The following is a 56,218-nucleotide window of genomic DNA, read 5'->3' as shown; positions in this document are numbered from 1 at the left end:
ACAGCACCGACGGCCGCAGCTTGACCACGCGGAATTTGGTGATGTCACCATTGAACTCGTGCAGACGCTTGACCGTCCACGGCGAGGGAATGGTATTCAGGTAGCGCACCGGAATGCCATAGTCCTCCTCCATGATCTTGCCGTCCTCCTCGGGCGAGAACAGTCCGAGTGGCGATTCATGGATGGGGGACCCCTTCAGCGCGTAAATGGGGATCTCCTCCATCAGCGCCTTGAGCTTCTCGGCAAGAGACGATTTGCCGCCGCCAGGGGGCCCAAGCAGATACAGGATCTGTTTGCGTTCTTCAAGGCCCTGCGCCGCGTGCTTGAAGAAGGAGACGATCTGCTCGATCGTGTCTTCCATCCCATAGAAGTCGCGGAAGGCCGGGTACACCCGGATGACCTTGTTGAAGAACAGTCGGGACAGCCGCGGATCGTGGTGGGTATCCACCAGTTCAGGCTGTCCGATTGCGGCGAGCATGCGCTCTGCGGCGGTCGCGTAGGCAGTAGGATCCTTCTTGCAGATCTCCAGGTACTCCTGGATGCTGAATTCCTCTTCCTTACGGCCTTCGAAGCGCGTGGCGTAGTGGCCAAAAATGTCCATACCTCACTCCCGTCAGAGTCCCACGTCCGAGGCGAAGGTAGTTCTGCTCCCCTAAGACTCCGCGGCAATGTTGCGTTCCACCACCCCGGCCTGGCGGAGTTGCCATGTTGCGAAGTCTTTACTTCATCATAGTCAATAACGACGATGGTGAGACCGGAGTTGACGTGCTAAATCCACATCCCTTCAGTCGTTGCGACGGGTGTCGACACCGCGCATCGCACTCACTGAAACACTCGCCTGCTCACCCCGCGCGACGGGCCATTGACCATGCTTGTGACACACCTTACACCTTTCTGGCGGCTAATGCACAGACGCCGTGTGTAACCAGCGCACAAAACCAGTAACGTCTGACAGCGCTTGTCGGCCATGGTCCTACATCGCTATCTCTACTGTGCCCGATCACGCATTGTCATGACATCATGCGAACGAACGATTTATGCATGACGTCCTGCCACTTTCACATAAAACGCGTGACGCGGAATCCATCGTCGCCACGCAATGCCGCATTCAAATTCCATGCGCGCGATAGGGGCGCTTCCTCCACCGATCCGCGCGCTCCATCGACACGACGACACTACAGGCCACGCTGCGACAGGATGACGCAGACCTGTCCATGCACATCAGCACTGTCGGTCCGCGAGTGCCAGTCATCCGCAGTTGCCGGTCGATCGCTTCGTCAGCACCACGCGCACCGAATCGGCCGGGGCTTCCAGCCATCGAGACACCCCCGCAGGCGAGCCCGCCAGCCATCGCGGACCACGGCCTGCCTTTCGGCATCTGCACTGTTTTGAGTTCTCCCGGCGGCATCGCTGTAGCGCGCGCACCTTGCGGGTGCGCAGTCTCCATCCGTCCGCTGCCATGTGCACTGCTGAGCAGATTGCGTGCCATGCGTGCTGCGGAGCAAGACTGCCTGCGCTGCGGCGCAGCACGAATGCGCGTTTGTCGCAGCGCATCATGTCACGCGCATGCTGGCGCGGATTCGTGGGTCCATCCATTGAACAAGCGTGCGCAAGCCGCCTGCGCAACGCGCCCGTGAGGCCGCATGAGCCGTCTTGCGCGACGGCAGCAAGCGGCTCGCACATCACACCCATCCGAATGCCATCGATCGGCAAGCGTCGCCCGACCCTCGATCGCCGACGGCCCGGCGAGAGGCGCGCTGGCCGTCGCGGACGGCGCCGTCGGTCAGATCGGATCCCAGTTGATCACGTCGGGCGAGCGCTCCAGCGGATAGAAGCTGCCGCGCATCGCCGGCATGGCGATCTCCGCCACGGTCTCGGGCGTCCAGCCTTCGCTGGTATGGACCGACCGCACCGGGCGGGGCTGACTCATCAGCATGATTTCGTTGGCGCGCACGGCGAAGATCTGCGCATTGACCTCATGTGCCGCATCGCTGGCCAGAAACACGGCCACCGGGGCGATCTTGCCCGCTTCCATCTTCTGCAGCCGGGCCACTCGTGCGCGCTCTTCCGGCGTCTCGGCCGGGATCGAGCTGGTCATGCGGCTCCACGCGAACGGCGCGATGCAGTTGGATCGCACGTTGAAGCGCGCCATGTCCAACGCGATGGACTTCGACAACGCGGCAATCCCCAGCTTGGCCGCCGAGTAATTGGCCTGCCCGAGGTTGCCGATCAGGCCGGACGTCGAGGTCATGTGGACGAACGCCCCGCTTTCCTGGTCCTTGAAATAGTTGGCCGCCGCGCGGCTGACGAAGAATGTGCCGTTGAGGTGGACGTCAATCACCGAGCGCCATTCCTCCTCGTTCATCTTGAAGAACATGCGGTCGCGCAGGTTGCCGGCATTGTTGACCACGGCATCGATGCGGCCAAACTGATCGAGCGCGCACTGCACGATGGCATTGGCGCCGCTCCAGCTGGACACGCTGTCCGTGCTGGCCACCGCCTCGCCACCCGCGGCACGGATTTCCTCCACCACGCGCTCCGCCGGTCCCTTGTCGCCGCCCTCGCCGCTCATCGACACGCCCAGGTCATTGACCACCACCCTGGCACCCGCCGCCGCCATGCCCAGCGCGATCCCGCGCCCGATGCCACCGCCCGCGCCGGTAACCAGCACCACCTTGCCTGCCATCAAACCGCTCATTGCCTCACTCCTTTGTCGTGCGATACGGGGAAGGTACCCGTTTTATTGCTGCGCCGGATACGATAGATTGATGGCCGACGCTTTGGAATTCACGAATCACAAAAGTGGGCTTAGGCCCGACGGAAGCCATGCACTACGACCTGACTGACCTGCGGCTGTTCCTCAATGTCGGGGAAACCGAAAACCTGACGCGGGCGGCTGAACGCAGCTTCCTTTCCCTTCCCGCCGCCAGCACGCGCATCAAGCAGCTGGAGGAAGCGTTCCAGACCCAGCTGTTGATCCGCCAGGTCAAGGGCGTGCGGCTGACGCCCGCCGGCGACGCGCTGCTGCGCCACGCGCGGGAAGTGTTTCGCGAGCTTGAATGCCTGCATTCGGACCTGCGGCCCTATGCCAAGGGCGTCAAGGGCCGCGTGCGGCTGCTGGCCAATACCACCGCCACCAATTCATTCCTGGCCACGGCGCTGTCGCGCTTCCTGTCGGAAAACCCGGATGTCGATATCGAGCTGGAAGAACACCTGTCGGCGGAAATCGTCTCGGCCATCAGCGCCGGCGCCGCGGATCTCGGCATCGTGGCGGGCGAGGTGGCCACGGAGGACCTGGACGCCATGCAGTTGTGCAGTGACGAGCTGATCGTCATCGCGCCCGTCAATCACCCGCTGCCGGCGTTCAAGACGCTGCATTTCGCCGATCTGCTCGATAGCTGCCGCTTTGTCGGCCTGAACCAGTTCTCGGCGATCCAGTCATTCCTCGACCGCATCGCCAGTGGCATGGGCAAGCGGATCAGCCTGCGGATCCAGGTGGGGAGCTTCGACGCGGTGTGCCGGATGGTGGAAGCCGGCGCGGGCATCGCCATCGTGCCGAACAGTTGCGCGCGCCGCTACGCCAGCCGCAAGGTGCTGCGCTTCATCCGCCTGGAAGACGACTGGGCCCGGCGCGAGATACGGCTGGTGCGCAGGCCGGGGCGCGAATTGCCGCAGTTCGCGGAGACGCTGATCCACTACCTCGTGGATGCGGCGCGCGAGCCCGTATGACGACTTGAAAGGCCCGCGCGCGAAGGATGATTCGTGCTCAGTCGGCCTTCACACCCGCCGCCTTGATGATCGGCGACCATTTGTCGATCTCGGCCGCCAGCCACGTGCGCAAGCCTTCCGGCGTCTGCTTGTCCTCCGGCACGATCACGGCGCCCAGCTCTTGCAGCCGCGCCGCCACGGCCGGGTCCTTCAGCGCCGCACGCAATGCGCCGTTGAGCTTGTCGATGACCGCAGGCGGCGTGCCCTTCGGCGCGTACACGCCGTGCCAGACCTTGACCTCGAAGCCCTTCAGCCCGCCCTCGCGCAACGTCGGCGCATTCGGCAGCGCCTGGATGCGGTCCACGGTAGTCACGCCGTACAGCTTGACCTTGTCGGCCTTGATATGCGGCAGCGTCTGCGTGGTCTGGTCGCACAGCACGTCAACCTGCCCGCCCAGCAGCGCCGTCATCGCCGGCGCGGTGCCCTGGTAGGGAATCGCCTGCAGATCCACGCCGATGGCCTTCTGGAACAGCATGCCGCATAGCTGCGACACGGCTCCCAGTCCGGCATTGGCCAGGTTCACCTTGCTCTGGTTCTTCTGGATGTAGGTCACCAGTTCCGGCAGGCTGTTCGGCGGCAGGTCATGCCGACCCAGCAGCGTCATCGGCACGTCAGCCACCTGGCCCACAAAGGCAAAGTCGGTGAGCGGCTTGTACGACAGCTTCGAATACAGGGCCGGCGCCGTGGCCATGCCGTTATGGTGGATCAGGATCGTGTAGCCATCCGGCGCCGCCTTGGCCACGTACGACGCCGACACGGTGCCGCCGGCGCCCAGCCGGTTTTCCACCACCACGCTCTGCCCCAGGGACTTCGACATCGCCGCGGCCACCGAGCGCGCCACGACATCTGTCGGACCACCCGCCGCGAACGGCACCACCATCACGATCGGCTTGGACGGGAATGCGTCCGCCGCGTGGCCGCGCACCGGCGCCGCTATCGCGATCGCCGCGGCCATGCCGAGTGCGGCCCACGTCATGCCTGGCCAATTGCGGGCAACGCCGGCTGGCACCAGCCTGGATGAGGTCATACGCTGTCTCCTGAAAGCGCGCGTGTCGCGCGTCTGCGTTTTGATGGGAATGTGAGCAGCGTGAAAGCAAACGTGCCTGCGCACAATTCCGATTTGCCGAAGGGGGAACAAGGCCGGCATGAAGACCTCGGGCATTCCCTTATGCCTTCCCCTCGCCCGAAGCCAGCTCCGAATTCGACCCCTGAACCAGCCCCTGAGCCTGCCCCTAAGTCAGCCCCTAAGCCGCGCTTCGGCAAATCCGAATTACGCCGCCCCGGTGCCTCGGGAATAATGACCCCACTCGACAATCACAGACATTGCCATGCTTGCAGATCAGGACCAAGACCAGATTTACCCGGAAATCCGCGAAGCCGTGCGTGATCTCTGCCGCGAATTCGACTCCGCCTACTGGCAGCGCGTGGAAGAACAGAACGCCTTTCCGGAGACCTTCGTGCAGGCGCTGACCCAGGCCGGCTGGCTCTCCGCGCTGATTCCCGAGGCATACGGCGGCTCCGGACTGCCGCTGACGGCGGCGTCGGTCATCATGGAGGAGATCAACCGCAGCGGCGGCAACTCGGGCGCGTGCCACGGGCAGATGTACGTGATGGGCTGCCTGCTGCGCCACGGTTCCGATGCGCAGAAACAACGCTGGCTGCCCGGTATCGCCTCCGGCGAACTGCGCATGCAGTCGATGGCGGTGACCGAGCCCACGACCGGCACCGACACCACCAAGCTCAAGACCACCGCGGTGCGGCAGGGCGACAAGTACGTCGTCAACGGCCAGAAGGTGTGGATCTCGCGCGTGCAGCACTCCGACCTCATGCTGCTGCTCGCGCGGACCACGCCGCTCGACCAGGTGAAGAAGAAGTCCGACGGCCTGTCCGTCTTCGTGGTGGACCTGCGCGAGGCCATCGGCAACGGCCTGACCGTGCAGCCGATCCGCAATATGGTCAATCACGAAACCAACGAACTGTTCTTCGATAACCTCGAAATTCCCGCCGCGAACCTGATCGGCGAGGAAGGCAAGGGGCTCAAGTACATCCTCGATGGCTTGAACGCGGAACGCATCCTGATCGCCGCCGAATGCATTGGCGACGGCTACTGGTTCGTGGAGCGCGCCACCGGCTATGCGCGCGAGCGCATCGTGTTCGACCGCCCGATCGGCCAGAACCAGGGCGTGCAGTTTCCCATCGCGCGCGCGTTCGTCAACGTGGAAGCGGCCAGCCTGATGCGCTACAAGGCCGCGCAGCTGTTCGATGCCGGCAAGCCGTGTGGCAAGGAGGCCAACATCTCCAAACTGCTGGCGGCCGATGCCTCGTGGGAGGCGGCCAACGTCTGCCTGCAGACGCATGGCGGCTTCGGCTTCGCCGCCGAGTACGACATCGAACGCAAGTTCCGCGAAACGCGCCTCTACCAGGTGGCGCCGATCTCCACCAACCTCATCCTGTCCTACGTGGCCGAACACGTGCTGGACCTGCCCCGTTCCTTCTGACCACGCCATGTCCGTCAACGCCGAAACCACCTATCCCACGCGCCGGCTGTGCGAATTCCTGGCCCGCCTGACGCTCGACGATGTGCCCGCGCCGGTCATCGAGCGCACCAAGGACCTGTTCCTGGACTGGATCGCCTCCGCCATCGCCGGCAAGGACGCGCCCGCCATTCGCCGCATCCAGGAGTTCGCGGCGGCGATGGGGCCGCGCGACGGTGATGCGGAAGTCCTCGTCGATCGTCGCCGCACGTCGCCGTACTTTGCCGCGCTGATCAACGCCGCATCCTCCCACGTCGTGGAGCAGGATGACGTCCACAACGGATCGGTGCTGCACCCGGCGGCCGTGGTGTTTCCGGCGGTCCTGGCCGCCGCGCAGGCGGAAGGCAAGAGCGGTGCCGAGGTGCTGCTGGCATCGATCGCCGGCTACGAGGCCGGCATCCGCATCGGCGAATTCATGGGCCGCTCGCACTACCGCGTGTTCCATACGACGGGCACCGTCGGCACGCTGGCCGCCGCGGCAGCCGTCGCCAAGCTGTACGGCATGGACGCCGAGGGCATCAACCAGGCGCTCGGCTCCGCCGGCACACAGGCTGCGGGCCTGTGGGAATTCCTGCGCGACGCCGCCGATTCCAAGCAGTTGCATACCGCAAAGGCCGCCGCCGACGGCCTGCAGTCGGCGTGGCTGGCGCGTGCGGGCTTCACCGGTGCCCGCCAGATCCTCGAAGGCGCGCAGGGCATGGCCGCCGGCATGTCGAGCGACGCCAGCCCCGCCGCGCTGACCGATGGCCTCGGCACGCGCTGGGCCACGGCCGAGACGTCGTTCAAGTTCTTCGCCTCGTGCCGCCACACCCACCCCGCCGCCGACGCCCTCAAGGCGCTGATGCAGCGCGAGGGACTGCATGCCGAACAGATCGCCGCTGTCACCGCGCACGTGCACCAGGGTGCCATCGACGTGCTGGGGCCCGTGGTCAATCCGGCGACGATCCATCAGGCCAAGTTCTCGATGGGCACGGTGCTCGGCCTCGTTGCCGTGTACGCGCACGCCGGCCTGGGAGAATTCGAGGAACACGCGCTGCGCGATGCGCAGGTCGCGGCATTCCGCGACAAGGTGTCGATGACGCTCGATGACGAAATCAATGCCGCCTATCCGCGCCAGTGGATCGGTCGCGTGACGGTGCGCACCACCGATGGCCGCACGCTGGGGGCACGCGTGGACGTGCCAAAGGGCGACCCGGAAAATACGCTGACGCGGCCCGAACTGGAGGCCAAGGCGATCCAGCTCGGCGCCTTCCGCCACGGCGCCACGGAAGCCGACATGCGCGCCATCATCGCGCGCGTGTGGCGACTGGAAACCGAGGCCAACGTCGACAACTGGCTGCCGGCCGCTTGCTGAACCTGTTGCAGAGATCCCGATGACTACAAACCCCACCCCCGCCGCCGCCCCGACCCTCGCCGAGCAGCGCGAATGGATTGGCCGCTCGGAGACCCGCACCGAGACCCTGGCGATAGAGCCCGTTCTCGCGCTGGCCGCCACGTTCGATCTCGATGGCGAGGCCGTTGCCCGCGAGCCGCTGCCGCCGCTCTGGCACTGGCTCTATTTCCTGCCGCGCGCGCCGCAGCACGTGCTCGGTGCCGATGGCCATCCCGCGCTCGGCGGCTTCCTGCCGCCGGTGCCGCTGCCGCGCCGGATGTGGGCCGGCGGTGAACTGACGTTTGCGCGCGGCCTGCGCGTGGGCGACTCCGTGACCAGGACGTCGACGATCACGGATGTCCAGCACAAGTCCGGCCGCACTGGCGAACTGTGGTTCGTGACCGTCGAGCACGTGCTCACGGTGGACGGCGAGACCGCGCTGACGGAGCGCCACGACATCGTCTATCGCGCGATGCCGGAAAAGGGCCAGCCGCAGCCGCCTCGTCCCCGCCTGGCGCAGGTAGCGCAGTTCGGCCGAGAGCTGGTGGCGGACCCCGTGCTGCTGTTCCGCTTCTCCGCGCTGACGTTCAATGGTCACCGCATCCACTATGACCTGGACTACGTGCGCGATGTGGAAGGCTATCCGGGCCTGATCGTGCATGGGCCACTGCAGGCGATGCTGACACTGGAACTGCTGCGGCACGCGCGCCCGGATGCGAAGGTACGTCGCTTCGGTTTCCGCGGACTGGCGCCGCTATTCCATCAGGACACGGTCACGGTCGGCGGCCGGGACGATCCGGAGGCCGCCGGCAGGATCATCCTGTGGACCGGCGACAACGCCGGCGGGCAAGCCATGCAGGCGTGGGCCGACGTTGGACGCTAAAACGCAATAACGCGCGATAACGCAAAGGCGGCGGGTTCTCCCGCGCCTTTGCGTCAACCTGCGCGGTCTCCCGCGCCCGCTCACTCCACCTGGATTCTTGCCGCCTTCACCACCCCGCCCCACAGGTTCAGCTCCCGCTCGATGCGATCCGCCAGTGGCTTCGGCCCGGTCACGTCCAGGTCATATCCCACCTGCGTCATCTTCTGCTGGAAGGCGGGATCCGCGCCCACTGTCTTCTGTGCCTTGACGAGCCTGTCGACCACGTCGGCGGGCAGCTTTGGCGGCCCCACCAGCGCATACCAGCCGGTCAGGTCATAGTCCTTCAGCCCCGACTCAATCATCGTTGGCACCGTGGGCATCGCGGCATTGCGCGCCTTCGATGTCACCGCCAGCGCGCGCACCTTGCCGCCCTGCACGTGGCCGATGGCCGTGCCGGTAATGTCGAACATGAAGGCGACCTTGCCGCTCATGACATCGGCCATGGCCGGCGCATTGCCCTTGTAAGGCACGTGCAGCATCTTCACGCCACTCATCTGCGCCAGCAGTTCCGCCGAAAGGTGATTCGACGCGCCCACGCCGGCGGAACCGAACGCCACCCCTTCCGGGTTCTTGCGCGCATAGTCCACCAGCTCCTGCACGTTCTTCGCCGGGAAGTCCTTGTTGATCACCAGCACGTTGGTGTAGTCGGTAATCAGCCCCACGTAGCTGAAATCCTTCAGCGGATTGAAGTTGACCGACTTCTGGATCAGCGGTGTCATCGTCATCGTCGGACTGGCGACAAAGTAGAGCGTGTAGCCGTCCGGTGTCGACTTCGCCGTCATGTCCGCGGCAATCGCACCGCTCGCGCCCGCGCGGTTGTCCACGACCACCGGCTGCTTCAGCACGCGTCCCATGTAGTCCGCATAGGTGCGCGCAGCGGTATCCACCGGACCACCCGGCGCATACCCCACGATCAATCGCACCGGCCTTGACGGGTACCCGTCCGCCCACGCCATGCCCTGGGCGAGCGCCAGCCCCAGCGCCACCGCTGTCTTCCATCCTTTCATCGTCTCCTCCAATCTGGTTTTGTCGGTGAATGAACCTGGCTATTCGAGCATCGCGCGCAGCGGCTGCTTCAGCAGCTTGCCGCTGGCCGTGGTGGGAATGGTGTCGATCACGCGGATTTCGGCGGGTCGTTTGTAGGGCGCCAGGCTGTCGCGCAGGTAGGCGTCCAGCGCGGGGCGGTCCGGATCGCCCCCATGCGTTTCGATGAAGGCAACCACTTCCTCGTTGCCATCTGGCGTGCGCCGGCCCACCACCGCGGATTGCCGCACACCCGGGAACGCATTGATGACCGCCTCGACCTCGATCGGGTAGACATTGAAGCCGGAACGGATGATGAGATCCTTCGACCGCCCGGAGATGAAGAGCGCACCATCGGCGTCCAGGTAGCCGAGATCGCCCGTATTGAGCCAGCCGCCAGGCAGCAACGCCTCGGCCGTTTGCGCGGGGTTGCGATAGTAGCCGCGCATCACGCCGGGTCCGCGCACGCGGATCTGCCCGCGCTCGCCTGCGGGCACCGGCAAGCCGTCCGCATCGGTAATGGCAATCTCCACGCCTTCGACGATATAGCCGGCGGAGCAATCGTCGCGCGGCGCATCCTGGCGCGTCAGGAACAGCGATCCCGCGTATTCCGTGATGCCGTAGCCGTGATGCAGGGGCTGGCCGAACCACGCCTCCACGTCGCGCTTGAGCGTCGGATCGAGCGGCGCGCCGCCGGTGTAGAGATAGCGCAGGCGGGGCGCCAGCGCCTGTGCATCCAGCGACGATGAGGCCGACCCACGGCCCGATGCCACGGCCATGATGCGCGTGAACATGGTCGGCACGCCTTGCAGGATGGTCACGCCGGGAGACGCCAGCGCGGCAAAGACATCGTCGGCATCGAAGCGCGGGCGCAGGAACAGCGCGGCGCCCGCGTACAGCGTGGCCATCAGGACCGTGGCGATGCCGAAGACATGCGACATCGGCAATGCCGCGTAGGCAATGTCGCCGGCGCCGAGATCGCGTGACTGCGCGGAGATCCGTGCAAACTGGGTCAGGCCCGCGTGCGGCACCATCACGCCTTTCGGCGCGCCCGTGGTTCCCGAGGTGTAGATCAGGGTCGCGACCGCACGCGCCTCGTCGTCAGATACACGCGCCGTCGCGTGCGAGGCACGCAGGGCGCTGACCCCATCGGACATCGCCGTGCAACCGGCGGGCACGGCCCCCAGCCGCGCCGCATGGGCGGCCGCCACATCGGATACGTTGCCCGTGAACAGCGTGAGTTGCGGTTCCGCATGGGCGCGAATGGTGTCGACCTCACGCGGCGACAGCCGCGCATTGACATTGACCGGCCACGCCTGCAGCAGGCTGCAGGCAAACAGCACCGACACCATCTCGCTGCAGTTCTCGCCCACGACCATCACGCGGTCCCCCACGCCCACACCCTGCGCCGCCAGCCAGTCACGCACGCCTTCGATGCGGTGCATCAATTCGCCGTAGCGAATCACCGCGCCGGCTTCATACAGACACGGCGCGTCGGGGGCACGACTGGCCCAGTACCGGGGAATCTCGTGGAGATGGACAGGACGAAATGAGGACATGGGGCGCACGATGAACAGGTCGATCGGAATGACACATGCCGCATGCAGCCGGCGCGGCCAGTGTGCCCCCGGCACGGGCCGGGGGCCATTCCGAATTCCCTAAGGCCGCCTTCCGCCCCAGTATGCGCGGGCGCTGAGCTGTGAAAGCCCTCGCCAAACCAAGATCGCGGGCCGGTTTCAAAGTAAATCTCGAATATCTGATTTTCTCTTTGAAACTTCATTTTTCTTACGAATACCCTCAGTAATGCGCCTTTTTATCCATATTTTTCATCAACAGTTCGCCGCAAAACATGCTGTTTCAAAGTAAACTAGACGAATGACAATTTTGCTTTGAAACGATGGAACGCTGGCTCGAAATCGGCGAGGACGCCCTGAGACAATACATCGACGCCAAGATGGTGTTCGAGGCGCTGGAGGCTGCCCGGAAGAAAGCTGCGGAGGTCCGCGGCGGCATGGTGTGGCGGACGATCAAGGGCCGCGATTACCTTATCAAGACAGGCACGGACGCAAGCCATCGGAGCGTCGGGCCGCGATCCGAAGAAACAGAGGCCATCTACACCAAGTTCAAGACGCGCAAGGAAGTCGACGAAGCGCGTGTGAAGACGCTAAGGGACGAGTTGGAGAAGCATCAGCGAATCAACCGCGCGGTGCATGTCGGGCGCGCGCCTGACCTGCTCGTTGGGATCCTCGCCATGCTGGACCAGCTCAATATCGCCGAGCACTTCATCGTCATCGGGACTCACGCGCTCTACGCTTACGAAGCCGCCGCAGGCGTTCGCTTTGAGGAAGGCGCGCTGGCTACACGGGATGTGGACCTGCTCTGGGATACTCGCAAGCGCGTTCAGTTTTGGTCCCAGATGAAGGAGACGGACACGACGATGCTGAACGCCCTCCGCAAGGTCGATAAAACCTTCGAGTTGCGCGAGGACCAACCTTCCACGGCCGTGAACGCGAAAGGCTTCGAGGTCGATATCATTCGCCGCGAGGCCGCCAATACTACGGACCCCCATCCCCTCCGATTGACCGACGATGAGGATGATCTCTGGGCGGTCCAGGCTCACCGCGCGAGCGCGCTCCTCGGCGCGAAGCCTTTCAGCGTGCCGATCGTGTCGGTCACCGGAAAGATGGCTCGAATGAGGACGATCGATCCTCTGGATTTCGCCAAGTTCAAACGTTGGATGTCTGCGTTGCCAAACCGCGATCCTCTCAAGGTCTCGCGGGACAAGTTGCAGGCGTCGATCGTGGAGCAGGTCGCGAAGGAGCGGTTGGCGCTCTGAGCCCTGGGCCGCGCTGCCGACAAACGTCAGTAGCGCAGCCGCTCGGGCCCCGCACCACCCGCAGAGCAAACCGCAGCGCGTTACAGCGCGGCTGCCGTCCCCAGCAATGCGGTCGACTGGCTCGACAGCGTGCCGCCATTGCCGTGCACCAGCGCGATTTCCGCGCCCTGCACCTGCCGTTCGCCGCATTCCCCGCGCAACTGCCGTACGGCCTCGATCGTGATGAACATGCCGTACATGCCCGGATGCACGCATGACAGGCCGCCGCCGTTGGTGTTCACCGGCAACCGTCCGCCCGGCGCGATGGCGCCGCCGGCGACGAACGCGCCGCCCTCGCCCTTGGCGCAGAAGCCCAGGTCTTCGAGAAACAGGATCGTGTTGATGGTGAAGGCGTCGTAGAGCTCCAGCACATCCACGTCGGACGGCTTGAGGCCCGCCATCGCAAACGCGCGCTCGCCGGATTCCTTCGCGGCCGTCACGGTCAGGTCGGGCATGCACGAGATCTGCCGGTGCCACGTCGCCGTGGCGTTGCCCAGCACATACACCGGCGGCTTCGCCAGCGACTTCGCGCGGTCGGCGCGCACCATCACATACGCGCCGGCGCCGTCGGTCACCAGGCAGCAGTCGCGCACGCTCAGCGGATCGGACACCATGCGCGCGTTCAGCACATCGTCGATGCCGAGCGGGTCGCGCATCATCGCTTCCGGGTTCATCTGCGCCCACTTGCGCGCCGCCACGGCCACCTCGGCCAGGTGCTCGCGCGTGGTGCCGTACTGATGCATGTGCCGCGCCGCGGCCAGCGCGTACGAGGTAATCGGCTGCAGCGGCGCGTACGGGTTCTCGTAGGGCTGCGGATCGAGCTTCGCCCTCACCTTCGAGATGCCCGCGCGGCCCACCGTCGACGTCCGCTGGTTGCTGCCGTAGCAGACCAGTACCGCGTCGCACAGGCCGGCCTCCAGCGCCATCATGGCAGGCAGCATGTGCGATACGAAGCTGGAGCCGCCGATCATCGTGCTGTCGACGAATTTCGGCTGGATGCCGAGGTATTCGGCCACGGGCATCACCCACATGGTCGCGCCGACACTGGCGGTGGCGATGCCGTCGATGTCGCGCATCGACATCCCCGCATCCCGGACCGCGGCCTTGGCCGCTTCCACCAGGATTTCCATCTCGGTCTTGCCGTGGGCTTCGCCCAGGCCGGCCTGGCCCACGCCGACAATCGCGACGCTGCCGCGCAAGGAAGAGGCGTGCATGATGTCAGCCCTCCACCGGATCGAAGACCACCAGCGCGGGCTCGGACGGGTCTTCAGCCTGATTCTTGGCCTCGCTCGCGGCGTCACGCTTCGCCGCCGCCACGCGCGCCCTGACGCGCATGCCGATGCGCACGTCCTTCGGCGCGATGCCCTCCACCCGGCTCATCATGCGCACGCCTTCATCGAGGTCGATCAGCGCCACGTTGTAGTCGCCGCCGGCCTCGGGCTTGCGCCGGACCACGCTGGTCGAATACACCGTGCCCGTGCCGGCGGGCGCCGTCCATGTCAGCGCGTCGCCACCGCAATGGGGGCAGATATTGCGCGGATAGAAGACATGGCGATTGCAGTCGTGGCACAGCTGGATGCGGAACTGGCCGGCCGCGAGCGCCTCGGCGTACTGCTTGTCCGGACCGGACGCCGTGGCCGCCGCATCAACGGGGTGAGACATGGGGGCTCCTTGATCGATATCTGTCGTGACGGGCAGCTTGCCCGATGCCCACCGGCGCGACCATTCACATCTCCCGAAGGCTGGAATTCCCCGGGCGGAAGATGCCCGGGGCGGCGTCACTCACGCAGCGCCGGCGCAACCCTCGGGCTTGAACACGCGCTCGGTCGAGGCCGGGTGCCGCGCCAGCTTGTCAGCGGGCCGGCGCGGGCGCGCCACCAGCTCGCCGCCGCAATTGGGGCAGCGGCCGGCCAGCACCTTGTCCGCGCAGTCCGCACAGAACGTGCATTCGAACGAACAGATGCGGGCGTCGGCCGAATCGGGCGGCAGATCTTTGTCACAGCATTCACAGCCAGGGCGAAGTTGCAGCATTGCGATCTCCTACTGGGAAACGGGAAAGCCCGGCCGGTCAGATCACCAGTTCGATCAGGAACGGGCCCTTGCGCTGGTTGGCCATGCGGAACAGATCGGCGAAGGTTTCCATGTTGTCGGCGCGCGCGGCCTCCACGCCCATGCCGTTGGCCATCTTGACCCAGTCGAGGTCCGGGTTGCCGATGTCGAGCATGTCCAGCGCGGTCTTGCCCGGGTTGGCGCCCACGCCGGCCAACTCGCCCAGCAGGATCGCGTACTTGCGGTTGGCCAGCAGCACGATGGTGACGTCCAGCTTCTCGCGCGCCATCGTCCACAGCGACTGCAGCGTGTACATGCCCGAGCCATCGGCCTGCAACGCCACCACGCGGCGATCCGGCGCCGCAATGGCGGCACCCGTGGCCAGCGGCAGGCCGGCGCCGATGGCACCGCCCGTCAGCTGCAGCCAGTCGTGCGGAGCGGCATGCACGGTGCCGGGGTAGAACGCGCGGCCAAAGCTCACGCTTTCCTCCACCACCACGGCCTGCTCCGGCAGCAACGCGGACAGCGTCTGCGCCACGGCTTCCGATGTCACCGCACCTTTCGCGGGTTCATGCGACACCGGTGCCGACGCGGGCAGCGGGGCCTTGCGTGCGCCGAGCTCGTCGGCCAGACGCGCCAGCGCCTCGCCGAGGTCCTCTTCCGGACGCGCCAGCACGTGAATCACGGCATCGTCCGGATAGGGGCGCGGCGACTTGCCGGGATACGCAAAGAACGTTACCGGTGCCGGCGCGCCCACCAGGATCACGTTGCGGATGCCCGCCAGCTTGCTGCGCGCGGCATCGCCGGAATACGGAATGCGATCGACGGCCAGCCGCCCCTGACCGCGCGTGACGCGGGCATTCGACATCGGCGTGATCAGGCGTGCGTCGGTGGTGGCGGCGATGCGATGGGCATCGGCCAGCGCGCCTTCGCGCAGCGCATTGCCGGCCAGCACGATCAGCGTGGGCTGCCCGCTGCGCAGCACGCGCGCGGCATGCTGCACGGCATCGGGCGACACGCGGGGCACCGGAATCGCCGGCAGTGGCGCGGCCACCTGGCCGCCGGCATCCCAGCACACGTCGGACGGCAGGATCAGGCTGGCGACGCCGCCCGGCGTGGAACGCGCGGCCTGCACGGCGGCGGCGGCATCGGCACCGACCGACGCGGCGTGCGTGGCGGTACGCGTCCAGACGGAGACGGGGCGCGCCCAGCCTTCGGTGTCGGCTGTCAGCGGCGCATCGAGCGGACGGTGATAGGTGGCCTGATCCCCGATGATATTGACGATCGGTGTCTGCGCACGGCGCGCGTTGTGCAGGTTGGCCAGCCCATTGGCCAGACCCGGACCGCAATGCAGCAGCGTGGCCGCCGGCTTGTCCGCCATGCGCGCATAGCCATCGGCCGCGCCGGTGACGACGCCTTCGAACAGCCCGAGCACGCAGCGCATGCCGGGAATGCGGTCCAGCGCGGCGACGAAGTGCATCTCGCTCGTGCCCGGGTTGGCGAAGCAGGTATCCACGCCGGAGGCCAGCAGCGTCTTGACGAGGCTCTCGGCCCCGTTCATCGCTTCGTTTGCACCATTCGCACCATTCGCACCATTCGCGCCGCTCATCGGTTGGGTAGTCTCCATGTTGCAGGTTCCGTTCTTGTTGGGGTGTCAGGAATGCGGGGCCAGCAGGTCGAAATCCAGGCAGACGTACTCCGTCGGGAATTCGATGCGGGCGTAATAGACGATCACGTTGTCGACGCAGGCAAAGCGGCGCAGCTCCGCGACCGGCGCGCCCACGCCCAGCTCCAGCGCACCGGCCGATGCCGCGCCGGCGGCCACGATCGACAGGCGCTGGCGCGCGGCGTTGACCTTGAGGCCGGGAAAACGATCGAGGACCGGGACGGAGGCGCCGTGGCGGAACGCTTCGGGTTCGCGCGCGAACACATCGGCGGCGATATAGACCTCGCCCACGGCAAACGGACGGCCGTCCACACGATGCGCGCGGCGCAGGAAGTGATAGGCGTCGGCGCGGCGGCCGTCGCAGGGCATGCCCAGGTCGTCGGGCAACGGCACATCGGCGGTGGACTCGACCATCGCCTCGGTGGAAAGCTGGTCCCCCACGGCCACGGCCTGGTCCCAGCTGATAGGCAATGCAAGCTGACGCCGCGCGCGGCCCGCGGCCTTGACGAAGGTGCCCCGGCCGCGCGCGCGGGCCACCAGGCCTTCGGCGTCGAGCTCGGACAGCGCGTGATGCATCGTCATCCGCGCCACGCCGTATTGCCGGCACAGGGCGTCGAGCGACGGAATCTGCTCGCCCGGCCGCCACACGCCGCTTTCGATCTGGCGGCGAAAAATGGTGGCGAGTTGCAGGTAGACGGGCTCGCGGCTACGGGAGAGAAGGTCGGTGGCAGGGGCGTCCGGCATGCGCAGCGCGCCCGCGGGCGCGTCAGGGGGATACCGGACTCTATAAAAGTCTAGGTGGCTAGACTACTAGGGTTTACCGCCCCGACCTGCCGCACATGGGCAGGTCGGGGTTGCCGCGAGTGGCAAGACGGGTGTGAAGCCCGATCAGGCGGCGGCGAAGGCGACGTGCGGCACGCGCGGATCGTTTTCCGCGGGGGTGGCATCGGCGCGCAGCCAGGCGCCCACCGCGTGACGCACGGTCTCCGCCAGCGCCTGCTTGCGGCGCCAGGCCGAACGCTTCTTGGACGGAATCTCGTTGATATCGCGTTGGGGCTGGCAAACGGGAATGTCGATGTTGCCATTCGGCATTGGCTGGCCGTGGGCCTCCATCCAGAAGCCTTCGTAGTCGGCCTGGATCTCGCGCGGGGTGTGGCGCTGGCGGCCGACATGATTGGCGCGCGACACCGCGACGATGCGACGCGCCCGCATCTGGGCGGCAAAGCCCAACAGGGCCTCCATCACGACATCCTTGGGACGCAGGCCTTCGCACGCCTTGGTCGCCATGCGGATCAGCTCGCGGCTGCTTTCGCCCATCGGCCCCTGCAGCCCGCCGATGAAAATCGCCGGGCCATCATAGTCATGCGTCAGGTAGAAGCTGATCTGTGCAAGGCAAACCCCGGCCTGGGTATCGACCCAGTAGAACGCAAGTTCGCCTTCCTTGGGATTCGGGCCGGAATCGGCCAGCCGCAGTACGTAGCGGCCATCGTCGGACTGCCACGTCAGGCCATCGCCAAGGTAGATGCGCTCGGAGACGCAGACTGGCAACACGGCATGCATGACACCGTAGTGATCCAGCACCATGCGCACGCGCTCGTGAAAGCTCTTGCCCTGCTCCCCAAGCGGACGGTAGGGCTTTTCCAGCACCGCCGGCCGCGCGGCCACCACACGCTGCAGCAGTGCACACGACCCGGCGGCGCGCAGCCACGCCTGCCCGGCGCGCGCCCGAATGGCGGACATTGCAACAAGCTTGACACGTCGGGTCCAGCATTTGCGGCTGCCCGGGGGATAACAGAACGACGACAACGTCGCCACGGTGGTGAGATAGCGAAGGTAAAACGTTGGATTCGTCTCCAACATCCCTCCCGCACGGGCATGAATGAGCCCCTGCAGATATGACACAGGTCCTTGCACGACTGACTGCTCCCCTTGTATTGCGCGGCATTGCGTCCGATGAGCCGGAAGTCAATGCGCAGATTTCAGCGCTTTCCTCTGATACATAGTGCCGGCCCGTCTCGTTCTTTTTGTTTGTGGGGGCGCGCAGGCCTGGCTAGTAATAATCCGTAACGCATTGAAATATACCCGGTTGACGCGCTTACAAATATGACAGTTAACCCGCGCTCTATGTGCTTCATAAACCTCTTTATCGCAACCCTTGTATCCGGTTTGTTATCTCTACCCGACACCCAACCGATGAGGGGAAGTGGGGGCAGCGGCGGCCTTTTATGATCCGGCCCGGCGTATTCAGTCGCCGCATAAAACAGAGCCACAAGAATCCATAACAAAGGGAAGACTTTTCATGGGAAATCATCGGGAAATGCGCAAGCCGGGCTTGCGGGGTCGTGCATGGGCGCCCGCGCTGGCGCTGGTGACGGTTGCGGTGTTGTCGGCGTGCGGGGGTGGTGGCAGCGGAGATGGCGCGGCCAAGTCGCCTGCCACGGTGCAAGGCACGGCGGCATCCGGCGCCTTCATGGCCGGAGCGACGGTCACCGTCCGTGACGCGGACGGCAGGCTTGTCGGCACGAGCATCGCCGACGCCAACGGCAAGTACAGCTTCGATGTATCCGACTTCCGCGCACCGTTCGTGGTGGTCGCCACGGGCAACGCGGGCGGCGGCACCGTCAGCTACGTTTCCGTGCTGGCCAGCAAGCCGGCCAGTGGCGCGACGACCACGGTGAACGTGTCGCCGCTGACGAACGCGCTGGCGGCACTGCTGGTCGGCGGCAATCCGCTCGACCTGATCAACGCCGCCACGCTGAACAGCAAGGTCACCAGCGCCCAGGTCCAGCAGGCCGTGGCAGCGCTGCGCGCGGTGCTGGCCAATATCGCGGCCGACGCAGGGCTGGATGCCGGCGCCTTCGACCCGATTTCCACGCCGCTGTCGACGCAAGGCCAGGGCGCCGATGCCGTGATCGACCGCGTGCTGGTTACGCTGACCTCCACCGGCGTGAAGGTGGCCTCCACGGGCGCCGTCATGTCCGGCGGCACCGTGCCGGAACGGACGCTGACGCCAGGTTCGCTCGCCAACCCGCCCGCCGCCCTGCCGGCACCGGCCGCCCGCACCAACGCCGCCACGTTCGAAGCCATCCGCGCCAGTCTCCAGGCCTGCTTTGCCGTGGCACCGTCGGCGCGCGCCAGTGTGTCCGCACTGCTGGGCGCCTGCGCACCGGCCTTCGCCAGCAACTACCTGAACAGCAGCTACACGGCACGCGATGATTTCGATGCGCTGCTGACGTCCGCCGACATGACCGGCGCCAAATTCCAGGCGCCGATCGTGCTGTTCAACGGCAAGAATGGCAGCAACGAGGACGACGCCTTCGTGCGCTTCCCGTATATCCGCGCCGATGGCACCACGTCCCAGTTCTCGCGCCGGGTGACCAACCGGGCTGCGACGGGCTGGACCCTGACCGGCAACGAGCGCCCTTACGAGGCCGCCGTCACGCGCCGCATCAGCAAGGTCGTCGAGCAGAACCCGGGCGGCGGCATCGTGTCCCGCTACGAAACCGCGTTGCGCGTGTTGCTGAATCCGCAGCGCGCAGCGGGCGCGAACGTGCAGCTCGTGCGCGTGACCGGCCCCGGCCTGCCCGCCGCCGGTGTGGTGCTGGCGCGTTCGCGCGTTTGCGGCACGTTTGCCAACATGGTCGTGCAGAACCTGAACGGCGCGCTCACCTACGCGGCGAACGATCCCGTTTCGCCGAACGCCACGATCGGGGACTCGGGCCAGTCCAGCAGCACCGTGGTGCTCGCCGCCACGCCGCTCAACACCGCCGACACGATGACGTGGGCCTCGCTGGCCAGCGGCGGCAACACGTATGCCGCCACGCCGCTGACGGACGACGGCATCGACGCCGTACCGACCTTTGCCAGCTACACCTTCGAAGTCTGGAACCGGAACGCCGACCTGTCCTACAAGACGTCCCTGTCCGCCACGCCGGATGACACCTTCACGCTGACGTCGTCGGGCGCCATCATGACGCCGTCCGTGATCGCACGGGAAACCTGGAATGCGATCGATCCGGCCAGCCTCGGCTTTCTGACGCTCAATGGCAAGATCGACGCGCAGTTGGACACCACCGTCAGCTGGACGCAGAACGCCGAGCCGGTGGACCGGGCCCTCGCCTTCGGACGCAAGAACGTGGTGCCCAACCCGTCGCCGCTCGATCGCACGCTGATCCAGACCAACGTGCCGTCGTACAAGGCGCGCTCGGTAGTGGTCACCACGCTGGGCCAGGGCTCCAGCGCCGGCAATGGCACGGGCATCAACCCCGCCGGCAACTGCGCGATCATCGGCTTCCCGACCTACATGGCCGCCGGTGACCAGCGCACCGTCGAGGTCCGCTCCACCACGGCGGACGACACCCAGAAGTTCGTGCGCGTGATCGGCACCTATCGCTGACCCGCTGGCGCGGCACACGCCGCATCCACGCTGAGAAGCGCCACGAAGCGCCACGAAGCGCCCCGGCTGCAGGACACACGTCCCGCCGCCGGGGCGTTTTGCTTTTGGGCGCGGCGCTCCCCTCGCCGCCATCCCCGCGTGCAGCGCTCCGTGACGCAGAATGACTCATGCCCCGCAACTGCTGGCGGGGCAGGCGTCGGCTGCCGCTCGCAGCCAGTCACACAGGAGTCGTTCCATGTTGATGCGAGACGTGATCCCCCAAGTGCTGAACCGCGGTACCGCCCTGCTTGCCCAGGACGTATCGGAGACCCCGCCTCAAAAAACCTTCCACCATGCCATCGATATCTACCTCAAGGATTCCAATGCCTTCATGAACACGTATTTCGCCCGCTACTTCGAGTGGCAGGGAATCTGCCGCGAACGCTGGTTCCACGAATGCATTCACAGCAACCTGCTGGCTGCCGGCGGCGTCTTCGTGACCAAGCGCGCGCATCAGGAATACGTGGAGGAAACCTTCCCGTTCCAGCATGTGGACTGCTACCTGAACACGTTCCAGGTGCGCCAGTGCTCTGCGTATCTGCTGTTCCGCTTCTGCGTGGACGGCCGGCCGGTATCGCTGGGTTACCAGCAGATCGTGTTCGCCGGACGGGACAAGCGCATCACGCGCTTCCCGAAGGAGATCATCGAGAAAGTCAGGGAATATGAACTGATCCTGCCGCCGCTCGCCAACTAAGCGGCGACGACAATCGTGGAGCCCGCCGGCGTTGGGTCAGCCGGCGGCGCTGGCGGGAAACCGGCCCTCCGGCCGGTCCGCCAGCGGCTGAAAGCACGGCAGGCGCAGCGTGAAGGTGGTATGGGCGCCGGGCACGGATGCGCAGTCGATACGGCCGCCGAATGCCTCCAGCACGCGACGGCAGAACGCCAGCCCCAGGCCGTTGCCCTTGCCGTGGGCCTTGGTGGAGAAGAACGGGTCGAAGATGCGCGGCAGCACGTCGGCCGGAATGCCCGGGCCGGTGTCGCGGACACGCAGCAGATAGTAGTTGTGCTCCACCCCGCCGGTGATGTCGATATGGCCGGCGCCATGCGCGCGAATCGCGTACAGGCTGTTCTTCAGCAGGTTGAACAGCACGTAGACCAGCAGCGTCTCGGACCCGACGAAGCGCCAGGCGGGATCGATCGCCGCCAGGCGCACGCGCGCGCGCTCGTCCGGCTGGAACGGATACCGCTCCAGCGCGTTGTCCACGCAGGCCGCCAGCCCATGCGGCGCGAAGGTGCTGCGGTCGAGCCGTTCCAGCGTCACCGACGCCAGCGCCATGTCGATCACCGTGCTGGTGCCATCGACCTCGCGCGTGATGCCCTCAAGCAGGTGGCACATGCGCTCGAGCTGTCCCGGCCGCAAGCGGTCCTCGATCAGCCCTTGCTCCACGGCCAGCCGGTAGCCTTGCACCACCTGCGGGAAGGTTCGCGCCATTTCCTGAGCCTGCATGCGGATGGTGGCCAGCGGCGTGCGCACCTCGTGCGCCACCGTGGCGGCCAGCGAATACGGGTGCATCAGGTCGTAGCGCACCACGCTCACGGCCAGGATGCCGAGGCTCAGCGCAATGAAGATCACGCCCGGCGGATAGAACGCGAAGCCATAGTTGACCGCATAGTCCACCGCGGCGAGCGAATACAGCGCCAGGCTCAGCAGGCAGAGGTTGAAGCGCCGGCGCCGTTCCGCCGTGGCGTTGGTGCGCGCGGCCATCAGCAGCCAGCCGCAGCGGCACGCCAGGATCGCCGTCTGCAATACGTGCAGCGGGTGCAGCGGCCCTGCCTTGGGATAATCCCCGAAGAACAGCACGTAGTAGCCGGACACCACGTTGCTGGTGGTCAGCAGCAGGACGGACAGGATCAGGCTGAGCCCGTACGACGCCAGCAGCGCAGGCCGCTCGCGCCGGCATTCCGTGACCTCGCAGATGAAGTGATAGAACGTGGTGGGCAGGAAGATGATGAACAGGTAGCCCACCTTGGCCAGCACCAGTGCGACGTCGGGGTGCGTCGCCTGGAACAGGAACGCCCAGGTGCCCTGCCAGGCGAACGTGGTGAAGCACAGCAGGAAGAACGATGCCGATACACGCGTCACGCCCTGGGTCACCAGCACATAGAGGCCGTAACCGAGGAAAATCGCCGAGACGAATGCGGGAAGGATCGCGTACATGCAGGGCCGCAGCGGTCCAGCCGCGCGGCAGGCAGAGAAGGACCCGCCATGGTAAGGCGCGGCCGCTACCCCCGTACTAAATTCGGCTGCACACTGACCTTAGCGATGCTGAATTCGCCACACGGATTCCGAACCGTTGGCCACTCATCTTGCACGGCGGCTTTTCAGACGCCATGCCTTGCGTGGCGCGGGTTTCCGGGTACGAGCATCCGATGGCGACGGCGCTCGCACGTGCACGGCACCGCAGCGTATCAACGGATTTTCCGCGCGCCGGCCTCACCCTACTGAAGAGGCATACAAGCGATCCGGGCGTCGGAATCGAGCGGAGTCGGCCAAAAAGAAGCGGCGGGGTGGAAGCCCCGCCGCGGCCATCGCGCACGTCCGCGCATGACAATCTGGCACTACACATCAGGAACTGCGCGCCCGCTTACCAGCGCACGTCGCGTTCCCAGGCCTTCATCTCTTCTTCGGCGCGTTCCCGCGTATAGCCGTAACGCTCCTGGATGCGGCCGGCCAGCTGGTCGCGCTTGCCGTTGATGACGGTCATGTCATCGTCGGTCAGCTTGCCCCACTTCTCCTTGATCTTGCCCTTCGCCTGATCCCACTTGCCTTCGATCTGATCCCAGTTCATTTGCGGCTCCTTTCAGGTGTCGATGCCGGGGGATGCCATCGGCGTCCCCCGGTCGGACTTACTTTGCGGACTTACTTGGCGTACTTGATCTTCACGTTAGCCTGGCACTTGTCCTTGGCATCGCCGGACATCGCATCGCACTTTTCCTTGTCGGCCTTGTAGGCGGCGTCGACGGTGTCCTTCTTCGCGTCGGCACGGGCTTCGGCCACATCCGTGCTGGTGCCCGTGGCGGCGGCCTTTTCGACCTTGGCGGCACCCAGGGCCTGCTCATGCGAGGCCTTGGCTTCCTTCACGCACACGTCCTTGTCGTTGCCCTTCTTGTCGTCGCACATTTCCTTGGCCACGTCGTAGTCGCGGTCGGCCTTGGTCTTCATGGCCTTGGCGTGGGCCTTCTCGGTGCCGTCGCGCCGGGCTTCGGCGTTGGCCTTGGCCACGTCGCGGTCACGCTTGGCCTCCAGCTTGCAAACGTCCCTGGCGTTGTCCTTCATCGCGCCGCACTTGCTCGTGGCGACCTTGTAGTCCGCATCCGCCTGCCTGGTGGCGGCATCGTAGTCGGCCTTCGAGCCTGCTTGCGCATAGGCAAAGCCGGCAGGGGCCGCAACCATCATCGAACACACTGCCGCAGTCAGCCATTTCCTCGTCATCATGTCGTGCTCCTTTTCAGGTGGATACTTTGCCGGCCTGGCGCTTTCTCCTCGCCTTGTGGCCACGCTGTATCTGCAGGTTATGTTTTGGCACCGCCATGAAGCAGACGACCGCTGCTGAAATGTACGTAAGACAATTCCCACAGCATCGCCTGGGAACGCCCGTGCGCGAGGAAGCGGGGAGCGGGAGCAGTGGGCACTCGCATGCCAATGCGAAAGCGGTCGTGCCGGCGATCACGGAAAGCGCCGTGAGGGGACGAGAAGGGAACGACAGGGGGACCGTGAGGGCCCACGAAAAAGGGCCGGCAAAGGCCGGCCCCGGGCAGGACTGCTACCACCGAAAATCTGTCAGGGTTTCGATTCCGGCACGGAATCGAGACCGGTCTCCTTGACGACCGATTGCGCCGCCGGCGCGGCCAGATATTCGAGCAACGCCCTGGCTTCCGCCGGATGGGCGGCATTGACAGGAATGCCCGCGGCAAAGCGCGTCACCGACTGAACGTCCTCCGGAATCCGTCCGGCAAAGGTCACGCCGGGCACTGGCAACAGTTCGCTGACTTGCTGGAAGCCGATCTCGTACTGACCGTCCGCCACCACGGTGGCCACGGGGATCTTCGGAATCATCTTCGCCTTGGCCTGCAGCGCGGCGGCATCACCCAGGCGCTTGAACAGTTCCCGCTCGATATAGACGCCGCTGGCGCTATCGGAATACGCGATTGACCTGGCCTGCATCAGCGTCTGCCGCAGCGCGTCGAGGGTGCGGATGTCGGGCACCACAGCACCCTGGCGGACCACCATGCCGATCCGCGAATCAGCCAGTTCCACGCGCGACTTCGGATCGACCACGCCCTTCTTGATGAGATCGTCGAGCGCATAGCCGACCATGATGACCACGTCGGCCTGCTCGCCACGCGCGAGTCGATTGGGAATGGCCTCTGGCGCTTGCCCCATCGACGGACCGAGCGCGGTGTCCAGGGTGTTGCCGGACTGCGCGGCGAACTTCGGTCCGAGGATCTTGTAGGCGGCGGTGAATCCGCCCGAGGTCATCACGTGAATGTCCGCGGCCTGCACGGCGGGGGCCAGCAGCGCGGTGGTGGCAGCGGCGGCCAATGCGGCCGCCCAGCTTTTATACATGTTGTCTCCTGTCGGCGGCGCGGCATCTGTCGTGCCATTCGTCCGGCGTGGTTGCGCCGGGCCGTGGGCGGATGCGCGCCATATCGGCCGCACTATAGATATCGCAATGCAGCACCGCTAGTCGGCTTTCGTGAATGCGGCCTTCAGTTCCCGTGAACACCCAGTCACCAGCCCGCCGTCACGAGTGAAGAATTCGCCGCACGGCGATAGGAAGCACCGCTGGCGACGAGGCTGACGCCGATTCACGCTTGACGGCCACCGACGCTCCACATATTCTTTTATGAACTTCTTGTTCATTTTTGAACATCAATGCGGTTTGTGAAGAGCAGACCGCCGCAACGGAGCGTCCCCCCATGATTTCAGGAAAGATCGGCATCAACGGTGCCGGCATCGGCGGCCTGGCCGCGGCCATCGCCTTGCGCAAACTCGGCATGGATGTCGTGGTGTTCGAGCAGGCCGCGCGATTCGCGCGCGTCGGCGCGGACATCAACCTCACGCCCAACGCCGTCCGCGCGCTGGACGGCCTGGGCGTGGGGGATGCGCTGCGCGAAACCGCCGCGCGCCCGACGCACCGGATCAGCCGCATGTGGGACACGGGCGAGGAAACCTCGCGCCTGGCAATGTCCGATGACGCCGAGCGCCGCTACGGGGCCCCGCAGCTGACGATGCATCGTGGCGACCTGATGTCCGCGCTGGAAGCCGCCGTGCCGGCATCGTGCGTGAAGCTGGCGCACAAGGCGGACAGCATCGTTCCGCACGGGCAAGGCGCCACGATCCACTTTGCCAACGGCAGCGCCGAAGAGGTGGACGTGCTGATCGGCGCCGACGGCATCCACTCAATCGTGCGCAAGGCCATCCTTGGCGAGGAGCATCCGATCTTCACCGGCGTGGTGGCCTATCGCGCCGTGGTTCCCGCCGAACGGCTCGCAGGCGTCCCCAATATCGGCGCGTTCACGAAATGGTGGGGAGCGGAGCCGACCAGCCAGATCGTCACGTTTCCGCTCAACCGGGGCCGCGAGATTTTCGTCTTCGCGACGGTGGCACAGGACAGCTGGCGCCATGAATCGTGGACCACGCCGGGCCGCGTGGAAGACCTGCGCGCCGCCTATGCCGGCTTCCATCCGGACGCCCGCGCGCTGCTCGATGCCTGCGATGACGTCCTGATCTCCGCGCTCTACGTGCGCGATCCGCTGCCGTCGTGGTCGGCCGGCCATGTCGCGCTGATGGGCGACGCCTGTCATCCGATGATGCCGTTCATGGCGCAGGGCGCCGGCATGGCGATCGAGGACGGCGTGGTGCTGGCCCGCTGCCTGGCCGAAGCCAGCGCAGACACCGTGCCCGCCGCGCTGGAGCGCTATCAAGCCACGCGTCACGCGCGGACCAGTCGCATCCAGATCGGCTCGCGCGGCAACGAATGGCTCAAGGCCGGCGGCAATGCGGACTGGGTGTACGATTACGACGCCTGGAACGTGGCACTCGACTGAGCCCACCGTTCGTTCTTCACTTCATTTCCCCGATGCCCAAGCCAGCCCCGCTGCCAGACCTGTCTTCCGAATCCGATGCCGACGACGCGGCAGGCATGTCCCAGCAACTGGTCTCCCCGGTCATCCGTGGCCTGCGGCTGCTGCGCTTTATCGCGGAAGGCGGATCGACCGCCAACCTGAGCGAGGTGGGCCGCCGCATCGACGTCAACCGCGTCACCGTCATGCGCCTGCTGGCGACGCTCGAGCACGAGGGCATGGTCGAGCGATTGCCACAGGGCGGTCATACCGTCGGCTTCTCGTTCCTGAAGCTGGCCTCCCATGTGCTGGCCGCCAATGACCTGACCACATTCGCGCGACGCGTGCTCGCGCGCCTGAGCGGATCGCTGCAACTGTCCGCCTATCTGGCGGTGCCCGATGGCGGCGACGTGCTCTACTTGCTGCGCGACATGCCGAACACCGGGCTGGTCAGCAATATCCAGGTGGGCAGCCGCGTGCCGGCGCACCTGACCACGCCGGGGCGGATGCTGATCGCGCATCTGTCGCCGGAACAACTGCGCGAGCGGCTGGGCGACGATCCGTTGCCGACCGTCACCGGCCAGAGCCCCGGCACGCACGCGCGGCTGGCGGAGATCCTCGCCGCCGACCTCGAACGTGGCTGCGCCTGGAGCTTCTCCGCGTTCGAGCCCGGCATCGATGCCTGCGCGGCGCCAGTGCATGACGCCACAGGCGAAGTCGTGGCGGCCATCAGCGTCGCGGGCCCCCAGCAACGATTCGAAGCCGACGGCACGTTGAGAGATCGCGTGCAGAAAGAGGTGAAGTCAGCAGCCAGGGATCTCTCGGCGCTGCTGGGCCATCGACCGTAAGCGGTCGTTTCAAAAGGATCCTGGCGTCGTTGCGCGCCCTTGCCGTACCCGGTCGCCGCGGCGACCTTCAGTAAGAAAGGGGAGCACCTTCGCTCCCCTTTCCCTTTAGGTTTCCAGCTTCATCGGCATCGACCTGCGTCGCGATTTCGTCGCCAGGTAGAGCGCGTGCGCCACGGCTGGTGCCACCGGCCCCACCGACACCTCGCCACAGCCTTGCGGCGGGCGGTCGCTGTCGACGATCACCACTTCGATCCTCGGCATTTCCGCCAGTTGCAGCAGCGGATAGTCGTGGAAATTGCTTTGCTGCACCACGCCTTCCTTGAAGGTGATCTCGCTCTTGAGCGTATTGGTCAGCGCAAAGCCGATCCCGCCTTCGATGTTCGCGCGGATCAGGTTCGGGTTGATCGCCCGGCCCGCTTCCACGGCGCACACCACGCGGCGCACCTTGAAGGCCTTGCCGGCGCGCTCCAGTTCCAGCGCCATCGCCACGTAGGTCTGGAATGCCTCGCCCCGCCCCGTGTACAGGTTGAACGTAAAGCCCCGCGTGATGTTGGGCGCCGGCTTGCGATCCCAGTTGGCGCCCCTGGCCGCCGCATCGAGCACGCGCACGGCCAGCGGGTTGTGCGCCAGCAGCGCGCGACGATAGCGGTACGGGTCCATGCCCGCCGCGTCGGCCAACTCGTTCACGAAGCTCTCGAGCATGAAGATGCTCGACGTCGACCCCACGCTGCGCATGAAGCTGACGGGGATCGGCTGCTTCACGTCGATCATGTCGACCTTGAGGTTGGGCACGCGATAGACGCAGTCGTAGATCGCCTCGAGCATCGTCTCGTCCCAGCCACCGTTCTTCGCCATGCGATCGGCCTTGATCACACCGTATAGCGACTGCCCCGTCAGGCGCGCGTGCATCGCCTTGGGCATACCGCGCTCATCGAGCACCGCACGGAAGCGGCCCGATACGCCGGGCCGGTAGAAGCCGTGGCGGATGTCGTCCTCGCGCGAGCGGATCACCTTCACCGGCTTGCCTACCGCCGCCGACGCGCGCGCGGCATGCACGACGAAGTCCGGCAGGAACTTGCGCCCGAAGCTGCCGCCGAGGAACGTCGTGTGGACGATGATGGTCTCGGGCTTGCGGTTGTAGAGCTTGCCCAGCGCGTTGCGCACGAAATCCTGGCCCTGGATCGGCCCCCAGACCTCGATGGCATCCTCGCGCACGTGCACCGTGGCGTTCACGGACTCCATCGTTGCGTGCACGATGTAGGGCGTGTGATAGTCGGCTTCGACCACCTTGCCGCCAGCGGCCAGCAGCGCGTCCGGGTCGCCCAGCTTCGTGGCGACCACCGCTTCCGGCGCGCCCAGCGCGGCCTTGCGCACGGCCATGATGGCGTCGCTGTCGAGGCTCTTCGCTGCACCCGGATCGACGTCGATCTCCAGCGCGTCCGCGCCCTTCTTGGCCAGCCAGTAGCTCGTGGCCACCACGATGGCCGTATCCGGGGCCTGGACCACGGCCTTCACGCCCGGCATGGCCCTGACCGCATCGGCATTGCGGATGCCAACAACCTTGCCGGTCACGGTCGGCGGCATCTTCAGCGCGCCATACAGCATGTCGCCGACCTTGACGTCAATGCCGAACTCGGCGGAACCATCCACCTTCGCCGGCGTGTCCAGACGCAGCAAATCCTTGCCGATCAGCTTGTGGGCGGCCTCGTTCTTCAGGCGCGGCGTGGGATTCAGCGGCAGCTTCGCGGCTTCCTCGGCGAGTTCGCCATAGCCGAGCGACCGCCCCGTGGCACCGTGATAGACGCTGCCCCGCTCCGTATGGCACTGGCCGGGGCGCACCTGCATGCGCCTTGCGGCGGTCAGCACCAGCACTTCGCGCGCCTGCGCGCCCGCGATGCGCAGGCGCTGGTAGAACAGCGTGGCCGACATCGAGGCGCCCACGAACTGCTGCGGCTCTTCATACGCGGCGCCAGTACGATAGGCGTCGCGACCGGTGACGAAGGTCACCGTGATGCCCTGCCAGTCCGCGTCGAGCTCGTCGGCCAGCACCTGCGGCATGCCCGTGTAGACGCCTTGCCCGCATTCGCATTGCGACAGCCCCAGCGTGATCTTGCCGTTCGGCTCGATCCAGATCCAGTCGGTGATCTCGCTGGTGCCATGGGGCCCGCTATCGACGGTGCGGTTGGCCAGCACCGGCAGGGGAATGCACAGCGCGCCCGCAATCGCCGCGCTGCCCTTCAGGAAACCACGGCGCGACAGGCTGGCGACCGATTCACTTTGCAGCGGCATGAACGGCCTCCCGGATACGGTGATAGGTGGCGCAACGGCACAGGTTGCTGACGGACGCATCGATCTCCTTGTCCGTGGGATGCGGGTTCTGCCTGAGCAGCGCGGTCACGGCCATCACCATGCCGGACTGGCAGTAGCCGCACTGCGGCACATCCTTGGCGATCCACGCCTGCTGCACCTTCGACGAGCGGTCCGGCGACAGCCCCTCGATAGTGGTCACGTTGCGCCCCGCCACGCTGGAGACGGGCGTCACGCAGGAGCGCTGCGCGTGGCCGTCGATGTGAACGGTGCAGGCGCCGCAAGCGCCGATCCCGCAGCCGTACTTGGTGCCGGTCAGCCCGGCGTCATCGCGAATCACCCACAGCAACGGCGTGTCGCCGTCGCCGTCAAAGCGGGTCGCTTTTCCGTTCAACACAAAGTCCATGGTTGCCTCGCTCGTGCAAGAAAAGACGGCCGCGGGCCACCCTGCACGGTGCGGGGTGCGGCCAGGTACGACTCAGATGTAAATAGGGATGCGCCGCGCGAGCGCGCTCGGACTAGTCCGCGGTGATGTGATAAGTGCGGATCAGCGTCGCCCACGCCGCGGTGTCATCGCGGATGCGTGCGGCCAGGGCTTCGGGGGTGCTCGCCACGGGCTCCAGGCCCTGGCGCTGCAAGTCATTGCGTACGGTGGGCGTGGCAAACAGCACGCGTACGTCGGCGGACAGCGCATCGGCCAGCGGTTGCGGCGTGGCACCCGGCACCAGCAGCGCATACCAGGAACTCACGTCGATGCCCGGCACGCCTTGTTCCGCCAGCGACGGCACATCGGGAGCCGCCGGGGAACGCTTCGACTGCGTGACGGCCAGCGCGCGCAGCGCGCCCGACTGGATGAACGGCGCCAGCGTCGGCCACGTGCCGAACAGCACCGGCACCTGCCCGCCCACCACGTCGTTGACGGCCTGCGTCGTGCCCTTGTACGGCACGTGCAGCATCTTGACGCCGGCCTTGTGATGGAACAGTTCGCCCGCCAGATGCAGACCGCTGCCAACACCGGGACTGGCATAGCCCAGCGGCGTCCTGGCCTGATCCGCCTGCCTTGCCAGCGCGATCAGTTCCGGCACCGTGCGCGCCTTGACCGACGGATGCACGGCCAGCACGTTCGGCGAACTCGCCAGCAGCGATACCGGCTTGAAGTCGCGCGTCACGTTGTAGGACAGCGCAGGAAACAGCGTGGGATTGATGGTCAGGTTGCCGGCCGGCACGACCAGCCAGGTACAGCCATCACCGGCCGCACGGCGCACCGCGTCGATGCCGATATTGCCGTTGGCGCCGGGCTTGTTGTCGACGACGATCGTCGTGCCCCGGCGTTGCTGCAGCCCTTGTGAGACGGTGCGTGCCAGCTGGTCCGCGGCACCGCCGGCGGGAAATGGCACGACGATCCGCACGGTCGCGCAGGCGCTTGCGGCCTGCGCCGCGCCGGCGAGGCTCGTGGACAGCAACGCGACGGCCAGTCCCAGCCACGCGGCGCGCCGGGTAGTCATGCGCCCGGATACTCGCGCGGATGCTCGCCCGGATGCTCGCCCAATTGCACTCCCGGATACACGCCCGGAGGCCCATCGTGCTGCGCGTAGTGGTGCGCTCGGTGCGCTCGCCTTGTGGCTGCCGTCCTGCATCGTCGTTCCTGCCCGTTGTTACGTCATTCGTTACGTCATTCGTTGGCCACCCTGCCCTGCGGGACTGGCCGGTAATCCAGCAGGCTCGACAGCTCCGCCGCCGCACCGCGCACCTTTTCGACCATCGAATCCAGTTGCGCCGGATCGATCCGCGATGCAGGGATCGTCGCCCCCAGCGCCGCCACCACGCGCGTGGTGCGGTCTCGCACCGGCGCGGCAATCGTCGAGATGCTCGCCTCGAAGAATCCTTCGTGCAGCACGTAGCCGCGTTGCCGGTCGCGCTGCACCATGTCGTACAGCTCTTCCACTGTGCGCGGCGTGCTTTCCGAATACACCTCGAGTCGAGGCTCCGGATACAGCTCGCGCAACGCCGCCAGTGACAGGTCTTCCAGCAGCACCCGGCCCAGCACCGTGGCATGCGCCGGCAGGCGCGTGCCCACGTTGACCGTGCTCGTGAAAGGCCGCGCTGCCACCGACTTGGCCACATACACGATCGACCGGCCATCACGCACGACCAGGTTGCACGGGTAGTGAATCTCGTCGCGCAGGCGGTCCAGCAACGGCCGTCCGAGTTCGGTCAGCTCCAGCGACGCCAGGTAGTCGAACCCCAGCCGCAGCACCGCCATCCCCAGGCGGAATTCCCGCCCGCCGTCCGTGCGCTCCACGAACCCCATCATTTCCAGCGTGGCGAGCAGCCGGAAGACTGTCGAGCGCGGCACCTGCAGCCGCCTCGCCAGTTCCGCCGCCGACAACGTGCGGTCCTTGCTGCTGAACTCTCCCAGCAGCCTCAGCCCCCGCTCCAGGCCCGGCACGATGTACTTGTCCTGTGTTTCCTCTGCGGGAAGATCTTTGCTCATGGTCTCTCTCTGCTTGACGTTCGGTTGTGGGGCCGGCCTGTCGAGGCCAGCCGACCGGCAACGGATCGATATAACATGACGCGTCGCGCACAGCACGCTCGCGCGCACTGCCTCACCCGGAACACTAGCAGATGTGTTTTATCTATGAAACCTAGATTCACATCAGGAACGTCTTCACTGTAGGTCAGGGTTGTTGATGACTCAACTTAAGTAAACCACCGATTGACATTCCCCTATCGCGAAAGGTCTCGCATCGTGTGGCACAAAGTTGCCCATATGCCCCCGTGTGAGACAATCGCGCCCGGTTTCCAGCCGCCCCGCGGCATTCCTTCCCCGCTCCGTCAGTCATGCCCAATTCGCTCCGCCCCCAAGACAATGCGTCCGACATGACCGACCCGTGGTCGGACCTCGACGAAGCCGGCACCGGCCTGACCGTCAACGACTTCCTGACCACGATGCTGAGCCAGCTGGCCACCGCGCTGCGCAGCAGCGTGACGGAGCCCTACGCGTCCCAATTCAACCTGACGGTGCCCGAATGGCGCCTGCTCGCGCTGCTCGCGCATGGCAAGGAGCTGTCGTTCGCGGAACTGGTCAGGCAATCCACCTCCGACAAGGCGCTGGTCAGCCGCACGTTGCGACTGCTGGAAGACCGTGGCCTGGTCACGCTCGAGGCGGAAGGCAATACGCCGCGAAAGCGCCTGATCTGCCGTATCACGCCAGCCGGGGAAGCGCTGCACGCGCAGGTCATTCCGCTGGCGCAGCGCGGCCAGGCGTCCGTGATCCGCATGCTCTCCCCCGAGGAACGCCACGGGCTCTATGTCGGCCTGCGCAAGCTGCACGGCATCTGCACCAGCGCCGGCAAGGCATGAGCCCGCCATGACAAAACGCCCTGCGCCGCAAAGCGGCCGCAGGGCGTTTGTCATGAAGCGGAGCCGTGATGGCGCTCAGACCTCAAGCTCTTCCAGCACCTGCCCCTTGGTCTCGATGCCGAGGAAGTACACCGTGATGGCCGCCAGGAACGGCACGGCAGCCAGGCCGTAGAACGCGGTACTGAGGTTCCCGGTGCCGATCGTGCCGGCGATCAGGCCCGGCGCGAAGATCGCCGAGATCTTCAGCCACGCGCCACCCAGACCACAGCCCATCGCCCGGATGCTCGTCGGGTACAGCTCCGGCGTGTAGACGTAGGCCGTGATAAAGCCGCTGGCCAGGAAGCCCATCGCCAGCGCGCAGAACGTGGCCACCACGTAGACCGACGACGCATGGAACACACCGGCCAGGATCAGCGATACCGTGCAGAGGATGAAGGACACGTTGATCACCGGCTTGCGGCCCACCTTGTCCACCACCATCGCGCAGATCAGCGAACCCACTACGCCCAGCACCGATGCACCTGCCGCCAGGTTCAGCGCCAGCTGCAGCGGCGCGTGATAGACGGTCTTGTAGATGGTCGGGAGCCACGTCGACAAGCCGTACTGAATAAAGCCACAGGTCGCCCACAGCATCCACACGGCCAGCGTGCGGCCGATATAGGCGCGGCCCACCAGGTCGCGCACGCGGCGGCGCGGATGCTTCGCGCTCAGCGCATCGAAGGCCGCTGCATTGGCGATCGGCGGCAGCGGCTGCTTCGCGCGGGACTCGAATTGCTGCAATGCCTGATTGGCCTCCGCGAGCCGGCCCTTCTCCGCCAGCCAGCGCGGCGATTCCGGCACCAGACGGCGCAGCACGAAGTACAGCACGATCGGCACGCCGCCGAGGAAGTACATCACCTCCCAGCCGAAGCGCGGCACGAGGAAAGCACCCGTGGCGTTGGACACCATCAGCCCGATGGGGAACACGATTTCATACAGCAGCACGAACCGGCCCCGCCCGTGGGCGCGCGTGACCTCGTTGATGTAGGTGGCGGCCACGGGCAACTCTCCACCCAGCCCCAGGCCCTGCACGATCCGCAGCAGCGCGAAGATCTCGAATGACGGCGCAAAGCCACACGCGATGCTCATCAGGCCGATGATGCCCGCGCTCCAGCCAATCGACCGCAGGCGGCCGAACCGTTCCGCCAGCGCCGGGAACAGCAGCGCGCCGACGAGTTGCCCCACGGACGGCGCCGCGATCAGGAAGCCGATCTGGCCCGGCGTGAGCGACCACTTGCCGATCAGCAGAGGCAGCGTGGCCGCGATGGCGATGACGTCGAAGCCATCGAAGAACGTGGCCAGGCCGATCAGCAGCCGCGCGCGGATGTGCATCGCGTTGCCCGGCATGCGCTCGATGCGCGCGATGATCTGGCCGCGGGTCACCGTGGTGGCCGTCGTGTGGGTATCGGCGCGGGCGCCAACGTCGTTGGCCGCCGCGCCGCCAAGCGTGGCGGCGGCAGCGTTCGCGCCCGGGGGCGCGGCGTCATGTCTCTGGATCAACACGGTATCTATTCCCGAATCTCGTGAGGGGCAGGCACCCGCGTGGCCGCTTGGGCGGCTCGTGTGCGCGGGCATTCGTCGTGGCCGCGGCAAGCACGCGGCAGGGGGAAATCAGAGATCCAGCACCAGGCGCTGGCCCTTGCAGCCGGATACACAGACCATCATGGTCTTGTTCGATGCGCGCTCGCTGTTGCTCAGCACGCTGTCGCGGTGGTCCGGACAACCGTCGAGCACGGCCGTCTCGCAAGACCCGCACACGCCTTCGCGGCAGCTATATTCCATCTGCACGCCCGATTCCAGCAGCGCATCCAGCAGCGACTTGCCGGCGGGCACGTGCACAAGCTTGCCGGTGCGCTGCAGCGTGACGCTGTATTCGCCTTCCTGCACGGCTTCCGTGCCGGGGTCGGCGGCAAAGCGCTCGATGTGGACGTTGGCGTAGCCGTTGGCTTCGCACGCGGCCTCGAACGCGTTCAGCATCGGGCCGGGGCCGCAGCAATAGAAATGCGTATCGGCATCCTGCCCGGCCAGCAAGGCCTTGAGGTCCGGCGGCGCGCCGGCTTCATCGTCGAAGTGGAAACGCACCGCATCGCCATAGGCCGAGAGTTCCTCCACGAAGGCGGCTTCCGAGCGCGAGCGGGCGCAGTACAGCAGCGTGAAGCCGCGGCCGCGCTCGGCCAGCCGGCGCGCCATGCAGACGATCGGCGTGACGCCGATGCCGCCGGCCACCAGCACGGTATGCGCGGCATCTTCCTCCAGCGCGAAGTGATTGCGCGGCGCGGCCACGGTCAGCGTGGTGCCCACGCGCAACTGCTCGTGCACGAAGCGCGAGCCCCCGCGGCTGTTGCGGTCCAGCAGCACGCCCACGGTGTAGCGGTCGCGCGCTTCCGGCGCGCCGCACAGCGAGTAGCTGCGCACCAGGCCGTTGGCCAGGTGCAGGTCGATGTGCGCGCCCGGGCTGAACTCGGGCAGCACCGCGCCGGTGGGATCTTGCAATTCGATGCTGACGACACCGCGCGCTTCAAAGCGCATGGCCTGCACGCGCATCGTCAGGGATTGGCTGGCACTCATGACGGCTTCCTTCTTAATACGGCTTCAACGCTTTTCCGTCAGGAACTTGCGCCCCGGACCACCGGCGTTCTTCTGCCGGCGGGTATTGCCATCGATCCCGCCCTCGATCGCCCATTCGGCGAACATGGTCGGACCCGGTTCAAATGCGCGCGGCTCCCAGTGGGCGTCGAGCTGGTCTTCGTCGGCGTAGTACTCGATCAGGCCACCGGCCGGATTCTTGAAGTACCAGAAGTACGCCGAGGAAATCGGGTGCCGGCCCGGACCGAGCTGCGTATCCCAGCCGGTGCGCGACATGTGCATGCCGCCGCCGAACACCTCGTGGATATCGCGCACGGTGAATGCCACGTGGTTCAGCCCGCTCCGGGGTTGCGGCAGTTGCAGCAGGAACAGGTCGTGGTGCCCGCCTTCGGCGGCGCAGCGCAGGAACGCGCCGCGATCCGGGTAGCGGTCCGACGGCACGAAGCCGAACTTCTCCACGTAGAAGCGCTCGGTTGCCTTGACGTCCTTCACGAAGAACACCACGTGGCCCACTTCGATCGGCGTGGCGCGTTCGTAGATCGGGCTGCGCTGGTTCAGGCGCGGCTTGTCGTTCCACGTATTCATCACCGCGCATTCGACCTGCACATCGTGCTTCGCCGAGACCTGGAAGCGCACGGCCAGCCCGTTCGGATCGGTGCAGCCGATGCGGGCACCGTTTTCCAGCGATACGAACGTCGGCTCGTTGCCGATGGCGTCGCGGATGGCGTGCAGCGACGCCTGGTTGTCCACACCCCACACCACTTCGCGCAGCGTCGGGCCATCCTCGATGGCCGGCGCCAGCGACGCGTCGCCGATCTTGCGCACCAGTACGCGGCAGCCGTTCAGCGTCTCGAAGTCCAGCCCCTCGGCGTCATCGCGCCTGACGGTCAGGCCCCAGTCGCTGAAGAAGCCGCGACACGCGTCGAAGTCGTCCGCGCCGTACACGATTTCATCGATTCCCAATACCTTCATGATTCCAGTCTCCGTCATGCCGTTTGCAACGGGCTCAGTTAGCGGCCCACGGCAGCGGTTGTTCGTTCAGTCCCCAGTACACGCTCTTCTGCTCCATGTACTGCAGGATGCCCAGTCGTCCCTTCTCGCGGCCCAGGCCGCTGTCGCGCCATCCGCCGAACGGCGTCGCGATGGAAAATTGCTTGTAGGTGTTGATCCACACGTTGCCGGCTTGCACGGACCGTGCCACCCGCCATGCGCGCTTGTAGTCGCGCGTCCAGATGCCGGCCGCCAGCGCGTACACGCTGTCGTTGGCCTGCTCGATCAGGTCGTCCTCGTCGTCGAACGGCATCGCCACCAGCACCGGCCCGAAGATTTCCTCCTGGCAGATGCGGTCGTCGTTATCGAGCCCCTCGATGATCGTCGGCGTGTAGAAGTAGCCGTTGGGCAGGCCCGCCACCTCGGGGCGCAGGCCACCGGTGCGCAGCTGGCCGCCGTCCGCGACGCCCATCGCCACGTACGATTCGATGCTGTCGCGATGCCGGTCGGTAATCAGCGGCCCCATCTGGGTGCGCTCGTCGGCCGGATCGCCCACACGCAGTTTTGCGGCAGCGGCGGCCAGGCGGTCGATGAACGGCTCGTACTGCGAGCGCGCCACGAACAGGCGCGAACCCGCGATGCACGATTCGCCCGACGAACTGAAGATGCCGTACAGCACGCCATTGACCGCGTGATCGAGGTCGGCATCGTCAAACACCATCGTCGGCGACTTGCCACCAAGCTCCAGCGACACCGGCATCATCTTGTCGGCGGCGATGTGGGCAATGTGCTTGCCCGTGGTGGTGCCGCCCGTGAACGACACGCGACGCACCAGCGGATGCCTGGTGATGGCGTCCCCGATCACCGAGCCCTTGCCGGGCAGCACGCTGATCAGGCCCTTCGGCACGCCGGCTTCCTCGCAGATCGCGGCCAGTTCCAGCGCCATCAGCGGCGTGACTTCCGCCGGCTTGACGACCACGGCGTTGCCGGCGGCCAGCGCCGGCGCCATCTTCTGCGCCTCGCTGGCGATCGGCGAATTCCACGGCGTGATGGCCGCCACGACGCCCATCGGCTCGTAGACGCTCATCGTCAGGCAGTCGCCGCGCTGCGGCGTGATGGATTCTTCCAGCGTCTCGCACGCCGCCGCGAAATACTGGAACGTGCCGGCGGCGCTGGCCACCAGTGCGCGGGTTTCGCTGATCGGCTTGCCGTTGTCCAGGCGCTGGCGCTGGGCCAGGGGCTCGGCGCGTGCGCGGATCAGTTCGGCCACGCGATACAGCACGGCGGCGCGCTCGTGCGGCTTGCGCTGGGCCCAGCCGCTGGTCAGGAAGGCGCGATGCGCGCCCTGCACGGCCTCTTCCACATCGTCGAGGCTGGCCGCGTTCAGTTCGGCCACGACCTCGCCGGTGGCGGGATAGCGCGTGGCGTAGCGGTCGCCCGCACCCAGGCGCCATTCGCCGGCGATGCAGATCGGGAGGGGGTGTTGCGTCGTCATGAGTCAGGCTCGCTTCAGATCGACACCGCGTGAGCGCGGTTGCCGAGGGCGCGCACCACGCTGAACACGGTCAGCGCGGACGTCTTGGGATTGGCCGCAAGCGGCTTGCCGCGCATGGTCAGCTCAAAGCCGCCAAACGCGCCGCGTGCTTCCACGTGATGGACGTTTTCCACCGCGGCCGGGTCGGCCAGCAGCCGGACCGAGGTACGGTCCAGGCCCAGCCCGGCCAGCGACACCGTGGCCGCGACGTTGGCGTTCTTCGGATACAGGCGCGCCGCGTCGCGCGCGGTGCCTTCGAAGATCACCGTCGGCTCGGTCAGCGCGTCGAGGTCGAACAGCTGGGCGGCTGGCGTGCCGAGCCAGGCGCGGGCCGGCTTGCGGCCGGTGTAGATGACTTCGTCCAGGCCGCCCACGCGGGCCGCGGCCAGCGCGTCGATGGCACCGATGGCGCCCGACAGCAGCTGCACCTGCGTGTTGCCGCGACGGGCCGCCGCCTCGAGGCGCTCGGCCAGCCCGGGCTCGGACAACGCGCCCACGGACACCACCATGCAGGGGATGCCGCGCTCCAGCGCCGGAACGATGTGCTCTTCCAGCGCGTGGTGGCCCGCGCACTCGACCAGCAGATCGGGGCGCCGGTCGCCATCGGCCAGGCCCGTCGCCACGCGGACGTTGGGGGCCAGCGCGGACAGTGCGCCACGCGCCTCGTCCTGCGTGCCCTCCGGCACGATCACGACGTCGAACACGACGTCCGGATCGGACTTGAGCAGTTCCAGCACGCCGCGGCCAATCGCCCCGCAACCCACCATGGACACATGCAGCATGGACGTTTCTCCTCAGGCAGCGGCCGTCGCCGGGCTGGCGATGGGTGCCTGCTTGTTGACCGGCGGGCCGGCAAACACGGTTTTGAAAGTGCCGATCGACAGCATGTCGATCTCCAGCATGAACGGACCCGGCTCTACGGTGGCGTCTTCCAGCGCGGCGCCGATGTCGGCCAGGTTGCTCACGCGACGGTGACGCAGCGCCAGCGACTGGCAGAGCTGCGCGTAGTCCGGCGTATGCAGGTCCACGTAGTGGCGGCGGCCGCCGTATTGCGCGTCCTGGATGTTCTTGATCACGCCATAGCCCTTGTCGTTCATCAGCACGATGACCATGTCGGCACGCTCCTGCACGGCGGTGGCCAGTTCACCCAGGTTCAGGATGAAGCCGCCGTCGCCGGCCAGCGTGAAGGTCTTCTTGCCCGATACCGTGGCCGCCGCGCCCACTGCCGCGCCGATGCCCATGGCAAGGCCCTGGCCGATGCCGCCGCCCAGCGCGTGCACGCCGGCACGCGAATCGAAGATCTGCAGGTGGCGGTTGCCCCAGGTGCTGTTGGATACGGTCACGTCGCGCACCCAATTGAAGTTGCGGCCCACGGCCTGTTGCAGCGCCTGCACCAGCGTGCTGTACGGGCCCAGGCCATCGACCAGCGCGCCCACGGCCACGTCATGCGCACGGCGCAGGTCGGCGGCGAAGCCGGCGTCGATCTGCATGCGGCCTTCCAGGCGATCGGCCAGCCCGTCCAGCGCCAGCGCGGCGTCACCGCTCACGAAGTAATCGCTCTGGTAGCAGCGGCCTTCCGATGCGGGATCGGCGTCGATGCGCAGCAGCGGGCGCGGCAGCTTCAGTTCGTACTTCAGCGTTTCATTGCCGCGCAGGCGCGAGCCAACCACCAGCATCGCGTCGCAGGTCTGGTAGAAGGTCTCGACCGGCTTGTGCAGGTTGTAGGCGCCCAGCGAGCGGGGATCGTCCTCCGGCACGATGCCGCGGCCCTGCGTCGACGTCACCACACCGAAGCCCAGGTCCAGCAGGCGCTTCACCTGCCTGGTGGCATGACGCGCGCCACCGCCCAGCCACAGCATCGGCCGCTTGGCGCGCGCCAGGTGCTCGGCCAGCGCATCCAGCGCGTGCGCGGACGGCTGGTGCTGCGCCACCGGCAGCGGCTGCAGGTCGGTCGGCATGGGGATCAGCGCGGCCTGGATGTCGATGGGAATCTCGACGCTGACCGGGCCCGTGGGCGCCGTCAGCGCGGTCTGCACAGCCAGCTTGATCGTCGACAGCGCGGTATCGGCGCTGCGGATGCGGAACGCGGCCTTCGACACGGCCTTCAGCATCGTCAGCTGGTCCGGCGCTTCGTGGATGTAGGCGAGGCTCTGGTCCAGGTACGGCGTTTCGATCTGGCCCGTGATATGCAGCATCGGCGTACCGGCGGTCAGCGCTTCCACCATCGCGCCGGCGGCGTTGCCGGCGGCGGTGCCCGTGGAGGTCAGGCAGACGCCCAGGCCACCCGTGGTGCGGGCATAGGCGTCGGCCATGTTGGTGCCGCCCGCTTCGCCGCGTGCCGGCACAAAGCGGATCTTGCCGCGTTCGCCCATCGCGTCAAGGATGGGCATGTTGTGGATCGAGATCACGCCGAACGCGGCCTTGACGCCGCATTGCTCGAGGAAGGCAGCAATGGCGCAGCCCACGGTGACTTGTTGTTGCTCGTTACGCATGACGGGAGAGTCCTCCGGAAATATCGATGTGGCTGCCCGTGGTGTACGAAGACAACGGCGAGGCAAGGAACAGGATGGCGCGTGCGGCTTCCTGCGGCAGGCCGAGACGGCCGAGTTGAATGTTTTTCTGACGGGCCAGGCGCGCGGTCCACGCGCCCCAGTCCAGATGGCGATCCTCTTCGGGGCGCGCCTCGAAGCGGCGACGCCACTGGCCCGATTCCACCAGTCCGATCAGGATGCCGTTGACGCGAACGCCGCGCGGCGCGAATTCGGTGGCCAGCGATCGCACCAGGTTGTGCACGCCGGCGCGCGCGGCGGAGGTCGCCACCATATGCGGCTCCGGCTGCGTGGCCAGCAGCGAGTTCACGCAGACGATGGCGCCCTGCGATGACTGCTCCAGTTGCGGCAGGAAGGCGCGCGTCGGATGAATCACGGAGAAGAACTTGAGCTGGAGTTCTTCCACCCAGGCGGCGTCCTCGGTATTGGCGAACGTCGAGACGCGGCCCTGGCCGGCGTTGTTCACCAGCATGTCCACCGGCCCCAGTTCGCGCGCCACGTCGGCGGCAAAGGCGTTGACCTGCTGCGGATCGAGCACGTTGCAGGTGGCCGCATGGAGGCGGCATCCGGCAAAGCGCTTGCGCAGATCGGCTTCGGCGCTGCGCAGGCGCGCTTCGTCGCGGCCACACATGGCCACGGCCGCGCCGGCTTCCAGCAGCAACTCGACGGTCGCCAGCCCGATGCCGGAGGACCCGCCGGTCACGACGGCTACCTTGCCGTCGAGTTCAATCATGGACATCGTCCTCACTCCCCTCACTCGCGATTCAATGAAACGACCTTGCCGTGCCGATGTGGCCGGTAGTCGAGCAGGCGCGACAGCTCGCCTGCGGTGCCCCTGACTTTCTCCACCATCAGGCCCAGCTGGTCCGGGTCGATCCGCGAAGCCGGGATGGTGGCGCCCAGCGCCGCCGTCACCTTGCCCGTGCGGTCGCGCACCGGTGCCGCGATGGTGGAGATACTGGCTTCGAAGAAGCCCTCGTGCAGCACGTAGCCGCGCTGGCGGTCCTGCTGCACCATGTCGAACAGCGCCTCCGCGGTGCGCGGCGTGCTGTCCGAATAGACCTGCAGCTGCGGCTCCGGATAGATGTCGCGCAATTGCGCCAGCGACAGGTCTTCCAGCAGCACGCGGCCCAGCACGGTGGCGTGCGCCGGCAGGCGGGTGCCGACGTTGACGTTGCTGGCGAACGGGCGCGACGCCGCCGACTTGGCCACGTACACCACCGACCGGCCATCGCGCACCACGAGGTTGCACGGGTACTCGATGTCGTCGCGCAGTTTGTTCAGCAGCGGTCCGCCCAGCTCCGTCAGCTCCAGCGACGCCAGGTAGTCGAACCCGAGCCGCAGCACCGCCAGGCCCAGCCGGTATTCGCGGCCGCCATCTGCGCGCTCCACGTAGCCGGTGGCTTCCAGCGTGGCCAGCAGGCGGAACACCGTGGAACGGGGCACGCTCAGCCGGCGCGCCAGGTCCGCCGCGGACAGCACGCGGTCACGCGCGCTGAACTCGCCCAGCAGGCGCAGGCCGCGTTCCAGCCCCGGGACGATGTACTTGTCCTGGATTTCGGCGGAGAGGGGTTGGGTGCTCATGGCTCGATGCTCGACTGACGGCGCGGATCAGCGCTTGACCTGGGTGAGCGGGTGCTCGGGCGGGTACGTCGGCGTGATGGGCTTCTTGGCGCCCAGCATCACGCACATCAGCGCGTCTTCCTCGCCGATGTTGATTTCCTCGCGATACACGCCCGGGGGCACGGACACCAGGTCGCGGTCCGTCAGGATGGTCTCGAAGCGCTCGCCGTCCTTTTCCAGGATCAGCTTGATCTTGCCGCGCAGGACGAAGAAGACTTCTTCCACATCGGTGTGCAGGTGCGACGGGCCTTCATGCCCGGCCGGGATGATCATCGTCGAGAACGTGAAGTTTTCCGACGGCACCGTGTTGGTGTCGGCGGCCACGCCCGTGCCGCCCGTGCCGAGGTAGCGCATCTGCGCGCGGCGGTACTTGGGGTCGTAGTCGGCCTGGAACTTCAGGGCGTCCCAGTCATAGCGGCGCGTGCTGAACCGCGCGACGCGGGATTCCATCCATTGATCGAACGAAGCGCCATCCGGTTGTTCCCAGCTGCGCTTGATGTTTTGCTGTTGCGACATATCGCTCATTTGGTGATTTCCTTCGTTTCAGTGCATGACAAAGCCGCCGTTGACCGCCAGCGTCTGGCCGGTCACGAATCGGGAAAGGTCGGACAGCGCGAACAGCACGGCGCCGCAGACGTCGTCGGGGACTTGCTCGCGCGCGATGGCGCGCTGGTTGCGATACAGGTCGTGCCGGTGTTGCGGCACGTATTCCGTGGCTTCCACCAGCGTCAGGCCCGGCGCCACCGCATTGACCGTGACTTGCGCATCGCCAAGCTCGCGGGCCAGCGACCGCGTCATGCCGATGATGGCGCTCTTGCTGGCGACGTAGGCCAGCAGGTTAGGCGCGCCCCACAGCGGCGTGTCCGAGGCCAGGTTGATGACGGCGCCCCGGCCGCTGGCGCGCAGGGCCGGCGTGCAGGCGGCGGTCATCAGCCAGGTGCCGCGCACGTTGACGTTCATCACGCGGTCCCACGTGGCGACGTCGAGCGCGGTGGCATCGCGGCCGCCGGAATCGGTCACGGCGCCGTTGTTGACCAGGCCGTCGAGACCGCCGAGCGCTTCCACGGCCGCCGCGGCGCAGGCCTGGACGGAAGCCGGATCGATCAGGTCCAGCGTGAGCGGCACGGCCGTGAAACCACGGGCTTGCAATGCGGCGGCGGATTCGCGCACGCGGTCGCCGAGGATGTCGGCCATCGCCACGGCGCCGCCGGCTTCGGCAATCGCGGTGGCAAAGGCCAGACCCAGTCCGCGCGCGGCGCCGGTCACCAGCACCTTGCGGCCGGCCAGCAGGTTGGCGGGGACGTGATCAAGCATGGCTTGCCACTCCAGCCGGTTGCAGCATCGCCACCGGTTCGTCGGCCACTTCGGCGTCGGCGCGGCGCTTCAGCAGACGGCGCACGCGCGTGATGCCGGCATCGTGCGCGTAGAGCATTTCGTGATCGCGCGCGTTCGGCGCCATCGATTCCAGCACCACGCGGTCTTGCTCCAGCACGTCCCAGTGCAGGCCTTCCAGGCGGTTGCGATACAGGAAGCGCCACACATCGCGCTCCCAGCCCTGGACGTGGCGGGTACGCCAGAAGAACACCAGGCAGTGCTCTTCATCGACCGGCGTGGCCATGCCGACGATGCCGAACGGACCGCCGGGGCCGACCTTGTCGCGATAGGGGATCGACAGGCGCAGCCACAGCGTGCCGGTTTCGCCGAACTCCACCCAGTCGAAATTCACGCCGCGCTGGCCGGTCTTTTCGAAGACCAGTCCATGATCGGTTTCCACGACCTGCATCACGGCGGACTTTTCGCCGCTGGCCATCGAGTGCGACACCGCATGCAGGTAGGCGCCGTGCATCGGGTCCATGACGTTGTCGATCGCGTAGCGGTAGTTGCAGTCCCAGTGCGCCACGCACAGGAAGTGGCTGTGCTCGTCGGACGCCAGTTCTTCGGGCAGGCGCAGCGCGTCGGCTTCGGTCGGCGCACGGTCGCCGAACCACAGGAAGATGGCGCCGGCCTTTTCTTCCACCGGATAGCTGCGCACGCAGGTGCGGCCTTCCAGCGGGCAGTTGTCGACGGCCGGCACGCTCTTGACCTGGCCGTCGCCGCCCACTTCCACGCCGTGATACCAGCAGGCGACGCGGTCGCCCAGGTTCCAGCCCATCGACAGACGGGCGCCACGGTGCGGGCAGCGGTCTTCCAGCGCGTGCAGCGCGCCGGCGTTGTCACGCCACACCACGATGTTCTGGGAAAGGCGCGTGATGCCGATGGGCGCGTGGGTGACCTGCCACGAGGCGGCCACCGGGTACCAGTAGTTACGCAGGCCGGTGTTCAGGCGCGCTTCGGCGCGTGCTTGCTTGTTCGATTCCATTTGCTTGTCTCGCTGCGGCTCTGGGATGGGGGCTCAGGCGCCCAGTCGATGGATTTCGGCGAGGAAGCGTTCCTCGGTCCAGCCCTGGCCGTCGGCGGCCAGGAAGCCAGCGTGGTTGAAGGCGCGGACGATGTCTTCGGGGGTCCTGGCGCCACCTTCGAAGGCGGACTCCAGCGCGTCGCCCAGGGCGTCCTCGTAAGCGGTGGGCGCGGCGGCGCGCGTTTGCCAGACGATGTTGACGACCTTGCCCGGCTGCTCGATCTGGCCCTTGCCCGCTACGTTGTTCGGCGCGGGGCGCTCCCACGGCACCAGGTTCGGGTTGTACGAGAGGCTTTCCATTGCGCTTTGCTCCATGGCTTTGCTTGTTGGGGACGGCTGGCTCAATCCGTTCGCGTTCGCTGGTTTTGTTTTACCTGTGAAACACGAGTTTAAATATTGAACACAGGTACGACTATAGACAACGACGCTTCAAAAATTGACTGGGGTTAACCCGCCGTTCTGGCGAAGAATGGCCGCTTGTTCGGCCGGTGCCAGCGACGCGGCACACGGCCGCAAGGGGCCGGCGCGCCGAATGAGAAGAAAACTAGGCTTGCAGCGTGGCGCGGATCAGCCGGGCCACGGACTGCGGCTGCTCGATGTAGCAGGCGTGGCCGGCATCGGGGATCAGGTGGAATGGCAGGCCGAAGCGCTCCGCAAGCGCGGCGGAGGCGGCGGGCGTGGTCACGACGTCATGCGCGCCGCAGCCCACCTCGACCGGCCGTGCGGCGCTGGCGAGGTATTGCCCGATGTCGTCGCCACAAAGCAGCGCCACGGCCTGGCGATAGCCGTCGGGATTGAGGCGCTGCATATTCCAGCGCACCCACGCCTGGGCGTCGGACGTGGCCGCGGCGCTCAGCAGCCGCGCGGGACCGCGCTGGGCCAGGCCATCGACGCCGAGGGTTTCCAGTGCGCGCAGGCGCTGCCCGGCCACCTCGCGCGATTTCTCCTCCTTGCCCGGCGCGCCGTAGCCGAGCGCCGGGCTCAATAGCAGGAAGCGATTCGGCAGCGTCGCCGGCGCCGCGTGCGTCGCGTGTGTCGCTTGCGCCGCATAGGCGGCTGCCATCAGCGCACCCAGTGAATGGCCGACGATCAGGTCAGGCTTCACCTGCAGCGCGGCGAGCAACTGCCCAAGCCTCGCCGCGTAGTCGCGCGCGGTTGGCGCGGGCATCGGCAATGGCGTCGACTGCCCGTAGCCGGGAGCGTCCCAGGCAATGACGCGCGCGTGGGCCGCGAGCAGGCTTGCGCAGGGCAGCCACGATGCCGCGCCGGAACTGATGCCATGAAGCAGGACGATGACCGGCCCCCGGGTCCCGCCGATGCGACAGGTCAGGCGGGCGCCGTCATGGCCGACCATCACGGCGCGTTCGGCGAAATGGCTGTCGAGGGCGGCCAGCAGGTCTGCTCCGGGCGCAAGTGCTCGATGGGACGCGTTATGTTCCATATATGAAACTCATGTTTGCAAATAAAACCCTTCGACTATAGGCCGTGATGGTTTGGCTGTGGGATCAGGGTAAACATGGACGACGAATGCGCCGGATCGCAGCGCCGCACCGGACGGATTCGACGCCCCATCGCGAGGCACAACCCAGGCGCAACCGGCCCGCGCCCCGAAAGCCGCGTCGCGCATCGCCCTCACGACAATCGCCACTTGCCGCCGCAACATGCCGTGCGCCGACCCGGTGCGCGCCGCTCCGCTTTCTTGTGCAGCCATTCCCCTCTCGCGAGTGGCACCCATGCCGCACCGCGTCGTCGTGACAAGACCTCACTAGGGATCACCCTTATCTACGCCACTCGATCTCGTGACTATATTTCGCTGAACGTTTCTTATGTAGTTCATTGTTTTACTAATGAAACACAACGTCGGCAGCCCCCCATACCGCGGCCGGCAGCGGAAACGCGAAAAGAGCCCACGAAAAAACGAGAGAAGGAAACGGTAGATGAACATCGGAAAGTATGCGGCTGGCCTGCTGGCCGCCGCGCCCCTGCTGGCCTCAGCCCAGTCGTCCGTCACCCTGTATGGCGTGGTGGATACGGGTGTGGAATATGTGAGCAACGTTGGCGCGGGCGGACACGGCGTCGTCCGCATGAACACCCTGACCGGCACCGTGCCTTCGCGTTGGGGCCTGCGTGGCACCGAGGACCTCGGCGGCGGGCTCAAGAGCATCTTCGTGCTGGAGTCGGGCTTTGCGCCGGATTCCGGCACCCCCAACCAGGGCGGTCGCCTGTTCGGCCGTCAGGCGCTGGTCGGCTTGTCCAACCAGTGGGGGCAGATCTCCTTCGGCCGCCAGTACACCATGCTGTTCTGGGCCACGCTCGATCCGGACATCCTGGGCCCGAACGCCTTCGGCTCGGGATCGCTGGACAGCTACCTGCCCAACACGCGCGCCGACAATTCCATCGCCTACAAGGGCACGTTCGGCGGCCTGACGCTGGGCGCCACGTACAGCTTCGGCCGGGACAACGCCAACGGCGGCCCGAGCCCCTCGGGCACCAACTGCGGCGGCGAGAATCCTGCCGACAAGAGCCAGTGCCGCGAGTGGTCGGCCATGATCGGCTGGGACCAGAAATGGTGGGGCGTCACGGCGGCGTATGACTCGCAGCGCGGCGGCCCGGGCGCGTTCGGCGGCCTGACCAGCAGCAGCCTGCGCGATGACCGCGCGTCGCTGTCCGGCTACGTCCTGCTGAACAAGACCAAGCTCGGCGCCGGCGTGATCCGTCGCGAGAACCAGGGCAGCGTGACGCCGTTGTCCGAGCTGTACTACATCGGCGCCGCGTACGACATCACGCCCGCCTTCACGCTGGCCGGGCAGGTCTACTACCTGAACTACCAGAACAGCGACAACAAGGCGATGCTCTACGCCGTGCGCGGCATGTACAACTTCAGCAAGCGCACGGCCGTCTATGCCACGGCCGGCTACATCAACAACGACGGCACGCTGGCGATGTCGGTCAGCGGCGCGCAGGCCGGTGCCAACCCGAAGCCGGGTGGCCAGCAGTTTGGCGCCATGATGGGCATCAAGCACATCTTCTAAGCCCGACGGATACGCGCGGCGCCGGGCAGCTTTCCTCTGCCCGGCGACACGTGCGCCGAGTGCCCCCACGGGAACGCCGGCACAGCACCGCTTCCCCATACCGCTTCCCCGTACCCTTCTTGCGCGGCGGACGACTTGTCCCCTGACTGGCGCGAGACCTGACCAGAGGTGTTTCGATCATGATGACTGTCCGCTGCAACCGACCCGGCTGCAACCTGCTCGCCGCCATCGGCGCGACCCTCGGCGCCACCGCGCTGCTTGCTGCCCTGCCCGCGATGGCCCAGGGTAGCTACCCCAACAAGCCGATCACCATCGTCGTGGCCTACCCGGCCGGCGGCGACACCGACGTGCTGGCTCGCCTGATGGCCGAGAAGCTCGGCACGCGGCTCAAGCAATCCGTCGTCGTGGAAAACCGTACGGGCGCGGCCGGCACCATCGGCAGCGCCTACGTGGCCCGCGCGGCGGCCGACGGCTACACGCTGCTGGTGGCGCCCAACACCGTGTCCATCGCACCACTGGTGCTGAAGGCCGGCACCGGCGCCAACTACGACGTGCAGAACGATTTCACGCCGATCGCGCAGCTCGGTACGCAATCGCTGTTCGTGGTGGTGAACAAGAACAGCGGCATCGCGAAGATGAGCGACCTGGTGGCGCGCGCCAAGGCTGGCAAGCTGGAGACGTATGCCACGCCGGGCAATGGATCGCCAATGCACATCATGGGCGAGATGTTCAACAAGTCCGCCAGCGTGAAGCTCTCGCAGGTGCCGTACCGCGGCACGGCGCCTGCCATCGTCGACGTGCTGGGCGGCCAGGTGCCGATGACCTACGTGACCTATGGCGCCGTGGCGCAATACGTGGGCAATGGCAGCCTGGTGCCGCTGGCCGTGGCGGACCAGAAGCGCTCCCCGTTCGCGCCGAACGTGCCGACGCTGGGCGAGCTGGGCTACAAGGATGTGGAGATCGGCGCGTGGCAGGCGCTGATGGGCCCGAAGAACCTGCCGGCCGACATCGTCCGCACGCTCAACGGCCATATCAACGACATCCTGAAGCAGCCCGACGTGGTCGCCAAGATGGCCACCATCGCGGTGACCCCAGTCGGCGGCGAACCCGCCGTGCTCCAGAAGCTGATTGCCGCGGACACCGCGCGCTATACGAAGCTTGTGAAGGAATTTGGTATCCAGGCCGACTAGGCGCTGCTTTTATCTTCCGGCGCCGAAATCAACGGTAGTCCTGGCAGCCCCGGCAACGTCGTCGCCGGGGCTTTTTTATGGCTGCGGCCTCACGGCTCCCCGAACGCCGCGTCCACCATCGCGCCGGCCAGTCCGATCAGCAAGGCGACTGCCGAGGCGATAAAGCAGCGGACGGTCCTGCGGTATTCGCCCACTTCGTCATCCTCGATTCGCAGCGCCCGGAACAGGGCCACGATCTGCAGGACGACCGCGACCAGCAGCGAGGCCGCGGCGAAGACAGCACGGACACCCCAGTGCCCCGGCGTCTCCAGCCCCCAGAAGCGCCAGAACGCCAGCGAGAACCCGAGCAGCACGGTGATGGCCGTGATGATGCCCTGCCGGTAGCCGGAGGGAACGAGCTGCGGCGCGGGCGGCTTTGCTGGCGTTGAGGGCGGCGGTGGCGTCGGTGGCGGGTCCTGCGGGACGGGCGGCGAGGTCATGGCAATGCCTTTCTGCTCGGGAGCGGCGAGTGGAGTATAGGTGCCGGGAAGAGTGAAGGGAGGCGACGGGTGGTGATCGAAGGCGATGGGACACAACAACGCATGACGTGCGCGCGCAAAATGCGAATCGTCTTATCGACGGGATACGGGTCACGGGCAACACTTGGCGCACTCGCCGGCGACCGGCGACGCCGACCCGACCCGACCCGACCCGACCCGAAAGGAAGACCATGCCCGTACTGACCCAAACCCGCGACCCGGCCCATCCACACCATGACACATGCCTGGTCACCGCCGAGGACGCCCATACCGTGCTCGCCGGCATCGACGGTGTGCTGGAGTTACTGGAGCGACAGAGCGAGACGTCCGAAACCTCGTTTAACGCGTTCTGCCTGCTGTGCCTGGTCAGGGGCCAGATCGAGGACATCCTCAGCGACACGTCCGCGCATCGCTAGCGCGCGGCCTGCGCGTGGGTGAGTGGGTGGGCAGGTGAGAGGGTGAGCGGGTGATGGCGCTCCGCCGTGCCCCGCCATGCCCCGCTGTATCCCGATGGTCGCGGGCACCGGGGCAGGCTGACGACTACATCAATGACGTTGATGTCAGTGGCGAAGGCAGTTGGCGAAGATAGTTCGCGAAAACAGCTGACGACGGTATCAGAACCTGATGCACGCAAAGCTCTTCTGCTTGGGCCGCGTACGCTCGACTTCGACGGGCGCGCCGCCGTCGGTTTCGTCCTGGACGGCGATGCCGCAGGTCGGTCGGCCGACCAGGCTCCTCAGCTGACCCATTATCGAGCGCTCCGCGTCGTCGTCGCCGGTGCCCTAGGTGGAGCAGGCAGTCAGTGCGACGGCGCATGCCAGGACGGAAATGCGAAGCGGATTCATCGGCACGACATTTTCTTGTTGGGATGTCAGGTAAACGACACTTCAGCACGTTTCCTGATGGCCACCCGACGCCCGCCCAACTAGTCAAACTAATTACAAGCACCGGTAAGTTGCGGACGCGTTTCTATCATGGAGGACGCGCATGCCCGCCTCCATCGCCGCGACAACTATGGCAACCCGTCGCGGCGGCACGCTGGTACGGAAGATGCGCAGGGGTGAGAGGCCTTGCCCCTTGATGACTTCACGCCCACCCTCACCGGAGACGCCATGGACCCGAACGACCCCAACCCGGAAGACAAGGATGCCGCCGCTGCGGCAGCCAGGTCGAACCTGCGTGCCGACGCCGATCAGTTGGCGAAGGATCTCGACGATCTGCTCGCCCAACTGCCCAGCCTGACCGGGGAGGCCGTCAGCACGGCCAAGAAGACCTTTCTCGCCAAGGCCGAACGCGGCTCCGATACGCTGGCGTCGATCAAGTCGTCGGTATGTCACAGCATGGAGCAGTGCCAGGAGTGCGTGACCGAGTACGTGCACAAGGAACCCATGCGCGCGCTCGGCATGGCATTGGGCCTGGGTGTGTTGCTTGGCGCGCTGCTGTGCCGTCCGGGGCGACGCAGCTACAACGGCGATTAGCGGTTGTTTCAGAATGAAGCGCACCTCTCACGCGTCCTGCCTGGCATCGCGGATTGCCGACAGCAGGATCGCCGCCAGACGCTCGACTTCCGGCGGCATCGTGGCCGCGGCGCGCACCATCACCAACGAGAGCGACGGCAACGTCGGCAAGCCAGTCTCGGCGGTCGGCAGCTCGCGCACATTCGCCGGCAGCCCGTAGCGCGAACGCACCGTGAGCCCCAGCCCGGCTGCGGCAGCGGCCCAGAGGCCGCCCAGATTCGGGCTGGAAAACGTGACGCGCCATGGAATGCCGGCGCGGTCGAGCGCGGCGGTGGCGGCGGCGTGAAACTGGCACGGACGGTCGAAGGCGACCAGCGGCAACGGCTCGCCAGGCGTGTACTGCCACGGCACGCTTGCGGAACCCACCCAGCACATCGGCGGCTCGTCGATGGGCTCGGCCATGCGGTGGCCCATCGCGTAGCCAGCCTCCGCGAGGTTGCCAGGTTCCGCCCGGTGGTCCGCCCGATAGTCCGACTCATCGTCAGCCCCATCGTCCGCGCCGTAGCGCGCGTCCGCCCTGCCCCCTCGCCCCGCTTCTCGCGAGTCTGGCGACTGGTGGACGTTGGCCCAGACCAGCGCGAGGTCGCAGCGGCCGGCGTCGATACGCGCCAACAGGTCGGCATTGCGCGACACCACCGCTTCGATGCGGATTTTCGGATGCGCGCGTGCGAATCGGCCGAGCACCTCGGGTAGCAGCCCCTCGCCGAATTCCTCCTGCAACCCCAGCCGGATGCCGCCGGCCAGATCCACGCCGCGTATCGCCACGGCGGCCTCGTCGTTCAGGTCCACCAGACGGCGTGCGTAGCCAAGCATCGCCTCGCCCGCCGCCGTCAGCGCCAGTCCGCGCCCCGACTTGCGGAACAGCGGCGTGCCGGCCTGCTCTTCCAGCTTGCGGATCTGGGCGCTGATGGCCGATGTGGATCGGCCGACGCGATCGGCTGCGCGGGCAAAGCTGCCCAACTCCATGCCGGCCAGCAGGCTGCGCAAGGCTGCCATGTCGAAATTGGTCCGCGACATCGCATCATCCTGTTTTATCGAACGGTTAGCGAAATATTTTCTGATATTCAGGACGAATTCTCGGTGACAGACTGGGTCCGGTCAATCGGCTTTCCGGAGCACCTGTCAATCATGGCCTCGCAAATCCTTGTTTCCTCCCCCGCGTCGATCCCACGGCACTTCGGCCCCGCGCATCGCTGGAAAGTGCTGGGGGTTGGCGTGGCCGCCAACGCCAGCGTCATGGCGGCGGCCGGCGGCATTCCCACCACGGCGGTCTGGCTGCGTGGCGACTACCAGCTCGACAACGCCGGCCTGGGGCTGGCACTGGGCGCACTCGGCTTTGGTATCGCGCTATCCGAGTTGCCCTGGGGCGTGGCGGCTGACCGCTGGGGCGACCGTCCCGTCCTGTTGGGCGGACTCGCGGCGACCGGTGCCGCGCTGCTGGCGATGGCGCTATGGCTGGCGCCGGAGTCTGGCCATCTTCCGCCGCTGGCATGGCTGATGGCGGCGATGGCCGCCGTCGGCCTGTTCGGCGGCAGCGTGAACGGGGCCAGCGGGCGGGCGGTGATGCGCTGGTTCCACGAGGGTGAGCGCGGCCTGGCGATGAGCATCCGGCAAACCGCCGTCCCGCTGGGCGGCGGCATCGGCGCGCTCACGCTGCCGTGGCTCGCATCGACGGCCGGCTTTGCGTGGGTCTATGGCTGGGTGGCGTTGCTATGCGGCGCGTCCGCGTTGCTGACCTGGCGATGGCTGCATGAGCCGCCGCCTGAGAGGGTGACTCATGGTGCGAATCTGGATGCGAACGTCGGAGGTGCGGAGATGGATGATGTCACCGTCCACGCCACCCCGACCGCCGCCACCCCCAATCCGCTGCGGCGCCTGCGGATCTGGCGCATCGTGGCGGCCATCGGCATCCTCTGCGTGCCGCAGTTCGCGGTGCTGACATTCGCCTCGGTGTTCCTGCACGATTTTGCCCACGCCGGACTTGGCGCCATCACGGCGACGATGGCCACCGTACAGGGCGGTGCGATGGCGATGCGGGTCTGGAGCGGACGCTGGACCGACCGTCACGGCAATCGCCGGCAATACCTGCGCGCCTGCACGGTCGTGACAGTCGCCGCTTTCCTGGTGCTGGCCGCCTGCGTGCACGGCAGCGGCGCGATCGCCGGCGGCAGTGCGTGGAGTCTGGCCCTGCCCGTGATCCTTGCCGTGGCCGGCGTCTGTGTCTCCGCGTGGCACGGCGTGGCGTATGCCGAGCTGGCCGCGATGGCGGGCGCCGACCGCGCCGGCACCGCGCCGGGCATGGCCAACACGGCGGTCTTCTTCGGCTACTTCCTCACGCCACTGTGCCTGCCGCACTGGCTGGCGCTGACGTCGTGGCCGGTGGTGTGGGCGACGACGGCCATGGTGGCGATGCTGGCGTGGCCGCTATTTCCGTCACCACAGCGCGCCATGGCGCGATAGCCCCCCTCTGAAGTGGGCTCAAATGTGGTGACTTCCCGACGTTATACGTCCCGAGATTATTCAACCCCAACTCAGAAAAGGGAGAAGTCATGGGTCGTATCCGTCTGGCCGGCTTGTTGCTGGCATTGAGCACGCTTGCGGGCTGCGCAGTGGTACAGAAGCCGATTCCGGCATCCAGCGCGCTGTTCGAAAACAAGACCACCACCATTGCCGTCGCCGTGGAAAAGCTGCCTGAGCCGACGCAGATCATGCTTGGCCAGCAGGGGCTGCTGGACATCGTGATCAACAAGGCCAACGCCGCGGCCATCGTCGAGCGCCTGCAAAAGCAGGATTTCTCGATGATCAGCGACCTCGGCAAGGCATTCGGCACGGGCCTGGAATCGCGCCAGATCAAGGTGGTGATGATCGACAAGCCACTGGATGCGGAAGCGCTGCCCAAGTTCACCGAGGGCTCCGGCGAGGGCATCGCCCTGCGCGACTATCGTGCGCTGGCCAAGCAATACAATGCCGACCGCCTGCTGCTGCTCACGCCGCGCGAGCTGGGCACCGTGCGCTACTACTACTACGGCTTCCTGCCGCAGGGCGCGCCGGTCGGCCATGTGGCGCTGACGGGTCAGCTGGTCAACTTGTCCAGCAACCGGCTGGAATGGTATGAGCGCGTGGAGATCAACACCGCCGCACTGGGCGAGTGGGACCAGGCACCGGAGTACGAGAACCTGATGCGCGCCGTCACAGAAAGCACGCGCAGCGCCACTTCCCGGCTGCGGGGCGCGTTCTTCATGGAAAACCTGAAGGCCCCGGTGCAACCGGTGGCGGGTACGCCGGTTACTGCCGCGCAGTAAGCGACGGTTGGCGTCGGTTAGCGCCGACCACGCTGGCCGCGAAGCGACAAATCGCTATTCGGTCAGGCAAAAAAGGAAAGGGCCGAGTCCTGCATTGCTGCGGGACTCGGCCCTTTATGTTTGCGCTTGCCATCGCTGTGAGGCGTGCCGTGGCAGAACGCCTCCCTTTATATGCATGTCAACCGGGATCACGGATACAAGATGCTGAATGTCATCGAACTGTTGGCGGTGCCTCCTCTCACAGAGCCCTCCGTCTGACGGTAGCGTGCGCGCAACGGGATGGTGTAGGAGCTGGCACCGTTGACGCCGGCCAGGGTATTTTCCACACCCAGCGTCTGCACATTGCCCGCGTTATTCAAGAGCTGTACACCCACCCCTTTCGCTGAGGAACTGCCATCCAGCGCTACCACTGCATTAGCGGCATCCAGGACTGACGTGACGGCATCGATTTGATACTTGATGGCCGTGATATCGGCGGGGCAGTTGTTCAAGGCAATGTTGAAATTGGTCGACGACGTCGATGTGCCGATCCCTGACATCTCAGTGCTCTTGTGCGAGCCCATGTCGACGGTAATGTTAGGGGTAGCGCACGCGTTGGTGCTGATCGTACCCGTCGCGCTTCCACTGAAGAAAGGAGTGATTTCAGATCTCGCCGGCCGATCGGTAAAGGCATATTCCACCTTGACTCGCGGTACCGTCGTTAGCGTTCCGGGGGAAATTGGACCTGTCTTGATAAACTCAGTGATGGTTGTGATGAGACTGCCGACGGTGTCGGGGCCGATGTCTACAATCTCGCACGTCATCTGAAAACCTAGGCTGGTGATTGCCGTGACGGGTGTATTGTAATCGCATCCATTTGCGACCAGATACCTGATACCCAGACCAGCAATATTTGTTGGGTACACATCGGTGAACCCCGGAACAGGAGCCGAATCCACAGTGAAGAAAAATAAGGCATTATGGTCATTGCTAGCATCGCAGACTTCGTGGTACCGCGGTAGATAAGGAGTCCGTGGGATCACGACACTGCCTACCGCAGCATCGCGCGGAATAGCCTGACTCCCAACTGAAACATTATAGTTGCCACCCTCAACAGTACGGCAAGACTGAGCAAAAACAGGCAAAGAGATAGTGCAGACGCAACTAGCGAAGAGCAGGGCGACGAGATTTTTGAAGTTTGAGCGCATGGCCTTTTTCGCCACATCATGCACAAGCCATCTCAATAGCCTTCCAAGGTCGGGTTTCATAATCGTTTCTCTAATCTGGTTATCGAACACATTCACCATCAACTGGCGAATGGCGATGAGGAATCGTTGTCGGTCTGCGGCAGCGCGTAGCCCATCGCTCGGCCCCAGTCCAACGTCATTTGGGAGGAGGCCGTTTTTCTGATGTCTGTAATGTAGAAATCGGCACGGGCACAATACATAGGACTATTCCTAAATTCCGAGGCCCCCTGCCATTCACAATGGGCTGTCAGCCTGGGGGTGCCGCGAACGGCATAACGGGGGCTGGTAGTCAGAGAATCACTGCGGCGCGTGACCGGATTCGACTGCCAAAGGTCGGGTTTCATCATCGTTTCCCCCATCCTGCTTATCGAACACATTCACCCTCAACGGCGGTGAATGCCGATGCGGAACCCTTCACCGTCGGCGGCAGCGCGTAGTTCAGCGTGCAGGCGTCTTCCGGCTTGTTGCCCAGCGACACCTTCAACG

52 protein-coding genes (1 of these 52 cut by a window edge) are annotated in these 56,218 nt (G+C 66.3%); 16 read left to right on the top strand and 36 right to left on the bottom strand.

All coding sequences use genetic code 11. The annotated features are described in order from the left end of the window. Positions 1 to 601, bottom strand: the beginning of a protein-coding gene (locus tag BLR29_RS29535; protein WP_092142929.1) for a PrkA family serine protein kinase. 1,322 nt of this gene lie to the left of the window's left edge; only the first 601 of its 1,923 coding nucleotides appear in the window; it begins with the start codon at positions 599 to 601; its stop codon lies off the left edge, out of view. A 1,182-nt stretch (positions 602 to 1,783) separates the two neighbouring features. Beyond that, a complete protein-coding gene (locus BLR29_RS29530; RefSeq protein WP_092142926.1) occupies positions 1,784 to 2,698 on the bottom strand; it encodes an SDR family NAD(P)-dependent oxidoreductase in 915 nt (304 codons plus the stop codon). Positions 2,699 to 2,826: 128 nt separating this feature from the next. Here BLR29_RS29530 and BLR29_RS29525 point away from each other — a divergent pair, with 128 nt between their 5' ends. Next, entirely contained in the window at positions 2,827 to 3,729 is a 903-nt protein-coding gene (locus BLR29_RS29525; protein ID WP_092142923.1) for a LysR family transcriptional regulator, read from the top strand. 37 nt (positions 3,730 to 3,766) lie between these two features. On the opposite strand, the gene BLR29_RS29520 is transcribed toward BLR29_RS29525, so the two are convergent. Beyond that, entirely contained in the window at positions 3,767 to 4,795 is a 1,029-nt protein-coding gene (locus BLR29_RS29520) for a tripartite tricarboxylate transporter substrate-binding protein (protein ID WP_092142920.1), read from the bottom strand. Between the two features lie 301 nt (positions 4,796 to 5,096). On the opposite strand from BLR29_RS29520, the gene BLR29_RS29515 reads away from it, so the two are divergent. From BLR29_RS29515 to BLR29_RS29505, 3 genes are read left to right on the top strand one after another with little or no spacing between them, the layout of a single operon-like run. Beyond that, the gene (locus BLR29_RS29515) at positions 5,097 to 6,266 is read left to right on the top strand and encodes an acyl-CoA dehydrogenase family protein (protein WP_092142917.1); all 1,170 of its coding nucleotides are present in this window, start codon (positions 5,097 to 5,099) and stop codon (positions 6,264 to 6,266) included. Positions 6,267 to 6,273: 7 nt separating this feature from the next. Continuing rightward, the gene (locus tag BLR29_RS29510) at positions 6,274 to 7,656 is read left to right on the top strand and encodes an MmgE/PrpD family protein (protein WP_092142914.1); all 1,383 of its coding nucleotides are present in this window, start codon (positions 6,274 to 6,276) and stop codon (positions 7,654 to 7,656) included. Between the two features lie 19 nt (positions 7,657 to 7,675). Beyond that, a complete protein-coding gene (locus BLR29_RS29505) occupies positions 7,676 to 8,557 on the top strand; it encodes an HTD2 family dehydratase (protein WP_092142912.1) in 882 nt (293 codons plus the stop codon). A gap of 80 nt (positions 8,558 to 8,637) precedes the next feature. On the opposite strand, the gene BLR29_RS29500 is transcribed toward BLR29_RS29505, so the two are convergent. Then, positions 8,638 to 9,603, bottom strand: a complete 966-nt coding sequence (locus BLR29_RS29500; RefSeq protein ID WP_092142909.1) for a Bug family tripartite tricarboxylate transporter substrate binding protein — start codon at positions 9,601 to 9,603, stop codon at positions 8,638 to 8,640. A gap of 39 nt (positions 9,604 to 9,642) precedes the next feature. Then, the gene (locus BLR29_RS29495) at positions 9,643 to 11,178 is read right to left on the bottom strand and encodes a class I adenylate-forming enzyme family protein (RefSeq protein WP_092142972.1); all 1,536 of its coding nucleotides are present in this window, start codon (positions 11,176 to 11,178) and stop codon (positions 9,643 to 9,645) included. Between the two features lie 338 nt (positions 11,179 to 11,516). On the opposite strand from BLR29_RS29495, the gene BLR29_RS29490 reads away from it, so the two are divergent. Then, positions 11,517 to 12,455, top strand: a complete 939-nt coding sequence (locus BLR29_RS29490) for a GSU2403 family nucleotidyltransferase fold protein (RefSeq protein WP_092142906.1) — start codon at positions 11,517 to 11,519, stop codon at positions 12,453 to 12,455. A gap of 80 nt (positions 12,456 to 12,535) precedes the next feature. On the opposite strand, the gene BLR29_RS29485 is transcribed toward BLR29_RS29490, so the two are convergent. From BLR29_RS29485 to BLR29_RS29460, 6 genes are all read right to left on the bottom strand, one after another. Further along, positions 12,536 to 13,708 carry a thiolase gene (locus tag BLR29_RS29485; RefSeq protein ID WP_092142903.1) on the bottom strand — a complete coding sequence of 391 codons (1,173 nt, stop codon included), beginning with the start codon at positions 13,706 to 13,708 and terminating at the stop codon, positions 12,536 to 12,538. 4 nt (positions 13,709 to 13,712) lie between these two features. Further along, positions 13,713 to 14,156 carry a Zn-ribbon domain-containing OB-fold protein gene (locus BLR29_RS29480; protein WP_092142900.1) on the bottom strand — a complete coding sequence of 148 codons (444 nt, stop codon included), beginning with the start codon at positions 14,154 to 14,156 and terminating at the stop codon, positions 13,713 to 13,715. Between the two features lie 120 nt (positions 14,157 to 14,276). Continuing rightward, the gene (locus tag BLR29_RS29475) at positions 14,277 to 14,525 is read right to left on the bottom strand and encodes a DUF1272 domain-containing protein (RefSeq protein ID WP_092142897.1); all 249 of its coding nucleotides are present in this window, start codon (positions 14,523 to 14,525) and stop codon (positions 14,277 to 14,279) included. Between the two features lie 37 nt (positions 14,526 to 14,562). Next, positions 14,563 to 16,104 carry an acetolactate synthase large subunit gene (locus tag BLR29_RS29470; protein ID WP_092142969.1) on the bottom strand — a complete coding sequence of 514 codons (1,542 nt, stop codon included), beginning with the start codon at positions 16,102 to 16,104 and terminating at the stop codon, positions 14,563 to 14,565. A gap of 93 nt (positions 16,105 to 16,197) precedes the next feature. Beyond that, positions 16,198 to 16,953, bottom strand: coding sequence for a GntR family transcriptional regulator (locus BLR29_RS29465; RefSeq protein ID WP_092142894.1), 756 nt, complete (start codon positions 16,951 to 16,953; stop codon positions 16,198 to 16,200). Positions 16,954 to 17,097: 144 nt separating this feature from the next. Next, positions 17,098 to 18,069, bottom strand: a complete 972-nt coding sequence (locus tag BLR29_RS29460; RefSeq protein WP_092142891.1) for a DUF535 family protein — start codon at positions 18,067 to 18,069, stop codon at positions 17,098 to 17,100. A gap of 439 nt (positions 18,070 to 18,508) precedes the next feature. Here BLR29_RS29460 and BLR29_RS29455 point away from each other — a divergent pair, with 439 nt between their 5' ends. Beyond that, positions 18,509 to 20,605, top strand: a complete 2,097-nt coding sequence (locus BLR29_RS29455; protein ID WP_255371503.1) for an Ig-like domain-containing protein — start codon at positions 18,509 to 18,511, stop codon at positions 20,603 to 20,605. A gap of 235 nt (positions 20,606 to 20,840) precedes the next feature. After that, positions 20,841 to 21,338 carry an acyl-CoA thioesterase gene (locus tag BLR29_RS29450; RefSeq protein ID WP_092142885.1) on the top strand — a complete coding sequence of 166 codons (498 nt, stop codon included), beginning with the start codon at positions 20,841 to 20,843 and terminating at the stop codon, positions 21,336 to 21,338. Between the two features lie 36 nt (positions 21,339 to 21,374). On the opposite strand, the gene BLR29_RS29445 is transcribed toward BLR29_RS29450, so the two are convergent. The 4 genes from BLR29_RS29445 to BLR29_RS29430 all read right to left on the bottom strand — a co-directional run bounded on the left by BLR29_RS29445 (position 21,375) and on the right by BLR29_RS29430 (position 25,211). After that, a complete protein-coding gene (locus BLR29_RS29445; RefSeq protein WP_092142882.1) occupies positions 21,375 to 22,802 on the bottom strand; it encodes a sensor histidine kinase in 1,428 nt (475 codons plus the stop codon). A 427-nt stretch (positions 22,803 to 23,229) separates the two neighbouring features. Next, positions 23,230 to 23,433: a CsbD family protein gene (locus BLR29_RS29440; RefSeq protein WP_092142879.1), complete on the bottom strand. Its 204-nt coding sequence runs from the start codon at positions 23,431 to 23,433 to the stop codon at positions 23,230 to 23,232. 71 nt (positions 23,434 to 23,504) lie between these two features. Further along, positions 23,505 to 24,077 carry a hypothetical protein gene (locus BLR29_RS29435; RefSeq protein ID WP_092142966.1) on the bottom strand — a complete coding sequence of 191 codons (573 nt, stop codon included), beginning with the start codon at positions 24,075 to 24,077 and terminating at the stop codon, positions 23,505 to 23,507. Positions 24,078 to 24,425: 348 nt separating this feature from the next. Continuing rightward, positions 24,426 to 25,211 carry a substrate-binding domain-containing protein gene (locus BLR29_RS29430; protein WP_092142876.1) on the bottom strand — a complete coding sequence of 262 codons (786 nt, stop codon included), beginning with the start codon at positions 25,209 to 25,211 and terminating at the stop codon, positions 24,426 to 24,428. Positions 25,212 to 25,567: 356 nt separating this feature from the next. Between BLR29_RS29430 and BLR29_RS29425 the strand changes: the two genes are divergently transcribed. Then, complete coding sequence (locus tag BLR29_RS29425; protein ID WP_092142963.1) at positions 25,568 to 26,695, top strand: FAD-dependent monooxygenase; 1,128 nt, start codon at positions 25,568 to 25,570, stop codon at positions 26,693 to 26,695. A gap of 32 nt (positions 26,696 to 26,727) precedes the next feature. Further along, on the top strand, positions 26,728 to 27,558 hold the full coding sequence (locus BLR29_RS29420) for an IclR family transcriptional regulator (protein ID WP_092142873.1): 831 nt from the start codon (positions 26,728 to 26,730) through the stop codon (positions 27,556 to 27,558). A gap of 105 nt (positions 27,559 to 27,663) precedes the next feature. Here the strand turns inward: BLR29_RS29420 and BLR29_RS29415 are convergent, their stop codons facing one another. The 4 genes from BLR29_RS29415 to BLR29_RS29400 form a co-directional block, all read right to left on the bottom strand. Further along, positions 27,664 to 29,847 (bottom strand): xanthine dehydrogenase family protein molybdopterin-binding subunit, encoded by a 2,184-nt coding sequence (locus tag BLR29_RS29415; protein ID WP_092142870.1) that lies wholly within the window; start codon positions 29,845 to 29,847, stop codon positions 27,664 to 27,666. Continuing rightward, complete coding sequence (locus tag BLR29_RS29410; RefSeq protein ID WP_092142867.1) at positions 29,831 to 30,271, bottom strand: (2Fe-2S)-binding protein; 441 nt, start codon at positions 30,269 to 30,271, stop codon at positions 29,831 to 29,833. The genes BLR29_RS29415 and BLR29_RS29410 overlap by 17 nt, the downstream gene beginning before the upstream one ends. A 112-nt stretch (positions 30,272 to 30,383) precedes the next feature. Then, positions 30,384 to 31,370 (bottom strand): tripartite tricarboxylate transporter substrate binding protein, encoded by a 987-nt coding sequence (locus tag BLR29_RS29405; RefSeq protein ID WP_092142864.1) that lies wholly within the window; start codon positions 31,368 to 31,370, stop codon positions 30,384 to 30,386. Between the two features lie 167 nt (positions 31,371 to 31,537). After that, positions 31,538 to 32,359, bottom strand: a complete 822-nt coding sequence (locus tag BLR29_RS29400) for an IclR family transcriptional regulator (protein ID WP_092142861.1) — start codon at positions 32,357 to 32,359, stop codon at positions 31,538 to 31,540. Between the two features lie 347 nt (positions 32,360 to 32,706). Here BLR29_RS29400 and BLR29_RS29395 point away from each other — a divergent pair, with 347 nt between their 5' ends. After that, a complete protein-coding gene (locus BLR29_RS29395; RefSeq protein ID WP_092142858.1) occupies positions 32,707 to 33,228 on the top strand; it encodes a MarR family winged helix-turn-helix transcriptional regulator in 522 nt (173 codons plus the stop codon). Between the two features lie 75 nt (positions 33,229 to 33,303). Here BLR29_RS29395 and BLR29_RS29390 read toward each other — a convergent pair whose 3' ends face one another. The 13 genes from BLR29_RS29390 to BLR29_RS29330 form a co-directional block, all read right to left on the bottom strand. Continuing rightward, entirely contained in the window at positions 33,304 to 34,767 is a 1,464-nt protein-coding gene (locus BLR29_RS29390) for an MFS transporter (RefSeq protein WP_369804737.1), read from the bottom strand. 111 nt (positions 34,768 to 34,878) lie between these two features. Then, positions 34,879 to 35,835: a PDR/VanB family oxidoreductase gene (locus BLR29_RS29385; RefSeq protein WP_092142855.1), complete on the bottom strand. Its 957-nt coding sequence runs from the start codon at positions 35,833 to 35,835 to the stop codon at positions 34,879 to 34,881. A gap of 24 nt (positions 35,836 to 35,859) precedes the next feature. Continuing rightward, positions 35,860 to 36,825, bottom strand: coding sequence for a VOC family protein (locus tag BLR29_RS29380; RefSeq protein ID WP_369804736.1), 966 nt, complete (start codon positions 36,823 to 36,825; stop codon positions 35,860 to 35,862). A gap of 34 nt (positions 36,826 to 36,859) precedes the next feature. Continuing rightward, a complete protein-coding gene (locus BLR29_RS29375) occupies positions 36,860 to 38,338 on the bottom strand; it encodes an aldehyde dehydrogenase (RefSeq protein ID WP_092142852.1) in 1,479 nt (492 codons plus the stop codon). Between the two features lie 14 nt (positions 38,339 to 38,352). Beyond that, complete coding sequence (locus BLR29_RS29370; protein ID WP_092142849.1) at positions 38,353 to 39,159, bottom strand: aspartate dehydrogenase; 807 nt, start codon at positions 39,157 to 39,159, stop codon at positions 38,353 to 38,355. A gap of 12 nt (positions 39,160 to 39,171) precedes the next feature. Beyond that, positions 39,172 to 40,869 (bottom strand): thiamine pyrophosphate-binding protein, encoded by a 1,698-nt coding sequence (locus BLR29_RS29365; RefSeq protein ID WP_092142846.1) that lies wholly within the window; start codon positions 40,867 to 40,869, stop codon positions 39,172 to 39,174. After that, a complete protein-coding gene (locus BLR29_RS29360; protein WP_092142843.1) occupies positions 40,862 to 41,665 on the bottom strand; it encodes an SDR family oxidoreductase in 804 nt (267 codons plus the stop codon). The genes BLR29_RS29365 and BLR29_RS29360 overlap by 8 nt, the downstream gene beginning before the upstream one ends. Positions 41,666 to 41,679: 14 nt before the next feature. After that, complete coding sequence (locus BLR29_RS29355; protein ID WP_092142840.1) at positions 41,680 to 42,510, bottom strand: IclR family transcriptional regulator; 831 nt, start codon at positions 42,508 to 42,510, stop codon at positions 41,680 to 41,682. A 27-nt stretch (positions 42,511 to 42,537) separates the two neighbouring features. Further along, positions 42,538 to 43,074 carry a cupin domain-containing protein gene (locus BLR29_RS29350; RefSeq protein WP_092142837.1) on the bottom strand — a complete coding sequence of 179 codons (537 nt, stop codon included), beginning with the start codon at positions 43,072 to 43,074 and terminating at the stop codon, positions 42,538 to 42,540. Positions 43,075 to 43,092: 18 nt separating this feature from the next. Then, entirely contained in the window at positions 43,093 to 43,863 is a 771-nt protein-coding gene (locus BLR29_RS29345) for an SDR family oxidoreductase (RefSeq protein ID WP_092142834.1), read from the bottom strand. Beyond that, a complete protein-coding gene (locus BLR29_RS29340; RefSeq protein ID WP_092142831.1) occupies positions 43,856 to 44,908 on the bottom strand; it encodes an aromatic ring-hydroxylating dioxygenase subunit alpha in 1,053 nt (350 codons plus the stop codon). The genes BLR29_RS29345 and BLR29_RS29340 overlap by 8 nt, the downstream gene beginning before the upstream one ends. Positions 44,909 to 44,941: 33 nt before the next feature. Continuing rightward, positions 44,942 to 45,247, bottom strand: a complete 306-nt coding sequence (locus tag BLR29_RS29335; RefSeq protein ID WP_369804735.1) for a recombinase-like helix-turn-helix domain-containing protein — start codon at positions 45,245 to 45,247, stop codon at positions 44,942 to 44,944. Positions 45,248 to 45,491: 244 nt separating this feature from the next. Then, complete coding sequence (locus tag BLR29_RS29330) at positions 45,492 to 46,388, bottom strand: alpha/beta fold hydrolase (RefSeq protein WP_092142825.1); 897 nt, start codon at positions 46,386 to 46,388, stop codon at positions 45,492 to 45,494. A gap of 496 nt (positions 46,389 to 46,884) precedes the next feature. Here BLR29_RS29330 and BLR29_RS29325 point away from each other — a divergent pair, with 496 nt between their 5' ends. Together BLR29_RS29325 and BLR29_RS29320 are read left to right on the top strand one after the other, a co-directional pair. Then, positions 46,885 to 47,979, top strand: a complete 1,095-nt coding sequence (locus tag BLR29_RS29325) for a porin (protein WP_092142822.1) — start codon at positions 46,885 to 46,887, stop codon at positions 47,977 to 47,979. Between the two features lie 182 nt (positions 47,980 to 48,161). Further along, the gene (locus BLR29_RS29320) at positions 48,162 to 49,169 is read left to right on the top strand and encodes a Bug family tripartite tricarboxylate transporter substrate binding protein (protein WP_092142954.1); all 1,008 of its coding nucleotides are present in this window, start codon (positions 48,162 to 48,164) and stop codon (positions 49,167 to 49,169) included. 89 nt (positions 49,170 to 49,258) lie between these two features. Here BLR29_RS29320 and BLR29_RS29315 read toward each other — a convergent pair whose 3' ends face one another. Beyond that, positions 49,259 to 49,648: a hypothetical protein gene (locus tag BLR29_RS29315; RefSeq protein ID WP_092142819.1), complete on the bottom strand. Its 390-nt coding sequence runs from the start codon at positions 49,646 to 49,648 to the stop codon at positions 49,259 to 49,261. Between the two features lie 230 nt (positions 49,649 to 49,878). On the opposite strand from BLR29_RS29315, the gene BLR29_RS29310 reads away from it, so the two are divergent. Continuing rightward, positions 49,879 to 50,103 carry a hypothetical protein gene (locus BLR29_RS29310; protein ID WP_092142816.1) on the top strand — a complete coding sequence of 75 codons (225 nt, stop codon included), beginning with the start codon at positions 49,879 to 49,881 and terminating at the stop codon, positions 50,101 to 50,103. 198 nt (positions 50,104 to 50,301) lie between these two features. Here the strand turns inward: BLR29_RS29310 and BLR29_RS33065 are convergent, their stop codons facing one another. Beyond that, positions 50,302 to 50,436 carry a hypothetical protein gene (locus BLR29_RS33065; RefSeq protein WP_255371500.1) on the bottom strand — a complete coding sequence of 45 codons (135 nt, stop codon included), beginning with the start codon at positions 50,434 to 50,436 and terminating at the stop codon, positions 50,302 to 50,304. A 363-nt stretch (positions 50,437 to 50,799) separates the two neighbouring features. On the opposite strand from BLR29_RS33065, the gene BLR29_RS29305 reads away from it, so the two are divergent. Further along, positions 50,800 to 51,165, top strand: coding sequence for a glycine zipper domain-containing protein (locus BLR29_RS29305; protein ID WP_092142813.1), 366 nt, complete (start codon positions 50,800 to 50,802; stop codon positions 51,163 to 51,165). 27 nt (positions 51,166 to 51,192) lie between these two features. Here the strand turns inward: BLR29_RS29305 and BLR29_RS29300 are convergent, their stop codons facing one another. Then, entirely contained in the window at positions 51,193 to 52,221 is a 1,029-nt protein-coding gene (locus tag BLR29_RS29300; protein ID WP_092142810.1) for a LysR substrate-binding domain-containing protein, read from the bottom strand. Between the two features lie 111 nt (positions 52,222 to 52,332). Here BLR29_RS29300 and BLR29_RS29295 point away from each other — a divergent pair, with 111 nt between their 5' ends. Both BLR29_RS29295 and BLR29_RS29290 read left to right on the top strand, forming a co-directional pair. Beyond that, entirely contained in the window at positions 52,333 to 53,664 is a 1,332-nt protein-coding gene (locus BLR29_RS29295; protein WP_092142807.1) for an MFS transporter, read from the top strand. An 89-nt stretch (positions 53,665 to 53,753) separates the two neighbouring features. Next, positions 53,754 to 54,506 carry a hypothetical protein gene (locus BLR29_RS29290; RefSeq protein ID WP_092142804.1) on the top strand — a complete coding sequence of 251 codons (753 nt, stop codon included), beginning with the start codon at positions 53,754 to 53,756 and terminating at the stop codon, positions 54,504 to 54,506. A gap of 188 nt (positions 54,507 to 54,694) precedes the next feature. Here BLR29_RS29290 and BLR29_RS32730 read toward each other — a convergent pair whose 3' ends face one another. After that, complete coding sequence (locus BLR29_RS32730; RefSeq protein ID WP_218132730.1) at positions 54,695 to 55,753, bottom strand: fimbrial protein; 1,059 nt, start codon at positions 55,751 to 55,753, stop codon at positions 54,695 to 54,697. Positions 55,754 to 56,218: the final 465 nt, after the last annotated feature.

The organism is Cupriavidus sp. YR651, assembly GCF_900101625.1.
GTDB lineage: Bacteria > Pseudomonadota > Gammaproteobacteria > Burkholderiales > Burkholderiaceae > Cupriavidus.
Note: the sequence above shows the minus strand (reverse complement) of the source record. Positions and strands in the feature narration are given on the sequence as shown.

Coding starts and splice junctions, on each gene's coding strand:
- BLR29_RS29410 (WP_092142867.1), bottom strand. CDS start 30,271: ATGGACTTTGTGTTGAACGGAAAAGCGACCCGCTTTGACGGCGACGGC.
- BLR29_RS29380 (WP_369804736.1), bottom strand. CDS start 36,825: ATGAAGGTATTGGGAATCGATGAAATCGTGTACGGCGCGGACGACTTC.
- BLR29_RS29315 (WP_092142819.1), bottom strand. CDS start 49,648: ATGACCTCGCCGCCCGTCCCGCAGGACCCGCCACCGACGCCACCGCCG.
- BLR29_RS29375 (WP_092142852.1), bottom strand. CDS start 38,338: ATGACGACGCAACACCCCCTCCCGATCTGCATCGCCGGCGAATGGCGC.
- BLR29_RS29450 (WP_092142885.1), top strand. CDS start 20,841: ATGTTGATGCGAGACGTGATCCCCCAAGTGCTGAACCGCGGTACCGCC.
- BLR29_RS29365 (WP_092142846.1), bottom strand. CDS start 40,869: ATGCGTAACGAGCAACAACAAGTCACCGTGGGCTGCGCCATTGCTGCC.
- BLR29_RS29460 (WP_092142891.1), bottom strand. CDS start 18,069: ATGTTGGAGACGAATCCAACGTTTTACCTTCGCTATCTCACCACCGTG.
- BLR29_RS29500 (WP_092142909.1), bottom strand. CDS start 9,603: ATGAAAGGATGGAAGACAGCGGTGGCGCTGGGGCTGGCGCTCGCCCAG.
- BLR29_RS29400 (WP_092142861.1), bottom strand. CDS start 32,359: ATGAGCAAAGATCTTCCCGCAGAGGAAACACAGGACAAGTACATCGTG.
- BLR29_RS29305 (WP_092142813.1), top strand. CDS start 50,800: ATGGACCCGAACGACCCCAACCCGGAAGACAAGGATGCCGCCGCTGCG.
- BLR29_RS29405 (WP_092142864.1), bottom strand. CDS start 31,370: ATGACTACCCGGCGCGCCGCGTGGCTGGGACTGGCCGTCGCGTTGCTG.
- BLR29_RS29295 (WP_092142807.1), top strand. CDS start 52,333: ATGGCCTCGCAAATCCTTGTTTCCTCCCCCGCGTCGATCCCACGGCAC.
- BLR29_RS33065 (WP_255371500.1), bottom strand. CDS start 50,436: ATGGGTCAGCTGAGGAGCCTGGTCGGCCGACCGACCTGCGGCATCGCC.
- BLR29_RS29440 (WP_092142879.1), bottom strand. CDS start 23,433: ATGAACTGGGATCAGATCGAAGGCAAGTGGGATCAGGCGAAGGGCAAG.
- BLR29_RS29465 (WP_092142894.1), bottom strand. CDS start 16,953: ATGCCGGACGCCCCTGCCACCGACCTTCTCTCCCGTAGCCGCGAGCCC.
- BLR29_RS29385 (WP_092142855.1), bottom strand. CDS start 35,835: ATGAGTGCCAGCCAATCCCTGACGATGCGCGTGCAGGCCATGCGCTTT.
- BLR29_RS29345 (WP_092142834.1), bottom strand. CDS start 43,863: ATGCTTGATCACGTCCCCGCCAACCTGCTGGCCGGCCGCAAGGTGCTG.
- BLR29_RS29485 (WP_092142903.1), bottom strand. CDS start 13,708: ATGCACGCCTCTTCCTTGCGCGGCAGCGTCGCGATTGTCGGCGTGGGC.
- BLR29_RS29455 (WP_255371503.1), top strand. CDS start 18,509: ATGGGAAATCATCGGGAAATGCGCAAGCCGGGCTTGCGGGGTCGTGCA.
- BLR29_RS32730 (WP_218132730.1), bottom strand. CDS start 55,753: ATGAAACCCGACCTTGGAAGGCTATTGAGATGGCTTGTGCATGATGTG.
- BLR29_RS29310 (WP_092142816.1), top strand. CDS start 49,879: ATGCCCGTACTGACCCAAACCCGCGACCCGGCCCATCCACACCATGAC.
- BLR29_RS29520 (WP_092142920.1), bottom strand. CDS start 4,795: ATGACCTCATCCAGGCTGGTGCCAGCCGGCGTTGCCCGCAATTGGCCA.
- BLR29_RS29525 (WP_092142923.1), top strand. CDS start 2,827: ATGCACTACGACCTGACTGACCTGCGGCTGTTCCTCAATGTCGGGGAA.
- BLR29_RS29480 (WP_092142900.1), bottom strand. CDS start 14,156: ATGTCTCACCCCGTTGATGCGGCGGCCACGGCGTCCGGTCCGGACAAG.
- BLR29_RS29360 (WP_092142843.1), bottom strand. CDS start 41,665: ATGTCCATGATTGAACTCGACGGCAAGGTAGCCGTCGTGACCGGCGGG.
- BLR29_RS29350 (WP_092142837.1), bottom strand. CDS start 43,074: ATGAGCGATATGTCGCAACAGCAAAACATCAAGCGCAGCTGGGAACAA.
- BLR29_RS29510 (WP_092142914.1), top strand. CDS start 6,274: ATGTCCGTCAACGCCGAAACCACCTATCCCACGCGCCGGCTGTGCGAA.
- BLR29_RS29490 (WP_092142906.1), top strand. CDS start 11,517: ATGGAACGCTGGCTCGAAATCGGCGAGGACGCCCTGAGACAATACATC.
- BLR29_RS29515 (WP_092142917.1), top strand. CDS start 5,097: ATGCTTGCAGATCAGGACCAAGACCAGATTTACCCGGAAATCCGCGAA.
- BLR29_RS29435 (WP_092142966.1), bottom strand. CDS start 24,077: ATGACGAGGAAATGGCTGACTGCGGCAGTGTGTTCGATGATGGTTGCG.
- BLR29_RS29470 (WP_092142969.1), bottom strand. CDS start 16,104: ATGAACGGGGCCGAGAGCCTCGTCAAGACGCTGCTGGCCTCCGGCGTG.
- BLR29_RS29335 (WP_369804735.1), bottom strand. CDS start 45,247: ATGGAAAGCCTCTCGTACAACCCGAACCTGGTGCCGTGGGAGCGCCCC.
- BLR29_RS29320 (WP_092142954.1), top strand. CDS start 48,162: ATGACTGTCCGCTGCAACCGACCCGGCTGCAACCTGCTCGCCGCCATC.
- BLR29_RS29370 (WP_092142849.1), bottom strand. CDS start 39,159: ATGCTGCATGTGTCCATGGTGGGTTGCGGGGCGATTGGCCGCGGCGTG.
- BLR29_RS29330 (WP_092142825.1), bottom strand. CDS start 46,388: ATGGAACATAACGCGTCCCATCGAGCACTTGCGCCCGGAGCAGACCTG.
- BLR29_RS29300 (WP_092142810.1), bottom strand. CDS start 52,221: ATGTCGCGGACCAATTTCGACATGGCAGCCTTGCGCAGCCTGCTGGCC.
- BLR29_RS29495 (WP_092142972.1), bottom strand. CDS start 11,178: ATGTCCTCATTTCGTCCTGTCCATCTCCACGAGATTCCCCGGTACTGG.
- BLR29_RS29420 (WP_092142873.1), top strand. CDS start 26,728: ATGCCCAAGCCAGCCCCGCTGCCAGACCTGTCTTCCGAATCCGATGCC.
- BLR29_RS29475 (WP_092142897.1), bottom strand. CDS start 14,525: ATGCTGCAACTTCGCCCTGGCTGTGAATGCTGTGACAAAGATCTGCCG.
- BLR29_RS29395 (WP_092142858.1), top strand. CDS start 32,707: ATGCCCAATTCGCTCCGCCCCCAAGACAATGCGTCCGACATGACCGAC.
- BLR29_RS29415 (WP_092142870.1), bottom strand. CDS start 29,847: ATGCCGCTGCAAAGTGAATCGGTCGCCAGCCTGTCGCGCCGTGGTTTC.
- BLR29_RS29430 (WP_092142876.1), bottom strand. CDS start 25,211: ATGTATAAAAGCTGGGCGGCCGCATTGGCCGCCGCTGCCACCACCGCG.
- BLR29_RS29325 (WP_092142822.1), top strand. CDS start 46,885: ATGAACATCGGAAAGTATGCGGCTGGCCTGCTGGCCGCCGCGCCCCTG.
- BLR29_RS29355 (WP_092142840.1), bottom strand. CDS start 42,510: ATGAGCACCCAACCCCTCTCCGCCGAAATCCAGGACAAGTACATCGTC.
- BLR29_RS29290 (WP_092142804.1), top strand. CDS start 53,754: ATGGGTCGTATCCGTCTGGCCGGCTTGTTGCTGGCATTGAGCACGCTT.
- BLR29_RS29530 (WP_092142926.1), bottom strand. CDS start 2,698: ATGAGCGGTTTGATGGCAGGCAAGGTGGTGCTGGTTACCGGCGCGGGC.
- BLR29_RS29505 (WP_092142912.1), top strand. CDS start 7,676: ATGACTACAAACCCCACCCCCGCCGCCGCCCCGACCCTCGCCGAGCAG.
- BLR29_RS29340 (WP_092142831.1), bottom strand. CDS start 44,908: ATGGAATCGAACAAGCAAGCACGCGCCGAAGCGCGCCTGAACACCGGC.
- BLR29_RS29445 (WP_092142882.1), bottom strand. CDS start 22,802: ATGTACGCGATCCTTCCCGCATTCGTCTCGGCGATTTTCCTCGGTTAC.